This window comes from Spirosoma humi (genome assembly GCF_054776575.1).
In genome coordinates this window covers 229,263-286,933 of the sequence record NZ_BAAHBR010000003.1, presented here as the reverse complement: position 1 = coordinate 286,933, position 57,671 = coordinate 229,263, and the positions used below count along the sequence as shown (strand labels likewise).

44 protein-coding genes are annotated in these 57,671 nt (G+C 50.6%); 18 read left to right on the top strand and 26 right to left on the bottom strand.

Annotated elements, in window-relative coordinates:
• Positions 1–19 precede the first annotated feature (19 nt).
• Positions 20–568 carry an NUDIX domain-containing protein gene (locus tag ACYU8Y_RS04795; protein WP_460934742.1) on the bottom strand — a complete coding sequence of 183 codons (549 nt, stop codon included), beginning with the start codon at positions 566–568 and terminating at the stop codon, positions 20–22.
• Between the two features lie 234 nt (positions 569–802).
• Between ACYU8Y_RS04795 and ACYU8Y_RS04790 the strand changes: the two genes are divergently transcribed.
• The 5 genes from ACYU8Y_RS04790 (at position 803) to ACYU8Y_RS04770 (ending at position 8,723) form a co-directional block, all read left to right on the top strand.
• The gene (locus ACYU8Y_RS04790) at positions 803–2,623 is read left to right on the top strand and encodes a M61 family metallopeptidase (RefSeq protein WP_460934740.1); all 1,821 of its coding nucleotides are present in this window, start codon (positions 803–805) and stop codon (positions 2,621–2,623) included.
• Between the two features lie 150 nt (positions 2,624–2,773).
• Entirely contained in the window at positions 2,774–3,781 is a 1,008-nt protein-coding gene (locus ACYU8Y_RS04785) for a cation diffusion facilitator family transporter (protein ID WP_460934738.1), read from the top strand.
• 51 nt (positions 3,782–3,832) lie between these two features.
• On the top strand, positions 3,833–5,029 hold the full coding sequence (locus ACYU8Y_RS04780) for a beta-alanine-activating enzyme beta-propeller domain-containing protein (protein WP_460934737.1): 1,197 nt from the start codon (positions 3,833–3,835) through the stop codon (positions 5,027–5,029).
• 68 nt (positions 5,030–5,097) lie between these two features.
• Positions 5,098–6,303, top strand: a complete 1,206-nt coding sequence (locus ACYU8Y_RS04775) for a DUF4249 domain-containing protein (protein ID WP_460934735.1) — start codon at positions 5,098–5,100, stop codon at positions 6,301–6,303.
• Positions 6,304–6,326: 23 nt separating this feature from the next.
• Positions 6,327–8,723 (top strand): TonB-dependent receptor, encoded by a 2,397-nt coding sequence (locus tag ACYU8Y_RS04770; protein ID WP_460934733.1) that lies wholly within the window; start codon positions 6,327–6,329, stop codon positions 8,721–8,723.
• A 533-nt stretch (positions 8,724–9,256) separates the two neighbouring features.
• Here the strand turns inward: ACYU8Y_RS04770 and ACYU8Y_RS04765 are convergent.
• On the bottom strand, positions 9,257–10,495 hold the full coding sequence (locus tag ACYU8Y_RS04765) for a hypothetical protein (RefSeq protein ID WP_460934731.1): 1,239 nt from the start codon (positions 10,493–10,495) through the stop codon (positions 9,257–9,259).
• A 703-nt stretch (positions 10,496–11,198) separates the two neighbouring features.
• Between ACYU8Y_RS04765 and ACYU8Y_RS04760 the strand changes: the two genes are divergently transcribed.
• Both ACYU8Y_RS04760 and ACYU8Y_RS04755 read left to right on the top strand, forming a co-directional pair.
• Positions 11,199–11,468, top strand: coding sequence for a hypothetical protein (locus ACYU8Y_RS04760; protein ID WP_460934729.1), 270 nt, complete (start codon positions 11,199–11,201; stop codon positions 11,466–11,468).
• Between the two features lie 5 nt (positions 11,469–11,473).
• Positions 11,474–12,226: a YpsA SLOG family protein gene (locus ACYU8Y_RS04755; protein ID WP_460934727.1), complete on the top strand. Its 753-nt coding sequence runs from the start codon at positions 11,474–11,476 to the stop codon at positions 12,224–12,226.
• A gap of 108 nt (positions 12,227–12,334) precedes the next feature.
• Here ACYU8Y_RS04755 and ACYU8Y_RS04750 read toward each other — a convergent pair whose 3' ends face one another.
• The 4 genes from ACYU8Y_RS04750 to ACYU8Y_RS04735 all read right to left on the bottom strand — a co-directional run bounded on the left by ACYU8Y_RS04750 (position 12,335) and on the right by ACYU8Y_RS04735 (position 18,336).
• Positions 12,335–12,493 carry a hypothetical protein gene (locus ACYU8Y_RS04750; RefSeq protein ID WP_460934725.1) on the bottom strand — a complete coding sequence of 53 codons (159 nt, stop codon included), beginning with the start codon at positions 12,491–12,493 and terminating at the stop codon, positions 12,335–12,337.
• 264 nt (positions 12,494–12,757) lie between these two features.
• Entirely contained in the window at positions 12,758–13,324 is a 567-nt protein-coding gene (locus ACYU8Y_RS04745; protein WP_460934723.1) for a hypothetical protein, read from the bottom strand.
• A 52-nt stretch (positions 13,325–13,376) separates the two neighbouring features.
• Complete coding sequence (locus ACYU8Y_RS04740; RefSeq protein ID WP_460934722.1) at positions 13,377–15,023, bottom strand: SusD/RagB family nutrient-binding outer membrane lipoprotein; 1,647 nt, start codon at positions 15,021–15,023, stop codon at positions 13,377–13,379.
• Between the two features lie 76 nt (positions 15,024–15,099).
• On the bottom strand, positions 15,100–18,336 hold the full coding sequence (locus ACYU8Y_RS04735; protein ID WP_460934720.1) for a SusC/RagA family TonB-linked outer membrane protein: 3,237 nt from the start codon (positions 18,334–18,336) through the stop codon (positions 15,100–15,102).
• 574 nt (positions 18,337–18,910) lie between these two features.
• Here ACYU8Y_RS04735 and ACYU8Y_RS04730 point away from each other — a divergent pair.
• Positions 18,911–19,780: an ATP-binding cassette domain-containing protein gene (locus tag ACYU8Y_RS04730; RefSeq protein WP_460934719.1), complete on the top strand. Its 870-nt coding sequence runs from the start codon at positions 18,911–18,913 to the stop codon at positions 19,778–19,780.
• A 10-nt stretch (positions 19,781–19,790) separates the two neighbouring features.
• Positions 19,791–22,625, top strand: a complete 2,835-nt coding sequence (locus tag ACYU8Y_RS04725; RefSeq protein ID WP_460934717.1) for a hypothetical protein — start codon at positions 19,791–19,793, stop codon at positions 22,623–22,625.
• Between the two features lie 212 nt (positions 22,626–22,837).
• On the opposite strand, the gene ACYU8Y_RS04720 is transcribed toward ACYU8Y_RS04725, so the two are convergent.
• On the bottom strand, positions 22,838–23,095 hold the full coding sequence (locus ACYU8Y_RS04720; RefSeq protein WP_460934715.1) for a Tn3 family transposase: 258 nt from the start codon (positions 23,093–23,095) through the stop codon (positions 22,838–22,840).
• 264 nt (positions 23,096–23,359) lie between these two features.
• Between ACYU8Y_RS04720 and ACYU8Y_RS04715 the strand changes: the two genes are divergently transcribed.
• Positions 23,360–23,827, top strand: coding sequence for an RES family NAD+ phosphorylase (locus ACYU8Y_RS04715; protein ID WP_460934713.1), 468 nt, complete (start codon positions 23,360–23,362; stop codon positions 23,825–23,827).
• A gap of 293 nt (positions 23,828–24,120) precedes the next feature.
• On the opposite strand, the gene ACYU8Y_RS04710 is transcribed toward ACYU8Y_RS04715, so the two are convergent.
• On the bottom strand, positions 24,121–25,053 hold the full coding sequence (locus ACYU8Y_RS04710) for a hypothetical protein (RefSeq protein ID WP_460934711.1): 933 nt from the start codon (positions 25,051–25,053) through the stop codon (positions 24,121–24,123).
• A 373-nt stretch (positions 25,054–25,426) separates the two neighbouring features.
• On the opposite strand from ACYU8Y_RS04710, the gene ACYU8Y_RS04705 reads away from it, so the two are divergent.
• A complete protein-coding gene (locus tag ACYU8Y_RS04705) occupies positions 25,427–27,313 on the top strand; it encodes a serine hydrolase domain-containing protein (RefSeq protein WP_460934709.1) in 1,887 nt (628 codons plus the stop codon).
• Between the two features lie 222 nt (positions 27,314–27,535).
• On the opposite strand, the gene ACYU8Y_RS04700 is transcribed toward ACYU8Y_RS04705, so the two are convergent.
• The 8 genes from ACYU8Y_RS04700 to ACYU8Y_RS04665 form a co-directional block, all read right to left on the bottom strand.
• A complete protein-coding gene (locus ACYU8Y_RS04700; RefSeq protein ID WP_460934707.1) occupies positions 27,536–28,018 on the bottom strand; it encodes a hypothetical protein in 483 nt (160 codons plus the stop codon).
• A 485-nt stretch (positions 28,019–28,503) separates the two neighbouring features.
• Positions 28,504–29,022, bottom strand: a complete 519-nt coding sequence (locus tag ACYU8Y_RS04695) for a hypothetical protein (protein ID WP_460934705.1) — start codon at positions 29,020–29,022, stop codon at positions 28,504–28,506.
• Between the two features lie 423 nt (positions 29,023–29,445).
• On the bottom strand, positions 29,446–29,712 hold the full coding sequence (locus tag ACYU8Y_RS04690; RefSeq protein WP_460934704.1) for a hypothetical protein: 267 nt from the start codon (positions 29,710–29,712) through the stop codon (positions 29,446–29,448).
• 182 nt (positions 29,713–29,894) lie between these two features.
• The gene (locus ACYU8Y_RS04685; protein ID WP_460934702.1) at positions 29,895–31,211 is read right to left on the bottom strand and encodes a hemolysin family protein; all 1,317 of its coding nucleotides are present in this window, start codon (positions 31,209–31,211) and stop codon (positions 29,895–29,897) included.
• A 72-nt stretch (positions 31,212–31,283) separates the two neighbouring features.
• Positions 31,284–32,723: an efflux transporter outer membrane subunit gene (locus ACYU8Y_RS04680; protein WP_460934700.1), complete on the bottom strand. Its 1,440-nt coding sequence runs from the start codon at positions 32,721–32,723 to the stop codon at positions 31,284–31,286.
• The gene (locus ACYU8Y_RS04675) at positions 32,710–35,925 is read right to left on the bottom strand and encodes an efflux RND transporter permease subunit (RefSeq protein WP_460934698.1); all 3,216 of its coding nucleotides are present in this window, start codon (positions 35,923–35,925) and stop codon (positions 32,710–32,712) included. Before ACYU8Y_RS04675 ends, ACYU8Y_RS04680 begins: the two co-directional genes overlap by 14 nt.
• A 36-nt stretch (positions 35,926–35,961) precedes the next feature.
• Positions 35,962–37,119, bottom strand: a complete 1,158-nt coding sequence (locus ACYU8Y_RS04670) for an efflux RND transporter periplasmic adaptor subunit (RefSeq protein ID WP_460934696.1) — start codon at positions 37,117–37,119, stop codon at positions 35,962–35,964.
• Between the two features lie 131 nt (positions 37,120–37,250).
• A complete protein-coding gene (locus ACYU8Y_RS04665) occupies positions 37,251–37,673 on the bottom strand; it encodes a hypothetical protein (RefSeq protein WP_460934694.1) in 423 nt (140 codons plus the stop codon).
• A gap of 513 nt (positions 37,674–38,186) precedes the next feature.
• Here ACYU8Y_RS04665 and ACYU8Y_RS04660 point away from each other — a divergent pair.
• Entirely contained in the window at positions 38,187–39,047 is an 861-nt protein-coding gene (locus ACYU8Y_RS04660) for an AraC family transcriptional regulator (protein ID WP_460934692.1), read from the top strand.
• A 65-nt stretch (positions 39,048–39,112) separates the two neighbouring features.
• Positions 39,113–39,946 carry an NAD-dependent epimerase/dehydratase family protein gene (locus ACYU8Y_RS04655; RefSeq protein WP_460934690.1) on the top strand — a complete coding sequence of 278 codons (834 nt, stop codon included), beginning with the start codon at positions 39,113–39,115 and terminating at the stop codon, positions 39,944–39,946.
• 181 nt (positions 39,947–40,127) lie between these two features.
• On the opposite strand, the gene ACYU8Y_RS04650 is transcribed toward ACYU8Y_RS04655, so the two are convergent.
• Positions 40,128–40,646 carry a DinB family protein gene (locus tag ACYU8Y_RS04650; RefSeq protein ID WP_460934688.1) on the bottom strand — a complete coding sequence of 173 codons (519 nt, stop codon included), beginning with the start codon at positions 40,644–40,646 and terminating at the stop codon, positions 40,128–40,130.
• A 275-nt stretch (positions 40,647–40,921) separates the two neighbouring features.
• Positions 40,922–41,857: a helix-turn-helix domain-containing protein gene (locus tag ACYU8Y_RS04645; protein WP_460934686.1), complete on the bottom strand. Its 936-nt coding sequence runs from the start codon at positions 41,855–41,857 to the stop codon at positions 40,922–40,924.
• Between the two features lie 116 nt (positions 41,858–41,973).
• On the opposite strand from ACYU8Y_RS04645, the gene ACYU8Y_RS04640 reads away from it, so the two are divergent.
• The 4 genes from ACYU8Y_RS04640 (at position 41,974) to ACYU8Y_RS04625 (ending at position 44,809) form a co-directional block, all read left to right on the top strand.
• On the top strand, positions 41,974–43,488 hold the full coding sequence (locus ACYU8Y_RS04640) for an aldehyde dehydrogenase family protein (RefSeq protein ID WP_460934684.1): 1,515 nt from the start codon (positions 41,974–41,976) through the stop codon (positions 43,486–43,488).
• 94 nt (positions 43,489–43,582) lie between these two features.
• Positions 43,583–43,978, top strand: a complete 396-nt coding sequence (locus tag ACYU8Y_RS04635) for a DUF779 domain-containing protein (protein WP_460934682.1) — start codon at positions 43,583–43,585, stop codon at positions 43,976–43,978.
• A gap of 165 nt (positions 43,979–44,143) precedes the next feature.
• Positions 44,144–44,578, top strand: a complete 435-nt coding sequence (locus ACYU8Y_RS04630; RefSeq protein WP_460934680.1) for a DoxX family protein — start codon at positions 44,144–44,146, stop codon at positions 44,576–44,578.
• A gap of 36 nt (positions 44,579–44,614) precedes the next feature.
• Positions 44,615–44,809 (top strand): hypothetical protein, encoded by a 195-nt coding sequence (locus ACYU8Y_RS04625; RefSeq protein WP_460934678.1) that lies wholly within the window; start codon positions 44,615–44,617, stop codon positions 44,807–44,809.
• 63 nt (positions 44,810–44,872) lie between these two features.
• On the opposite strand, the gene ACYU8Y_RS04620 is transcribed toward ACYU8Y_RS04625, so the two are convergent.
• The 8 genes from ACYU8Y_RS04620 to ACYU8Y_RS04585 form a co-directional block, all read right to left on the bottom strand.
• Positions 44,873–45,925 carry a spore photoproduct lyase family protein gene (locus ACYU8Y_RS04620; RefSeq protein WP_460934676.1) on the bottom strand — a complete coding sequence of 351 codons (1,053 nt, stop codon included), beginning with the start codon at positions 45,923–45,925 and terminating at the stop codon, positions 44,873–44,875.
• A 223-nt stretch (positions 45,926–46,148) separates the two neighbouring features.
• Positions 46,149–47,429 carry a sensor histidine kinase gene (locus tag ACYU8Y_RS04615; RefSeq protein ID WP_460934674.1) on the bottom strand — a complete coding sequence of 427 codons (1,281 nt, stop codon included), beginning with the start codon at positions 47,427–47,429 and terminating at the stop codon, positions 46,149–46,151.
• Positions 47,426–48,802, bottom strand: a complete 1,377-nt coding sequence (locus ACYU8Y_RS04610; protein WP_460934672.1) for a sigma-54-dependent transcriptional regulator — start codon at positions 48,800–48,802, stop codon at positions 47,426–47,428. Before ACYU8Y_RS04610 ends, ACYU8Y_RS04615 begins: the two co-directional genes overlap by 4 nt.
• Before the next feature lie 87 nt (positions 48,803–48,889).
• On the bottom strand, positions 48,890–50,044 hold the full coding sequence (locus ACYU8Y_RS04605; RefSeq protein WP_460934670.1) for an ABC transporter permease: 1,155 nt from the start codon (positions 50,042–50,044) through the stop codon (positions 48,890–48,892).
• A gap of 54 nt (positions 50,045–50,098) precedes the next feature.
• Positions 50,099–51,346, bottom strand: a complete 1,248-nt coding sequence (locus ACYU8Y_RS04600) for an ABC transporter permease (protein WP_460934668.1) — start codon at positions 51,344–51,346, stop codon at positions 50,099–50,101.
• A 102-nt stretch (positions 51,347–51,448) separates the two neighbouring features.
• The gene (locus ACYU8Y_RS04595; RefSeq protein WP_460934666.1) at positions 51,449–52,111 is read right to left on the bottom strand and encodes an ABC transporter ATP-binding protein; all 663 of its coding nucleotides are present in this window, start codon (positions 52,109–52,111) and stop codon (positions 51,449–51,451) included.
• A 112-nt stretch (positions 52,112–52,223) separates the two neighbouring features.
• Positions 52,224–53,678: a TolC family protein gene (locus ACYU8Y_RS04590; RefSeq protein ID WP_460935191.1), complete on the bottom strand. Its 1,455-nt coding sequence runs from the start codon at positions 53,676–53,678 to the stop codon at positions 52,224–52,226.
• Between the two features lie 96 nt (positions 53,679–53,774).
• Positions 53,775–55,034 carry an efflux RND transporter periplasmic adaptor subunit gene (locus tag ACYU8Y_RS04585; protein WP_460935189.1) on the bottom strand — a complete coding sequence of 420 codons (1,260 nt, stop codon included), beginning with the start codon at positions 55,032–55,034 and terminating at the stop codon, positions 53,775–53,777.
• A 329-nt stretch (positions 55,035–55,363) separates the two neighbouring features.
• Here ACYU8Y_RS04585 and ACYU8Y_RS04580 point away from each other — a divergent pair, with 329 nt between their 5' ends.
• The gene (locus ACYU8Y_RS04580; protein ID WP_460934664.1) at positions 55,364–57,652 is read left to right on the top strand and encodes a GH92 family glycosyl hydrolase; all 2,289 of its coding nucleotides are present in this window, start codon (positions 55,364–55,366) and stop codon (positions 57,650–57,652) included.
• Positions 57,653–57,671: the final 19 nt, after the last annotated feature.

Sequence of the window (57,671 nt, the reverse complement as noted above, 5' to 3'; positions counted from 1 at the left end):
CACAGACAACTCACTAAGTTTAAATTCCACGCAGCCGGGCAACGATCAGCAGACCACTCACGCTAAGCGAGTCAGTGATCCGGCTCGTCATGGCCATCTCAACGGCTTCGGCAAGGGGCAATTTCCAGACGCGCAAGTCTTCCGTTTCTTCGGGCGCATGATCGCCCTGCGTCAGTTCCTCGGCGATATACAGAAACCCCTCCTCATCGGTTGCCGAATTGGACGTATGGATGCGGGCCACTTTCGTCCACTTCTGAGCCATCAGGCCCGTTTCCTCCTTCAGTTCCCGCCTGGCCGACTCCAGCGGATCGGTACCGAGCGGAGAACCGCCTTCGGGGATTTCCCACGAATATTCATTCAACGGATACCGGTATTGCCCAACGAGGTAGGTGTTGCCATCGGCATCAATCGGTATCACACCAACGGCCTTGTTTTTAAAACTGACGACCCCATAAATGCCGGGTGTACCGGCGGGGGTGATCACCTCCTCGTGCCGGATGGATAACCAGGGATTCTCGTAGGGTACGGCTGAATTGAGGGTTTGCCAGGGATTTTCGGTCGAATTCATACAGACGCTAAAACGGTTCTCAATGTGGGGTACGGCCTTTTGTGCAAACTCATTCAGAGTCTGACTGTCGGCGCCATTTCCCGATAAAGCCGCTAAGTTATCACCTTTCCCCCATACGCGACGACAAGGCCCAACGCCTTTTTGGTAATATCCACCCTCAATCAGATTATACGATTCTCGTGGGCTACGCTTAAATTGGGCCAGATTTGCACGTTCAGCCTACTGTTTATCAACATGAGATCCCTTTTTCTACTTCTTCTTTCCCCGCTGCTTATTCGTTCGGGCATTGCCCAGCCAATTCGCTACGACGTCTCCTTCCCCAATGCCATTCACCACGAAGCCCAGATTAGCCTGACCGTTTCGCAATTGCCAAAACAAACGGCAATTTTTCGCATGAGTCGCTCATCGCCAGGCCGGTACGCTACCCACGAGTTCGGCAAGAACGTGTATGATGTGCGGGCGTACGACGAAAAGAATCAGCCCCTGACGGTTGTCCGGACAGAGGGCGATGTATACACCGTACCAACCCACAAAGGCACCATCAGACTGAGCTATACACTCTTCGGCAATTATCCCGACGGCACGTACATGGGCATCGACCCGAAGAGTATTCACCTGAATATGCCCGCTACGTTTATGTGGGTCAAGGGGTTCGACCAACGACCGATTACGGTGAAATTTACCCTGCCAGGTGACAACATGGGTGTTGTGGCGACCCAGCTAGTCTCCACCACGGATCGATACACCTTCACTGCCCCCGGTTTGCAGTATTTCATGGACTCGCCGGTAAAGATCGGTAAACTGGCCGTCAAGGAATGGCAGCGAACCAATACCGATGGCAAGCCAATCACGTTCCGGGTGGCGCTGGAAGCCGCCGTCGCCGATTCGACCGCGAACGGATTTTCTCAGAAAATTGCCCGAATTGTGGATCAGGCGAAGGCGGTTTATGGCGAATTCCCGAGCTATGATTACGGCAATTATACCTTTCTGGCGAGCCTGAATCCCTACGTTCGGGGTGATGGTATGGAACATCGAAATTCCACGATGATTGCCGTCCCGATCGCGTTCACCGGACCGGAGAAAGTACTGGGCGTGTTCGCGCACGAATTTTTCCATTGCTGGAATGTCGAACGCATCCGCCCCAAAACGCTGGAACCCTTTAATTTCGAGAAGAGCAACATGAGTTATGAACTCTGGTTTGCCGAGGGTTTCACGCAATATTATGGCGAGCTGCTCCTCGTCCGGGCTGGTTTTACGCCGATCGATGACTATGTGAACACGCTGGCTGGCCTCGTGTATACTAAACAGCAAACGCCCGGTGCTACCCGTTATTCGCCCATTGACGCCAGTTGCCATGCCGTGTTTGTCGATGCCGGCGTAGCCATCGACCGAACGAATTACGGCAACATGTTTACGTCCTATTATACCTACGGCGCAGCGGTTGCGCTGGCGCTGGACCTCGAATTACGCCAGCGCAACCAGTCGCTGGATACGTATATGCAGGCCGTCTGGAAACGGTTCGGCAAGCCCGAGCAACCCTATACCGTTGATGGTTTGCAAAGCGAGCTGGCCCGCCTGACAACCCCCGAGTTTGCCCGTTCTTTCTTCGGTAAATACATCTACGGCCATGAGCCTATCGATTACGCTTCCCTACTGGCCAAAGCTGGTTTTAGCGTCAAAAAAGCGCAGGCAGGTAAAGCCTGGATGGGATCGATCCGGTATGCCGAAAACAACGGCGGACTGACGGTGCTGGCCAACACCATTCGGGAAACACCGGCATACAAGGCTGGCCTAGATATTGACGATGTCCTGACGGCCGTTGACGGACAGGCTGTTACGAAAACGGAAGCGCTTCAGGCAATTCTGGCGCAGCACAAACCCGGCGATGTCATTCAGCTAACCTATACCCACCGGGGAGAAGCAAAAACGGCGGCCGTTACGCTGGCCGAAAACCCGGCAACCTCCGTTGAGCCCTACGAAAAAGCGGATCTATCCCTCACGCCCGACATGCAGACGTTCCGGGCTAACTGGCTGGGAGCAAAAGCCGTAAACTAATCGAATGCTTTCCTTAGTCCTTTGTTCGTGGTAAAAGGCCCCAAACCGGCTACCACGAACACCACTTTTCCCCCGCCGAATTGTTACCTTTGCCGTTTACAAATCGTCTCCGGCGACTTCAGTTAAACCTACATCCTGTCCCACAGCTTCATGAGTGCCAGTCAACAAACGAAATACCGATGGATGGGCATCTCGCTGGGACTGAGCATAGCGCTGCTGGTACTCAAATTCACGGCTTATTTTCTCACTTATTCAACCGCTATTCTAAGCGATGCGGTCGAGTCCATCGTGAACGTCATTGCCAGCGGCTTTGCGTTTTATAGTATCTATCTTTCCGGCCAGCCCCGCGACCTGAACCACCCGTATGGGCACGGAAAAATCGAGTTTCTATCCTCGGGGTTCGAAGGGGCCATGATTCTTTCAGCGGGTCTGGTCATTATCTGGCAGGCGATACTGAGCTTCTTCGAGCCCAAAGTTCTCGCGAATCTGGATTGGGGATTTGCCCTGATCGGGCTAACCGCCGTGGCCAATGCCTTTGTTGGCTGGATGCTCATCCGATCGGGAAAACAAACCGACTCAGCGGCTCTGACCGCCGATGGTAAACACCTGCTCACCGATACCTTTAGCAGTATCGTGGTGATGATCGGCGTGGCGCTGGTTGCCTATACCGGCAACCACTGGATTGACAGTACGCTTTCTCTATTCCTCGCCCTTGTGATCATCTACAATGGATTTCAGATCACCCGCCAGTCGGTTGCGCGGTTGATGGACGAAGCGGATGTGCCAACCCTACACCGGGTGGTGAATCTATTAAACGTTCACAAAGACCGGAACTGGATTGATGTACACAACCTGCGCGTGCAGAAATACGGCGCCGACCTGCACATCGACTGCCATTTGACACTGCCCTACTACTGGAAACTCAATCAGGTACACGAGGAAGTACATCATTTTGAAGATACGCTCAAAGACGGTTTTCGGGGTGAAGTCGAGATTTTTGTGCATACTGATCCCTGCGAGAAAGAATGCTGTCACTACTGTCGCGTGGCGAATTGCCCCGTTCGAGCGTTCGCTTTCCTCAACGATGTAGACTGGACCCCGGATAACCTGCCGCTCAATCAGAAGCACTTTGTCCCGTTGACCCTGCCGGGGGCTTAATTCTATTGGTCATTTACGGTATATTTTTCCGGGCCAGGTCTTTGCTCTTACATGAGAAGCAATCAGCCTGCCTTACTCGCGTTTGCCCGGCTTTCAGGAATCGCCCTTTCCTGGATTTACCTCATAAGCACCTGTCTGTCAGGATGCAAGCCAGCTTCCACACTCAACGTAGCTCCGCCAGTTACCCCACCCATTGCCGCCACCGTAACAACGCCATCGTCAGCGACGATCTCAGCCCCCGTTGTATACGCAGCCAGTTTCGACAATAACCTCTATGCGCTTGACACCACAACCGGGCAGCCCCGCTGGGTTTTCAGCGCCGATACGTCTATTCAGTCAAGTCCGGCCATTGCCTACGGGATGGTCTATGTCGGTAGCAACGACTACAACCTGTATGCCATTGACGGCGATACCGGCAAAAAACGGTGGGCGTTCAAAACCGGCGGGATCGTGTATTCGAGCCCGACCATTGCCAACGGTATTGTGTACGTAGGCAGTCAGGATGGCAACGTGTATGCCCTTGATGCCACTATCGGGAGCTTACTCTGGCTGTTTACGAATACGTTCGGGTTTTATTCCAGTCCAACTGTCGCGAATGGGCTTGTTTACATTGGGGGGCAGGATAACCGCATCTACGCGCTGGATGCGGCCACGGGCCTTCGGCGCTGGATATCCAGTGCCGAATACTACATCCTCTCCAGCCCTATCGTTGCGAATGGAATCGTTTACGTGGGTAGTCAGGATGGTAAGCTGTACGCGCTCGATGCCGCCACGGGCAAGCTACGCTGGACGTTCAAAACCGGCGCAGCCGTCGATTCCAGTCCACTGGTTGCCAATGGGGTTGTGTATGTCGGCAGTGCCGATCAGAGTCTTTATGCCCTCGACGCGACTACCGGTCAACAACGCTGGTCCTTTCCTACCAACGGTATCCTCTATTCCAGCCCGGTTATTGCTAATGGGATCGTATACATTGGAAGCCGGGATCATACGGTATACGCCGTAAATGCCAGCACGGGTAAACAGGTGTGGTCATTCAGCACGAATTACGATATCTACACGACGCCAATGGTGGCCAACGGCGTGGTTTATGTTGGCAGTAATGACCAGAGTATTTATGCCCTGGATGCCGCTACGGGCCGAAAACGCTGGAGTTTCCGAACCGGGGGCATCGTGGTGTCCAGCCCGGTTATTGCCCAGAAGAATCGAATAACCGGGACGTACCCGACCATTAGCGGGGGCAGCAAGTGACGTTACAACGACTCACAGACCCGTCCCGCCAGTTAGACAACGAAACCGCATAGTAGCCCTCAATTGGTATGCTCAAGGCTTTTTTCCGACAAACCCTTCCCTGGTGTGGACTCGTTTTGGTAGCGGTGTCGCTCCACAGCTGCATCGACTCCTACGATCCCGGTGCTCCGTTGAACAGCAACTTGCTGGTCGTTAGCGGCATTATCACGAACCTGAACGAAACCCAGACCATCAGCCTTAGTCGTTCCCGGTCGACAATTGATAGCGGCTCGATCAATACACCCATTCGGCGGGCCACGGTCACGGTTCTCGTCAACGGGACAACGCCCGTTACGCTGCTCGAAAGTCAACCCGGCACGTACAGTTTTCCCGACGATTTTAGGGGCCAGGTCGGCACGACTTATCAACTGCGCTTTCGAACCGAAGAAGGCATTAGCTACGAATCATCCGTCGAAACGATGTCGGCGGTCTCGCCCATCCTGAACGCGTACGATCAGTTCAACCCACAGGGGCCAAAGACAACGGCCGACGGGTTAAATGTGCCCGCCAACGACGTGTATATCGATTTTCAGGACCCGGCCAATGCCCGCAATTTCTACCTTTGGCGATGGCGGCTGTACGAACAGCAACTCTGGTGTGCTACCTGCCAGCAGGGTCGCTACATTGTCCTGGACGTTGGCCCCGTGGGCAGCGGCCCGATTGATGTTCTAGGCTGTGTACGCGATACTACCTTGAGCCTGTCTATCCAGTTCGATTACCCCTGCCGGGAGCTGTGCTGGGATATTTTCTATAATACAGACATCGACGTTTCGGCCGATACGTACACCAATGGGCAACTGCAAACGGGCCACAAAGTGGCGAGTGTGCCTATTTACCAGCGCAATCCGGCACTGATTGTGGTCCAGCAGCTTTCGCTGTCGCCCAATGCCTATCGCTATTATAAACTCTTTACGGATCAGGTTCAAAATACGGGTACGCTGGCCGACTCACCACCCGCTCCCATTTCGGGGAATATCAAGAACCTGGCCAACCCGACGGAGAATGTGATCGGCTATTTCTCGGCCGCGGCCGTAACCGAAATTCGCCACAAGATCAAACGTCAGGATGTAACGACGGGTACGTTTCAGGGGTTGTTTTATGCCATAAACGGTCGTACACCACGCCTGGAATCATCGTTACCCGGCAGTAGTACCTACGGCGGCAGTGTCGCTTCGGCGCTTTGCGTATCCAGCCGCACCCGTACCGATCAATTTCCACCCGGCTGGAATGACTAACGAACTCTCTACTCGCTGAACGGATGCGCCGATACCTACTTATATTAAGCATTTATCTGCTTTTCAGCCCGGTTCTCCAGGCTCAGATGATGGTTAACCTGAACGGAGTCGTTCGCGATTCGGCCACGGGAAAACCACTGGTCGGCGCAGCCATTGTTGTCGATTATCGCAAAGCGCTCACGGGTACGAGCACCAACGAGCAAGGCCGTTTTTCCATCGATCTGCCCGCTGGTGAGCATACCGTCGTGGCCCGATTGATTGGCTTTACGCCCGTACGCAAAACCGTTCGCCTTTCCAGCGATCCCGTAACGATCCAGTTGAATCTAATTTCGGTTGAAAGTCGGCTGGAAGAAGTCGTCGTGACGACCAAGGGGTTCGACCAAACGGTTCGACAACCCATTCTGGGCGTCAACCAGATCAACATGAATGCTTTACGAAAGCTGCCGGCCGCCCTCGGCGAAGTCGATTTGTTACGCGGTTTGCAGATGCTTCCGGGGGTGTCGAGTGTTGGCGAGGCCAGCAATGGTGTCAACATTCGGGGAGGCACCACCGACCAAAACCTGATTCTACTGGACGATACGCCCATTTTCAACCCAACGCACATGTTTGGGTTGTTTTCTATTTTCCCGTCCGAGGTTATCAGCACGGCTGATCTGTATAAAGGAAACGTACCGGCACGCTTCGGTGGGCGGGCGGCCTCCGTGCTGGACGTGTCCCTGCGAAATCCTGACCTGAACCAGTTCAGCCTGTCAGGCGGGGTCAGTCTGGTTTCGAACAAACTCACCGCCGACATTCCGATTGTAAAGGGAAAAGTTGGCCTTCTTATTTCGGGGCGCGGGGCCTTCAACGACTTTCTCCTGCCGATTGTATCGGACCGACTGGCGAACATACGTGCCAGATTCGGAGATGCTGTCCTGAAAGCATTTTGGCGCATCGACAATAGCAATACGCTAACTCTGACGGCGTACGGCAGTAAAGACGAATTCAAGACCGATCTGCTGGCCAACCTGCCCAATGTGAACGGAACGGCTACCCGCTACGACCACCAAACGGTCAATGTGATGGCACGCTGGTTCCGAACGTTATCGCCCCGATTGAACCTGCAAACGACGGGTATTTATGTACACTATGTGCCCAAAATCCTGTCGCCTGAATTAAGTGGCAACGTTGTCAGTTTGCGGTCGTCGGTATTGCAGCGGCAGCTAAAATCGAACCTGAACTTCCAGCTGACCAATCAAAAGCTCGAGTTGGGCGTTAGTGGCACTCATTACCGCATTGAGCCGGGCACCTTATTTCCTGGCCGGAGCGAAAGCGTCAATTATGTAACCACACCAACGGAGAATGCCCTGGAGTTGGCTATCCACGCCGATTATGAACGAAGTTTCAGCGATAGACTGGCTATTTCGCTGGGCATTCGGTACTCCCAATTTTTATCGCTGGGCCCATCGCTGGTCAGGCAGTATGCGCCCGGCGAAACCCGCGATGACTTTTCGGTGATCGATTCGATCCGGTATGGCGCGGGTCAGCTAGCCAAACAGTACGGCGGTCCGGAACCCCGGATTGGCATTCGCTATACGCTGAGCCCAAACGCATCGCTCAAATTTGGATATAACCTGATGCGCCAGTATTTACAGGTTGTCACAAACACCACGACGCCCCTGCCCACCTCGCGCTGGAAAACCTCAGACCCGAACATAAAACCACAGATCAGTCAGTTGCTCACCGCCGGTTATTTCCTCAGTTTCAAGGAGAATATTTACGAACTCACGCTGGAAGGGTACTGGCGGATCACAGAACACATTATCGACTACCGACCGGGCGCTGATTTTTTACTTCAACCCTTTCCTGAAACCCAACTGTTGCAGGGACGTAGCAGAGCCTACGGCATCGAGACCATGATTTCCAAGAAGAAAGGCGAGCTAACCGGTTGGCTGAATTATACGTATGCCCGTACGCTGAACCAGGTGTACGAAGGTGCCTCTGTTGAGCAAAATGTAAACGCCGGTAACTGGTACAAAGCCAGTTATGATCGCCCTCACACGGTCAATGCCAACATGACAATTGATGTTGACCGGCACAATAGCTTTGGGTTTACGTTTGCTTACAGCACAGGGCGGCCCTATTCGGCCCCAACGGGTTTCGTTACGATCGAAGGGGCTCAGTACCCCTATTATGGCGAACGCAACAATGAACGATTACCAGCCTACCACCGGCTGGATTTCGCCTGGAACATTTACAGTCCAGGCATGCGAAAACGGCGTTGGGAAGGCCGCTGGGCCTTTACCGTTTATAACCTGTACGGCCATAAGAATGTCTATTCCGTATTTTTCAAAACCGAGAATAACAAAACCAACGCTTACAAGCTCCAGATTTTTGCCGCTCCCCTTGCCTCTCTCTCCTACAACTTCGTTTTTAAATGAGGCTTTGCTACGTTATTTCGACTGATTTTTAAATTCGGCAGAGACGTTTCAGGCCTTGTTGCTACTGGTTCTGGGTTCTAGGACGAACGAGAAATCTTTACGCACAAGTCGGCTTTCCCGCTAAGAAGAAATCCATGCTAATTTTATCAGAATAGTTGTATTTATTCTTTTTATTTACCAATTTTGTTTCACTTGTTACGGAGGTAACAGACGAAATTGCTTTTTTTCAATTCAGGTTGTATTCAAAAACCAGCAAAGAACGGCCCTTTCCAGCGAATTGGGGCCGTTTTTTCTTTTTAGTAGAACTGAGTCAAACGCCTGTTTTTTGATCAACGTGTTCTGGCTGATTAGAAGCCTGTGGCGAATTCAGTTTAAACCACTATTTGAGGCATCAATCGCAAAAAAGAGGCTTGACAGGTCTTAGCCAACGGTACTTCGTTCAGCCTACGCCAATGAGTTGCTTTCTGTTGTCGCCAACGACGAGCTTGGCTTTGTGTACAGTACACTTTCGGGCTTTGAAAGAAGAGTCCTGGTTATTGAAGAACAATGCGAACCGCTTCTGATTTACTCGATCCATAAATACCCCGTAAGTAGTAAGTACCTCTGGGCAGCGCATGAACGTCAATATCAACTTTGAGTCCGTTTTTTAACGCATGCTCGGAATATTGCCCCTTTATCTTTACCTCTTTAACGACAGTATTGCCGTCATTCACTACCTGAAGAGTGTTGGGCAGGTAATGCTCGTCTGTATCCTGATCAAAGCTGGCTGTAACCAGATTACTGGTTGGATTAGGGGTTACGCTGTAATACCCCCCGTTACAGTTACTGATGAAAAACGTGCGGGATGTTCCCCCCGTCGTGTTACAAGCGGTGTTGGTGACGTTCATCTGAAGAACAAAGCCACCCTGCGAACCAGCGGTCAAGGTCGCATTGACGTCATAAGAATAAAAATAACTGACGTTACTACTGCCGGTGGGAATGGACCAGTTATAGCTGTACTGGGAGGCAGGCAACAGTATACTGGATTGATAGTTACGCGTGTTGCCTACGCAGAATGACGAGCCATTATCGCCACCACCCGTAGCCGCAAACGTGATATCACTACCGGAAGGAGTGCCTATATACCGGGTGATTGTGTTTGTCTGTAAGTTGTTGCAGCCTGGGATTACGCCATACGCACTAATACTACCAAACGAGTTGTGTTGCGCACTCACCTGGCTGTTGGTACTTCCGTAAGTGGTATACGATGAAGACCCGTTCACGGAGATGCCCCCTGTCGTCTGCCACTGTATATTCATGGCTGGTTGACCCGTAAAGTTAACGGCTGCCGAGATAGCACCCGATTGTCCGGAAGAGCATAAATTAGGTGTTGTTACAAAGGAAATGGGTGGTTTTCGGCTTATATTTACCGTAATGTTCGTATTCCCCTCCCATAGTTGGAGATGGACGTATCCATCTGACCCATTCGTACTGAGGGTTATATGAAAAAAAGCTTCACTACCACTGCCACTTTGCGCCCCGTAGACAGAGTTGATGGCGTAACCAGAAGATGCGTCCCAGAACTTAGCCCCTGGTAGGCTCGAATTATCAACGGGTGTTCGGTCCGTTCTAACATCGACATTGGTCTGGTCACAGTTTATGTATACGGTCTGACCATCATAATAATGACTACCATTGATGGTCAAACAATAGTAGTTGTCAGCCAGGCAGTTACCAGCGGCTACGCACAGGGCCAAACCAGCGGCCACAAGGGAGGTTATGAAATTTTTCATAGCAAAGTAAAGATTTGGTGTACATATAGATTAATATTGATTAGCAGCATTAACTTAAAGTTAATTATTATGTTTGTATAATTTTTTATTGATTTAATTATAAAACTTACGAATACAAGTAGTTTTAGCCGCCTTAAGCTAAGTATATACTGCATAGGGAGCGGACGGGTTTACCTATAAAAAGAGCGTTTTCAGTAGGCGTGCCCTCGCTGATTCTTAGTTTCCAGGAGGTTATTCCGGACATCCTTATGGGTTTCAAGTTCCTTCCTACGCTGTTAAACCGTTCGATCCAGGGGACTTGATCCAGGTTAAACTGGCTACTTTATAGTAGGTAGATTTTTTGAAAACCTGATCAAGTGTAAACGCGCGTTTTTCTTATTTTTTAATCTTGTTTTCATCCCGAAGGGGCTATAATTTAGTCGGATTGTCCTTTTCATTAGGCGAAAATGAGCTTTCCCTACAGTATAAAAATAGCCTTTTCGTCTCATCCTTTTTATGACGCTCTCTGTGGGAAGAAGAACCCCAACTTCAGGTAAAATACGGGTTGGTGAACCGGTTCATGTAATGCCCGTTCAGCGAAGCATATACTGAATTCTAGCCTTTTGCGTCAATTTTGCCACGTTTACTTCGCTTCGGCCATCCGGTCAACTTAGTATCTGATGAATGACACACTTTTCCACAGAACGACTCAATGTAAGCGTGTATGGAGACCCGTCGACGGTGGCTGATTTTCATGGTGATGCAAATGAGCTGGTTGCCGGTTAGTGCGCAGACCGCTACGGGCCGGTATCCACACAAAGCCAAACACCCGGCTGCGCAGGTGGCTTACGTGGTTATTTGCGAGAGTCGCAGTTCGTATGCGTATTACAGCAGTATGTGCCGGGACTTGGCCCAGTGTACGCATGGGGTTAGCCAGGTATCGGTAGCCCAGGCCCGTAATGCGGGGTATATACCCTGTAAAATTTGTTGTTAAAAGCGATGATCGAACTCCAGCGTGTAATATCTGGTGGCCAGACCGGTATCGACCAACTTGGCTTGGAAGTAGCCCGGTCGCTGGGCATCCCCACCGGCGGTATGGCACCGAAAGGCTATCTGACTGAGAACGGACCGGATGAGCGGTTGCGTGACGTATACAACTTGACAGAGCATCCATCCGCCAGTTACCCGCCCCGCACGAATGTGCAACAGTCCGATGGAACCGTACTGTTGGGTTTGATTGCCGGTGGCACGAAACTAACGCTTGACAGTTGCGAAAAAGAAGGGAAACCCTACCTGGTGAACCCCACGGCCGAAGCGTTCCGCACATGGCTGATCGATTACAAAATCAAGGTGCTGAACGTAGCGGGGAGTCGGGGCAGTAACCTCAATCATGGCCAATTACAGACCTACCGAAAACTGCTGTATGACGTACTGATGACGAATCAGCGCCTTTCGGTTCTGTTCAGTACCCCCCCCGTACAATGGGGACTTCGTGGTGATCCATACTTATGGAATGAGTTAGCTGAGGTCGCTAAAACGCTGCTGCTACCAGCGACTGAAACCGAGTTAACGGATCTGCTGCACAGCCTGATCCGAAACTTACTTGGTCACGAGTTAGTGCCCGGTAAGATGATTGCTGTTCCGCGGTTTGCCTATGGCGGCATGAGTAGTGGAATGGTCGGGTCAGATTTCTGGCTGAATACTGCTATTCCCCTACTGAAGCAAAGGTTTATTGACCTCAGCAGCTTGTAACGTGAGTTAGTGTTTGTAGCTGGTCCAGTTCATCCAGCGAAATCCTTTTGGGATTCTGTGTGCCTGGCACTTTCCTGAAAATATCGATTTGTTGTCGATATGCGGAATCTAAGCGGGTTGCATGGTCAGGTCAAAGGCCATCGCTTGCGCCTGAATCCTTTCTTTAAGGTGCGGGATAGAGTCGGCAAACAGTTCCTGGATGGTTTCCTCGTGCAACAGGATAGTTGGACGACTATATCTCAGCTGACTGGGTGGTAGTATGTTCATCAAACAAGTAAGCTCTGGTTTGTGAACGATCTAAAAAAAATTCCTCATCGGCTATCACTCGGTCCGCAACTCCCGGTGATTTTTGACTTAAAGGCGTTGATTGATTTGCCATTAATACGTCCTCGTCTTAGTGAATGAATACCCAGGTGACGGTTTTTGTACGAAACGGCAAAATTACCCAATACTGAATTAGCCGGGTGGGCTAAAACGTAGTCGGTTGTCAGAATAAGTAACTACATCTTCTGACAACCGACTACGTTTTACTTAATTCACTACATTCAGCCGGTAAAAGAATGACGAACTATAAAAAGCGCCACCCGTAATGTTTGGGCTGGTATTCGACGCCGAAAACGATTTCCCATCGGTCAGTTTCATGGTTCCGTTGATTTCAAAACGGTCGCCATTGGCAATGTCGGCCGTTGTCAGTTTAGTGGCTGTCAGGGCTTCCGCACCAGTAATGGCGATGGTAGCTCGTGGGTAGCCCGTTGTAGCATCCTTGGTATAGGCAGAAGCCGCAATGGACTTCAGGGCTACGGTTGTTCCGGTGATGGTTCCATTGGCAGGCGTTGCGTCAACAAATTTGATCGTTAGATCGTACGACGCAAATAAAGCGCCCTGATTAGCCGTAACGGCTTCGGCAACAAACTCCATCTTCGTGCCACTCATATTGGCTTTACTGACACTAAACGTCGTATTGGCAACCGGATAGGGCGTAACGGTACGCATGTACCCACCGTTCTCAAAGTCGCTTACTTCGAGGTGAGTGATCATATCTGTTTTGCAGGACAGCGCTAACAAACTCCCCACTGCCAGAATTAAATATTTTTTCATGTCAATTTAGTTTTTGAGATGACTTATACGTTTACAAACAGCAATTGATTGCTTACTTTAACAGACCAGCCTGGTTAGTATCCCAGAAGATGGGGACAGTTAAACTAGCTTTTTGCTTCGTATTCGAGTTTCGTATGATGTACGTTGCCGGGTAATAATACGAACGGGGGAAAGCGCCTGGATTCGGATCGAGAGCAGGCTGCTGATTGGCAGGTTTTCCTGTCCGGCGATAGAGGTTATAGCCTTCAATACCGTTTCCGTGTAGTGCCAGCCAATATTCCGTGCCAATAATATTAAGTTTGGCATCGGTGGTGGTTGCCGCATCGTAGTCTGCCATCACTTTTGTTACGTATTTGGTTACTTCGGCAGTCCATACGAGATTTTGAGCGGCTTCGAACGTACTGATTTTGCTGCTTTCGGTAGTCCCCAGAGCCATGGATCGTACATCAGCCATCGATTTTTCGATAGCTGACTTGAGCAGGTCTTTAGCCGTTCCTGTCGTACCGAGCGTCAGGGCTGATTCAGCCAGCATAAAATCGATAAATGAACGCATCATGATCGGCTGGATACCGGCTCCACCGGCACCCGCTCCCAGCGATACCGGTACCCCGGCATCGTTGTCATATAAACCACCAGCCGGATAAACTCCCCAGGCCGTTCTAAGCAACCCATCGGGTGGAATCCCTTCGTTGTTCAGGTGGTCGCGCCCCCAATAGCCTACACTGGTTGGCAGGCAGTACACGTCAGCATCGGAATAATGCGTCGGTTTCGTGTTCGTAATACACCGGAGTGCGTTCACATCGGTGGGGTTTTTCACCGTCTGGCGATAGAAATAGTACCGGATACGAGGGTCCTGAAACCCTTTTGACGAATACAAGGTACCCATGTACGAATTGGACTGATAGTCCCCCCCGCCCGTTGGCGAATATTGACCAGCGTAACGCGGATGGCGCGTGTCGGGGTTGGTCAGATTTGAACTGAATTTAAAGGTAAAGTTCTGAGCGGTCGTCGAAATGAGCTGATTGCCGGCAATTAAGGCATTTATGCCTGTTGTGGAGCCGGTCTGGTCTATCAGACGACGATTCAGATATACTTTCAATTTCAGTGAATTGGCTGCCCGTATCCAGCTGTCGGTACTACCGCTATAGATTAGATCACCCGTGGCTCCCCCTTTCGAGGTTGCTTTAAAATTGGCAATAGCTTGATCCAGTTCCGTCAGGGCAGCTTCATAGATACTTTTACCGGTATCGACACCCGGATTAAAATTCGTGGCGTCGATGGCTTGGGCGTAGGGAATATCCCCAAAAGCATCCACCAGGTTAATTAGAACAGATGCCCGTAGAGTACGGGCAATCCCGGCATGTACGTACAATCCACCTGATTCGGCCAGCGGGAGCAGTGTTTTTACGTCGGTCATCAGCCCAGCATAGGCTGTTTCCCAGGCAAAACTGAAGTTGTTGGGCGAAACCGCGTTGTCGTAAATAGCCGCTCCCTGATTCAGCATACGTGTCAGGCGCATGCCTGGATCACTCATCTGATTAAAGTGATCCTTATAGCTCAATTCAATTGAATTGAGCAGGTAGTTAATATCTGTGTTGTTGGTCGTTACGGCATTCGGATTGTCAAGCAAATCCAGTTTGCAGGAACTAACAACGACCACACACAGCGTCAGGATAAGTGTGCTTATTTTGTTAATCATCGTATATAGATTTTGATAGAGAGACCCCACACATAATACCTTGTGTTTTCGCACAAAGTCAGGCAATCCCGAATGTTTAGAATGTGATTTTCAGTGTACCACCCAGCCGTCGGGCACTTGGCCCTGTCAGAAACTCAAAGCCCATCCCGTTGCCAACACCCAGCCCCAGATTATCGGTATCTAAGTTCAAATTTTTGGGAAAATACAGGGCCCGATACCAGAGGTTATTTCCGAAGAGCGACAACGAAGCACCTTTGATGGATAGTTTACTCAGTGCTTTCTTAGGCAGTTGCCAGGCCAGCGATACTTCCTGCAATCGAATGGTCGACCCATCGAATATACGGCCTTCATCCCCGAAGAAGTAATAGTTGTTAAAATAGAAATCTGAAGCTGTGACCTGAACGTCGTTCGCTGTTCCATCGGCATTTTTCACGCCGGGCACAACAATGGTCTGTGCCCGGTCTGTACCAGCCAGCTTCCCGTTATCAATACCGACCAGCCCCCGCCCAAGCAGCGCCCCAGCGGTAGACGAATACATAGCTCCGCCATGCCGATATGACAGCATCACACTTAATGTCAGCGACTTATACTTAAACTCATTGATAAGGCTGGATGTAAAGGCTGGATTTGGATTGCCTAACTCAATTGGCGATGTAGTCGTGAGCAGATTGCCACTGGCATCAATCTGCAATTGTCCCTGATCATTGCGCCGGTAGCCCGTTCCTTTGATCAGATTAAACGGTTTGCCTACCACGGCGTAGTTACCCAATGTTCCGCCAAAACCGGCAATTTGAACTTCCTGTAACGTCCCGCCCAGATCCAGCACTTTCGGTACATTGCGGGAGAAAACACCCGTCAAATCCCAGGCAAAATCGCCCCGCTTGATGGCGGTCCCTGACACACTGATTTCGACACCTTCGTTGCGAATTTTACCGATGTTAATGGTCGTAGCCGTATACCCTGTCGACGCATCCAGAGGTGTGTTGGTAATCAGATCGCGCGTGTTCCGTTGATACGCAGTAATGTCGAAATTAACCCGGTTGTTCAACAAGCGTCCTTCGATCCCAAACTCTACTTCGGTGTGCAGTTCTGGCTTCAGATTTTGGTTGCCCAGCGTATTATCCACCGAGTGCGTCTGAACCGTTGTTCCTGCTGAATTGAGCCAGGCACGGGCACTTTGATTCAGTACATTTCGGGTGCTGTATGGATTGGGGAAACCCGCCGACGTACCAATACCGGCTCTTAGTTTCAGGAAACTTAAGAGCTTACTTCCCTGGAGGCCACTGAAGGCCGAGGTAGGCACGAACGAAAGGCTACCCGATGGATAAAAAATCTGGCGGTTGGGTACTTCTACCGTCGATGTCCAGTCGTTACGAGCCGCCAGGTTTAAATACAAATAGTCGTTGATATCGGCAGTAATTTCACCAAATACACCGATTCGGGTTTGTTCAATGGTTCCGTCAAAAGCCTGATTGTCGATAAAATTGTTATGACGGAACAGGTTACGCGCCAGTTGGTTCTGGCTGACAACAAACGTATAGCCCGTTTTATCATTCCGCATGTTGCCGCCTAATCGTGCCGATACCGTAAACCGATCACTTACCGGCTTGTTATAGGAAACAATGATGCTGTTATCCCAGATAGTATTGCTTACGTCGTAGGTATTGTAGAAGCCATTGACGAAGTCAACTCCACCTTTATTGAATTTATACTCCTGGTGTTCACTATACGTATCCAGACCGACTTTGTATAAAAGGACCACATCTTTGGCAATGTCGTACGTTAGGTTGGTTGTGGTGAAAAAACGGTTGACAACGTCTGTTGTTTTGTAGTTTTTCAAAATCCAGCGAGGGTTTGGAATATCGTTTCCTGACCGGAAATAGACCGTTCCTCCATCAATTGGATTCTCAAACGGCCAACCCATCAAATCGACCTGACGGGGTGTATACATGACGTTAGCTAGTACCGATGGAAATCCGCCCAGCGTATTGTTACCCGTTCCGGCATTGAGCGGAGGAGTATACTGGTCCGTATTGGCAAAGTTGAACGACGAATTAATCGTCAATTTTTTATTCAGTTGAGCCCGAATACCGGAACCTATATTCAAACGAGTTAATCCGTTTTCTGGAATATATCCCTGTTCCCGGTTATACCCCACCGAGAGATTGTACCCTACGCGCTCGCTTCCGCCCGATACATTGAGCGACGTATTAGAGATAATACCCGTGCGGAAGAAATCCTTCACGTTATCAGGATACACCTGCATTTTATACTGCCCCAGCGAAGCTACGTACGGAGCCATAGCGGCTCTTAATGTAGTATTTGTTAGGAAGGCATACGGATGTTGCGTGAGTGCCGTATTGGTATTCTGCGATGGATAAGTCAGGGCTTCGGTAAGCGTTGGACCAAAGTTGCTGAAAAAATAGCCCAGGTTCTGCTGGAATCCACCTACATAGTCATTCTGATAATTCGGCAGGTTGGCTTTGTTCGTAAAAACCGACTGGGTCAGCGTAATCTCCGTTGGACGAGCTTTTTTGCTGCCATTTTTCGTCGTTACCAGAATAACCCCGTTACGTCCCTGGTCGCCATATGTAACTGTAGCAGCCAGCCCTTTCAGGACACTGATGTTTTCGATATTGTTGGGATCGATATCCAGAAAGCGGCTGGATGCCGACTGGCTCCCCCCCTGAAAGCCAGTTCCCGTGGCACCCGTAGCTAGTCCACCCCGTGCGTTGGTACTGGAATTGAACGGTACGCCATCGACGACAAAAAGTGGCTGGGTTGACCCTGTAATCGAGGAAAAACCCCGAATGTTAATATTGGTACCCGTACCGGAGACCCCCGACGTAGCGGTAATGTTTACCCCCGGAATTTTGCCCTGCAAAATACGGCCAACATCGGCCTGCGGGCGATCCTCAATGGATCGGTTGTCCAGGGTTGTAACGGCATACCCCAACGCTTTCTTTTCGCGGACGATCCCCTGCGCGGTTACAACAACTTCCTGCAAACTTTTTGCATCAGCAACCAGCTTTACATCGATTGTTGATCGATTTCCAATTTCGACTTCCTGCGTAGTCGAGCCAACAAAGCTAAATACCAGAACGCTTCCTGAACCCGATATATTAATTGAATACATGCCATTGGCATCTGTATTAGCTCCCCGGTTGGTCCCTTTTAACAGAATGGAAGCTCCAGGAATAGGACTGCCATCCTGGGCGTCTGTTACCTTACCGGTAATTGTCCGCTCCTGGGCCCAAACTGGTACCCAATAAAAGCCTAACAACACGAGAATTAGGATTAGATTTTTCCTCATAGTTAAGATTAAAATTAAGTTAAGAAATAAGTATTTGCTGCAAATATATTAAAATGCAGACATCTTACAATTAATGCGTATAATTAACTAAATCAAAATATTATTTTAAATTTTCTACTTATATAGAAATATAATTCCGATTTTTAATCTAAAATTAGATAAAACATTGAAATTTTTTACATTAAAATAGGATTAATGTAAGGAAATATTACCTAAGCAAATACTGTAGCTATTATTCTTTAATAATTTGGAATTTGGCTCAGGGCACTACTCTGCTACCACAACCAGACCAATGCCCGTACCGGCAAACTCATTTCGACCATGCAAACGATGGGTCGTTGAGTGAACTATTAATTGGCACCGGAATAAATCACGGCTGTTGATCTTTATTAATGGTAATGTTCTTACTAATGTGTCTACCTGATCGAGATGTGATTGAGTTGTTCGTTAGAGCGAGTTGGTAATTCTTGATGTTGTAGGTTAATTAGGTCAATTTTGACGACTGCTTATTCGTGCCTTTCCAGTTGCAAAATCAGACTGGTTCACTATAAATTACCTTATCCGCTCGAAATGAATGAAGTTAGCCATTCAGAACATTGGATTGGAATACCCTTCCGGCTTGACCGCGCTTAAGAATATTAATTTGGAAATTGGAAAAGGGTTGTTTGGGCTGTTAGGAGAGAATGGTGCTGGTAAATCGTCACTAATGCGTATACTAGCGACTCTGCAATGCCCTACTCAAGGAACCGTTTGTTTTAATGGTCAGGATATTCACCAGAATCCGCTCCAATTTCGCCGTATTTTAGGGTATCTCCCCCAGGAGTTTGGCATTTATCCCACGGCCACCGCCCAGCAACTGCTGACTCAAATTGCCGATATGAAGGGAATTACGGATCGTCAGCAGCGTCAGTACGAGGTGGAGCAGATGTTACATCAGGTCAATCTGTGGGCCGTTCGACATCAGCCTATGCGTACCTTCTCCGGGGGCATGCGCCAGCGATTCGGCATCGCTCAGGCCCTGCTGGCTCAACCTCAGGTGGTCATTGTCGATGAGCCAACAACGGGCCTTGATCCAACCGAGCGTAATCGACTCTACGATTTACTGGCCCAAACGGGCGAAAATGCCATCGTCGTTCTATCGACTCACTTGGTTGAAGATGTCAGCACGCTATGCTCCCGACTGGCTATAGTAGGACAGGGGGAAATCCGCTTGAGTGGCAAGCCAACAGCCTTGATCCACCAGTTTATCGGCCGTCTGTGGGAAAAAGAGATTACCCGCCCAGAATTAGACCGTTACAAGCAGCAATATGCTGTCATTGCTCACCGGTACGCGAGCGGGCAATTAGTCGTTACTATGTGTGAGGACACGCCACCCCTCTTGGGCCGGCCCAAGAGCCCTACCCTGGAAGACGTTTACTTTGCCACGCTAGCTTCTCACCGTTGACCATTACGTGATGGAGGAGTCCTTACGATTAGCTCGCTATGAACTGGCTTACCTACTGAACCGGCCGGTAACCTTACTCTTGGCATTACTTCCGTTAATGCAAGGCTTGTGGGTAGGCTACGAGTACCTCTTACCTGGATCAACGTCACTCGACGCTGGCTATCAATACGGCCAGCTATATCGTCTGCTGGCCTCCAATGTACCGGCGCTGATCGGCCTGACCACGCTGTCGGTCGGTTATGGCCTGATGAGGGACCAGGAGCTACGAACGGACGTTTTTTTGTATAGCCTGCCCGTAGCCTCTACCTTTTGGTTGATGAGCCGGTTTCTGGGTCAGTTAGCTTTCACGCTATTAGTAGCGATCGGTTATCCGATCGGCATCGGAATAGCCCTGACCCTGCATCACCAATATAACTATATAATGTCGGCCTTCGTGTTAGTGGACGGCTTTACGGCACTAACCGCCAGTAATCTATTTATACTTGCCAGTCTAACTGCCGCCCTGACGATCCGGCTACGTAGTATGGCAGGGGCCTACATAGCCTTCGCGCTGGGAATGATAAACTGGCTGGTCATCATCTTTCTGGCCGACCAACTGACATCGGATGACATCTTTGCTTTACTGGACCCATTCGGATTGGTCCTCATCCAGGATGCGGTACGTCAGTCAACCCCCGGTCAGCTGACGACTACTTTATTAAATTGGACCGATACTTGGTATATTAACCGGTTAGGGTGGATAGGCTGTTCGTTGGCTTTGTTGCATCAGGCAGACCGTCGATTTGCCGACTACTGGCTTGGCGAGATTCGCCGTGAACGATCAACCGATACGCTAGCGTCTACGAGCAAACTAACGATACGGTTGAGCTCATTAAGTGTTTCGCAACAGCCGCTGGATAGCCCTGACTGGTGGGGAAGCCTGGGCCGCTCAACCCGTTTTGAATTCAGTCAGTTGAGACGACAGCCCTTTTTGTGGGCGGGTGGCATTAGTATACTCGGGGTCACCCTGGCCCTGGCGACTGTTTTGAGAAATACCGAATCATTCATACCTCTACCGACTAGTGCCTCATTGACGGCATTACGCCAGCCAATTAGTGTATTAATTAGTTGTTTGATGCTATTGTTAACGGGCGAAGTAGTGAATCGGGACCAGTTGATGGGGCTGGAGTCAGTCTTTACCGTGCTTCCTCAGCCCGCGTGGATTCGAATAACGGCCAAATATGTGGCCCTGTCGACCGCAGCCCTGCTTATAGTTGGCTTCGTCAGCCTGGTGATGGTACTTATTCAGATAACCAGTTCATTACCACTCTCGGCAATCGATTGGGAGCTGTATGCGCAGGATATGCTCCTGGAAACGGGTGGACGACAACTTCAACTAATTGCACTGTTTCTACTGATATCAGTATTGACCCGGCAACGCTTTCTGGGCCATGCGCTCTCCTTCCTTGGGCTGATCCTGCTCAGTTATGCCCAGCAACGACGCATAGTCAGTCCCTGGTTACTATATAGTAGTCTACCTACCCCGGCAGTTTACTCAGAGCTGATTGGCTATGGTCCGCTCAGCCGTTTGCGTCTGCTGATCAGTTTACAATGGAGTTTGCTGGCTCTACTACTTGTCGCAACGAGCACTCTGGTTTGGACGAGAGCAACCCAACCGGGAAAAGATCGCAGGCGTGTTTTTTGGACGTTACCTCGCTTGCGCGTAGTCCTCTGGATTATTCTGGGCATCCTATTAAGTTACGGGTTGCTAGGTACGCTGCAGATCGACCATGTACCCTATTTACCCGTTGTTGAACCAATGGTTGGCAGCTCAAAACCAGCCGCCAGTCGGCATGCCCGAGTCAGCAGTCAGGACGGCCACCTCATCCAAATCGATATCCGTTATCACCACCCGTATCAAGTAAATGCTCTGGTAAATCGGATCATCGTTGCCCTTCAGCAAGGCGAACACCTGTTCGGTCCTTATCCTTATAGCCAGCTTCGAGTGGAAGAAGTCCCCAAAGGCCGGCAAGCCGACGTGGAAAATCGGCCAGGTTGCATTCGATTGGCGGAAAATCAGGGTTGGCTTGCTGGCCCTGACTCTACTCAACTTGATTATCTGGACTATCTGTTGACTCGGGAAGTGATACGGCAGTGGTGGCAACGACGCGTCTGCGCGCCTACAGCTGGGAGTTCTTTATTTACGCATAGCTTACCTGAGTACCTGGCTTTACAAGCCGTGAAAATGCGATATGGCTCGGACCGCTTGGCCAAGCGATTAGCCCAGCGAGCCGCCCGGGTCAGTGCCTGGCGAGGGAGCAACCGGACGCAGGAACCAGCCCTTACCCAGACAACAAATCAGACTGTTATTGCCCAGGATCAGGCGGCCGTGGTCTTTACGCAAATTGGAGAAGTCTGGGGTGATTCTGCTTTACAAACTTGTATTGGCCAGTATTACCGTCAATCAGCCGGGCGACCGCTCACCACTTCGGCCTTTGTGCACTTTATAGAGGGGCAATTACCGGACTCGCTAGCCTACCTGACCAGCTATCTGACTCATCGTTTCCGTTTTGACCTGCGGATTGGTCAGATTGGTCGGTTACCAGATGAACTGGTTGTCACTCTTTTGCTTCAGAAATTCGATCAAAATAGGCAAGGTCAGCTTATCGCCGTCAACCCTTTTGACTGGGTACCGATTGTTCTAACGGATGATAAGGGGCGTCAACTCTATCGGGAACTCATCCGTCCTGGACCGGATAGTCCTCCCTTCAGACTGCCCTTAGTAAAGGGGGCAACTCAAGTTGTCATTGATCCATTGAGGGTATGGATGACTGCGAATCAAAGCCCGCATAGTAAACGGTTCTGAGTGAGAATTGATCTGGTTGAACATACCCGGTTAGAAGGGTATTCCGCACCGTTTCCAATTGCTGCTGGAGTGAAAGCTGTTTTATCGTTGTGGTAGTTGACACAGTTGGGGTATATCAGGTCTCTTTACAGAATCGTCCATAAATCCTCACCCTATAATTATCTAATAATTAACGGCGACGTATCAGGTAAACTGACATGTAAAAGGGTATCTCAATCAAATGGGTTTTCAGATGTGGTCGGTTCAGAGAAGTCATACTCCCCTTGCAAATTGATGTGATGCCACATATGGGTTGAAGAGCTTAAAATAGTTTTTAGTAACTCCTCGCGTTCCTGCCCAGTGGCACATTGTCGAAGTTTCTCCGACAGATAAAGTAGATTGTCGAAGTTGATCGCGTCCATGATCAGCCGTCGGCATCGCTGGGCTATATGACGGGCGGACTGATCTACTGGCTTGTTGGTTACGCACACCCCTGGCGGAATTGGCTTATCGTCCAGAGACTGATCTCCACGTTGAGGGAAGGACTCCTGGCTTCCTTCGCGATATGGGTAGTTTCCAGCAACCCGTTAAGCCAATTAATCGGCCACTTCTCAGCGCCATGCCGCCTGCGTCGTCTACGACTGAGGCCTCCCTAATAATCCAGTCTCCTTTAGCTGTGCTGGATACGGTATCAGGTTTCTCACTGGCTGAGGATGTACTGGGCCGTATTGAATGGGGTTTAGTAGGGTAGGCAAATGGAAGTCTATCGCATCAACAAAGAGCCTTATCATCGGAAGCCATTATCCGTTGTGGGCAGTCATCGACATGCAGGCCGTTGGAACCCAAAGGGCGCGGGTATCCTTTACACCAGTCGTACACCTGAACTGGCTTTGCTGGAAACATTAGTGCATTTACCCCCCTTGACCTTAGGGGAATTACCTCAATTTTGGTTAAGTACATTACGTTTGCCTGACGAAACGGATTCTATTTTTTGGCTTGATCCCGCCAAACTACCGGCTTATTGGAAGAGTGGTACTTTAGGCGAAACGCAAACACTCCTGGCCGAATGGCTGCAAGCTCCTTTTTGCTTAGCCATGGCGGTACCATCGGTCATTTTAGAGATGTCCTACAATATATTATTACATCCCCAACATGCTTCGTTTGCCGAGGTGGAAGTAATCCGTCAATTACCCATATCACTCGACACCCGACTCCGTAAATGAACTTTCCAGGAGATGATTTAATAACTGTCAACTGCAGTTAGGAGCATACGGGTTTGACGTGAAACGTAGTCCAGTATGCACTTCTATTTTTTCCCTGTACGATAACTAACGTCGTCAAAGAGGGCTTTGCGGACGCCGAGGTAACAGCCGAAAGAATTGGGTAGCAGGTTGCCCGTAGCCAACTCAAGCGATGAATTGAGTTGACATCTTTTTAGAACAGGGAGTTGTATAGAAGCGTTGAGCATCAGCAGAATCGACAAACGTATGCATTGGATATAAACTAACTGTACGACTTAATTTTGAGTGAGGACTAGCTCCAGGCTTTGCAAATCCTGATTGATGGATCGTACCGACGACTGAAGTTGATTAAGCATGTTCGCACGCGTGTGCAGTTCATCGGACGTATACTTCCCCCCAGCCCCGAAATAAAGTGGTTGCTTTTCTTTGGCGCTGCCAGCCAAAACGTAATTGTTCCAGCGCAAACGAATGTTGTAAGCGATTGAATAAGCCTCCGAATTGCTAAAGGCTTTTTCATTCAGGACGTACCATATAAAGGAAGGATAAACCGTTGAGACTTTGGATTGATTCCAGATATCGGTTAACAAATTTCGCTGGTGAACCAGCGCCACCTGCTTGTCGGACGAAAAAGCGGCCAGCCCTCCTAACACGGCGCTAAGCACCCCGCCCCCAATGCCAACTATCTTGTTAGAGGATTCGGACGAGATCAAGGCCGTAGCTACCGTCGTGACCGCGCCCGCAACGATGGATGAAATAGTGAGGTTACGAATACGTCGAACATCCTTCTGGTCGAGGTAGTAAGCGAGCTGTTCAGCTCGTTCTCCTTCACAATCTAATTCGGCGGCCAGACTGGAAATTTCGGTCGTAGCCAGTAGGAGTCGGCTATGCAGTTGCTGACGCAGTTGTAGCTTTTTGAGTTGATCTGCGTGCAAACTATCTCTACTAAGTTTTACGAATTGTTCAAGAGTAGGGAGCAGTCCCAACCCATTTATCATCAACAACGAATGGCGCGAAAACCGATTCGTCAAGCTGGTGTCGACCTTCAGTACGGCTTCAATGTCAGGTCGAGGAGTAAAGGCCGACGTATACCGATAGGTTTGAGTTGGTGCGCAGTACGTGCTGTTAACTTGTTGGAATGGTAAACGAGCCGTTTGGCAGCCAGTCAGCAGCATAAGTGCACCTAATGCTAAATAAAGAGAGCGGTTCATTTAAAATTGAACAAGTAGTGAGTTATTGCTTTTCGAAGATTGTGGTAAGTGGTCACTTATCTAAGAGGGTATTTGCGGGAGAGACTTAAGTAGTTTTACAAACGTAACTGGCTGACTTCTTTTGCAAAAATACAATCGTACGAAGATAAGAGCGTGTTGGTGAATTACGTTTGGGCAGGATTGGGTATACAGTTAAGTACTATTTGTAGCCTATGTCCCGGCCTTTCTCTCATCCATCAGGTTATCTCGGAAGCGTTAGTGATTACCTTTTACTAAGTTTAAGCCGAGGCATACGTGAGCGGCTGTTAACTTGTGTCCCACACACCCGTGAGTCTGCCTGGTCTGGGTAAGGGCACAATCTTCTGTTACCGTTATGCCTAATCGGCTCCTTCCCTTCCTGATCAGTATATGGCTACTAGCAGTCTGTCTGGCAGCAACCGCACAGCCATCCAAGCCTACCCTCCCGGTAGATAAACTCACCCGTCAGATTGACAGTATCCAGAAAGCCTATAAAATACCGGGGCTTCAGGTACTGGTTTTTACCAAAGATTCATTGCTGTATCAGCACAATACCGGCTGGAGAAACAAAAACGCCAAGACGCCCGTTACCGCCCAGACGCTTTTCCCGGTGGCCTCCATTACCAAAAGCCTGGTCGCCGTGGCTACCCTGATGCTGGTGGAGGAAGGAAAGCTGGACCTCACCGACGAGGTGAAAAAGCTGGCTCCCGACATCCAAATCGATAACCCCTGGGAAGCCACCGACCCGCTTCGCATTGCCCATCTGCTGGAGCATACGGCCGGCTTTGATGATTGGTCCATGAAAGCTTACGCCTATAACAACCCCAGCGTTTCTCTCCAGGAAGGCCTCACCATCGCTCCCCAGGCCCGGCGTTCGCGCTGGCGGCCCGGTACGTTTATGGCCTACAGCAATGCGGGCCCGCCAGTGGTGGCCCGCATCATTGAAACCAAAACGGGGCAGGACTTCGAGTCTTTCGTGCAGCAGCGGATCTTTACTCCCCTGGGCATGAGCCACGCAACCTTTCACCGGGATGGGGCAGCCCTGACCGACTTGGCCACCGGTTACGTGGGCGATGACCAGCAGGAAGCGCCTTACTGGCACCTGCTGGCGCGCCCCACAGGGGGGTTGAATGTATCGGCCCTGGAATTGATGCCTTTTGTCCAACTGTTAATGGGGCGAGGCACATTCCGGGGGCGGCAACTCCTGTCCCCCGCGCTGGTGGATCGGATGGAGACGCCAACCACTAGCCTAGCCGCCCAAGCGGGATCTCAGCAGGGCTACGGCCTGAATAACTTCGTCACCGCTTACCAGGGACACCTGCTACACGGGCACGACGGAGCCGGCATCGGTTTTCGGGCGCACTATCTCTATCAGCCGGCCCTGAACCGGGGCATTATTTTCCTCATCAACACCGACGGCCCCAGTTTCGGCGCCCTCAGAGACGCCATCCTAAAGCGGGTGATGCAGGCCGTACCCCCGCAACTCCCACCGGCCTATTCGCTGTCGGCGGCTCAAAAAGAAAACTGGCTTGGCTATTATCGGCCGAGTCAGTTTCGAACCGCGCTGACGGGCTGGTTTCTGGGTTTAACTGAATTGGTGCACATCGACGAAGAAGGGGGTCAGCTGGTGCTGCATGATGGCCTGGGAAGCGAGCCGATGCACCTTCAACCAATCGGGCCAAACCAAGTACTCCGGCTGGATAAACGGGGCTACACCCCCGACCTGACGCTCGTACACAATGACATGGGTGAATCCGTGCTGGTTCGCTCCTTTGGGGCGGGTATAACGGCTAACTCGGCGACCAAATCGTCGATGTGGGGTGCTTGGCTACCCGTCCTGCTCGGTCACTTGTCGCTGCTGGTGTTGGGACTTTGTTTAATCCTGGGTCTTGGCTGGCTTCTGCGGGGGATCTGGCTACAGCGAAAAGGCCGTCGGCTGAGTGCTTTACCGGCTCGTTTAGGCCTATTCGTCTATGCGGTATGCTATCTGGTGATGATCGTTAGTTTAAGCGGGGGCGGTAATGCGCTGGGCGTGGTTTCACCCCTGTCGATCACAGTTTTTGTGGCGTCCCTCCTGGGTCCGCTGGCTGCCCTGGGAGCCTTCGCAGGCCTTCTTGGCACGTATAAGCAGATTACAGGACGAGCCGATCTGCTTTTCATGGGCCTAGCCGTTAGTTTAGCCTTGCTGGTGGTGGGCTACATGGGTGTTTGGGGTCTCATCGGCTTACAGACCTGGTCTTAGGGTCTTAAGTTCCGGCCTACAGGCTTGCAAACTCTTTATATATAAGACTATATACCACTATTTAGCGTTTACGATTCTTTCTAAGGATCGTAAACGCTCGTCAATGAGACTGGCCATTAAATATGATCTAACTTAATGGCCAGTTCAAGGTGTCAGATCCAGTTTTATCGAGGAGTTTGTCCTGAACAAGTAGTTGAGTTCATTAGCCAAGATTCGGGTTAACTAACTACTCTTTGTCAATAGAACGGTCAGTAAGGCTTTGCCTTTTTCGTTGTCCTGAAGCACCATAATCATCTTACCGTCTTTGCGCCAGATAGCACTGCGATGATCGACAGGCCCCTTTTTCAGCGACGGATTGGTGTTATCATTGGCGGGTTGTCCGTACTGCTCCGTAAAATACGCTTTTAGTTTATCGTAGCGGGCAACATACATTTGTTTGGAGGGAGATGGCGACAAAAAATGATAGGTAGCCCCAACAAGTCGATTGTCTTCGAACAAATAATATAAGTCTCCCTGCTCCTGACCCAGCGACACGTTTGTGTACCGAAGCTGGTCATCTTTTTCTTCGGCTGGTTTCTGGGATTCACTAGCTTTAACCTCCGTCATAGTCATGCCAAAATGGGCACCTCGCAGGTCGGACTGAGCAGTTTGAGAAAAGGTAGAACAGGAGATCAGGAAGCAGAGCAACAAAGCTGGGTAGTGCATACGCTAGGCGATTAGATAACTGGCTTAATGTATAGGTGATGAAACAAGCCGTTAGTCCAGTCGAGCCGGGATGAGGGTGTTCGTCGAGCTGACAGATCGTTCCTCTTCGCTTAGTGATGGGGCTGGTCAACTGTTAACGGTTGATTTCAGCTTCAAATTTGAGCATATGCTTTTCGTTTCACCATAACCCTTTACACCCATTGAGCGAATGGCAACGCGAGCGGATTTAGCCATCAACGGGTGCCCAGAAAAAAAGGTATAAGTCCAATCGTTATGATCGGCCATTCATGTTAATTCGATTGCGAATGTCATGGCAAAAAATGCGTCAAAACAACAATTCGCCAAGCGGATACTACGTAGAAAGATTGACCCCTTTTTTATTATTTACTCAAGCTGACCGTTCAACGCTACATAACTCCAAGACGATTATGTTCAGAGTTATGTAGCACAAATGGGGCAGCAGCCGCTTTTGATAGTTTTACTCTTTATTGGTGGCGAACCAATTGGTCTGATTTAATGTCGATCAGGTCAGCCCCGATTACACAATTAATCAGATTCTTAGCCCGCTGAGCCTGCTGAACAGTAACCAATCTTTTATGAGTGAAGAGCGTTAAGCTGGCGACTGTTTTGTCCTGGAACTGTTCAATCTCATTCTCCACTAGTTTAATCAAACAATGGCTAGTGTGTCCAGCTTCATTCAACCAGGACGTAACAGCAACATTGGGCCATTGAATGCTTGATCCATCTGTAAAGAAGACGGTTGCTCCTTTTTGAGGCAATGCGGAACCACCAGCGGTATAAAGCTGTAGGAAAAACCGGGTTTGCCCTTTCTGCTGTACACGTCTGTACTGGATTGGTTCAGTTGATGGTTTACCAACCTGGGTTGTCGTGACCACAACTCGATCACTTTCTTTACTGGCTGCTCTGACAAGCTGGTCGCATTGACCGTAAGTGGATAGACTCATCAATTGAAGTATGAGTAAATAGTAAATGTGCTTATGCATAGTGAATTAAGTGTTAAATAATCCGGCAATAGTAAGCCATTTACGTATAAGGGTTATCTAATTTTACTAATAGGTATTTATAGTTAACAAATCGACGAAAACATTAAACAATATATTTTATTAGCTAGTCCATTTCGGTCAGGCTACTATGCTGACAGACCAGCTATGACGAGTCGGCATCTTGGTATCCACGATCCGCAGGGACAGGTCTTTCGAGACAGCCAAGGGTACGGCTTACAATCACCGAACAGGTCAGCGAGATTCTATCCTGATTAGGCACGTTGAAGATTTGGTAGCAAGCGAGTGTCCTAAACAGGGAGCCATGCGTAGACCGTCTCAGTCATGTCTACTGTGGCTATGGTCCATTTCGGCAATAAACGAAGCCCCACTTACTACTATTCGCAGTGTACCACTTAACCAGGCTTATTTCCAGAGATTAGTGCCGTAGAGAACTTTCACTTCTTGCCGTTCTTTTCGGTACTGATTAAATCGTGCAGGGTCATCCAGGTTGAGTCGTTCGCCAGTACAGTAATACTGATGTTGGTTTGTTGAGTTAAACAGGGAGTTTTGTACTTCAATAATGTCTCTATCCTCAAATCGGAAGATGACAATACCATTTACTGTTGGACCACTCACAAACGCCTTGAACTGGTCGTTAAGCCATTTTAACTCATTAATTGGGTCTTTCACGTTGCATGGTAGGTTTGAAGCAGCTACGTCGGGAGTCTCTACTCCTTTATGACAACTCACCGTAAAAAGCAACAAGCAAACTAGAGTGTATAGACGGAGCATATAGCGATTTGTTTGGATATAAACCCTGGACCCTTTCTATCCACATAGCGTTTGAATTACTTGTGGTATCCGTGAACCGTTCAGGCCTGATCGGTGGTTAAATCACGCAATTGCACCCGTTCAATAGAGTTGCCGATCCGGGCCGTTACGGTCGCTTCGTAGTTATCGACCCGGGTTTTTTCGCCTTCGCTGGGCAATCGGCCAAATCGACCCAGCAGGAGACCGGCCAGCGATTCGTAATCGCCCTGCCGGTGCAACGGGTGAGGCAGCAGGGCGTTGAGATCGTCGAGCGACTGGGTGGCCAGCACCGAATAAGTTGTCTCATTGATCTGTTCCACCATTGGGCGTTCCTCATCGGAGTCATCCTGAATTTCACCCACCAGTTCCTCCAGAATGTCTTCCATAGTCACCAGGCCCTCGGTACCTCCATATTCATTGATGACTAACGCCATGACTTTACGCTGCCGCTGCAAATCGCGCAGCAGCAGACGAATCGACTTCGTTTCCGGCACCACCAGCAACGGTTTAGCCAGGGAGCGCAGATCGACGGATGGATGCTGTCGTAGGGTGATCAGCAGGTCGCGCAGGTGGATAACGCCCAGTACATGATCCAGGTCGTCATCGTAACACAGGATTCGGGAGTATTTTTCGGCCATGACACGCTCCAGCACGAGCTGATCGAAATCATTTACATCGATCCCGAAAATGTGCGTCCTAGGCACCATAATCTGCCGGACAGTTCGATCCGAAAAATCAAAAGCTCGACCCACGATGGTCAGATCGGAAGCCGGAATCGGGTGATCCGATTCTTCGGCCTCCTCCTGACTCTGGCGCACCAAATACTTTAACTCATCCGGACTATGCACTTCATTCCCGTGAGTGGCCTGGATGCCAACCCCTTTCAGTACCGTGTTGGCGAATCCGTTCAGCACCCAGATAAAGGGGCGGAAGACGAGATAAAATCCCTGCAGGGGATAAGCGATGAGCAGTGTTGTGCTTTCTGACCGCTGAATAGCGAGCGATTTAGGGGCCAGTTCGCCAAAAACAATATGCAGCATCGTGATGAGGGCAAACGCAATGGGTAGCGAAATCTGGTGGGCCATCTCCGCGCTCAGCGAAAGACCGACCAGGTCAAACCCGGCGGTCAATAGCGCCCCCACGACCGGTTCGCCAATCCAGCCTAGTCCCAAACTGGCCAGGGTAATGCCAAACTGGGTAGCGGCTAAATACCCGTCGAGGTGCGAAAGCATATGAGTAGCCAGCCGGGCCGACGCATTGCCCGCCTGCGCTTTAAGCTCCAATTGGGACGCCCTTACTTTAACAATGGCAAATTCTGCCGCCACAAAAAAACCGTTTAGGGCAACCAGTAGCAGGGTAAACAGGAAATTGAGAAGCATGCGCGTATCAGTGAAAAAATAGCCTTACACCACTTTATTTGCGGAAGGCTACTGGTTAATAAAGGTATTCGGTTATTCCCGGCCGCCCCCCAGCGCTCTGTATAAATCGACCAAGGACAGAAACTGGGATTGTTTGGTATTAATCAGCGCCCGTTCTGCATCCAGCACCGACTGTTGAGCCGTGATTACTTCTAAATAAGTGGCGTAATTAGCCGCAAACAGGTCGTTGGACGTGGTAGCGGCCTGCCTGAGTACCGCGACTTCCTGCGTTTGTAAATTGGCCACGGCCCTGTAGTTCTCCAGCCCGTTCAGGTTACTGACCACCTCACTCACCCCCGTCACGATCGCTCGTTGGTAGGCAAAATAAGCTTCGCGGCTTTGGGCCTGCGAAATAGCCAGATTCCCTTTCAGCAAGCGTCGGTTAAATACGGGTGCGGCCAGACTGCCCAGTACACCGGCCACCAGCGACGCGGGATCGAGCAGTACCGAGGGCCGGAACGCGTTGAGGCCAACGTAGGGTGTTAGGCTCAGGCTTGGCAAAAAGTCAGCGCGGGCCACGGCTACGTCCACGTTGGCAGCTTCCAGTTCGCGCTCGGCCTGCCGGATGTCGGGCCGGCGACGGACTAACTGCGAGGGAATACCGGCCAGTACCGACGCGGGTAGTTGCTGCTCCCGAATGGAAGGCCCGCGCTTAATAGGTCCGGGATAACGACCCAGTAGCACATTGATCTGATTTTCGGTCTCAACGAGTCGCTGGCGTACCTGCCCTTCCAGGCCGCGTGTGTTCAGGAGCTGTGCGTTGAATTGCTGCACGGCCAGCTCGGTCACGCGCCCCGCCTGCTTCTGTACGTTGACCAGTTCGACCGCCTGCTCCTGCAGTTCGATGTTGTCGCGGATAATTTCCACTTCGGCGTCGTCGGCTAAAAGGGTGTAATACAGCCGGGCGATTTCAGCGGTGAGGGCAGTAAGGACCAGATTGCGGCCTTCTACGGAAGCCAGTACCCGGTTGTAGGCTGCCCTCCGACGGTTGCGAAGTTTACCCCATAGGTCCGCTTCCCACGAGGCTCGAAAACCGGTAAAAAAGTCGGGCGTGGGATTCGGAATCAGGCGGCCCCCCTTGACATTATCAGATAGGTTCGTGTCGAAATTCCCGACTCCGTTCATGGTGTAGCGGCCAAAACGGTCCAGGCCAGCCGTTGCCACCGCATCAACCTGTGGCAACAGAGCCCCCTGACTAATACCGAACGTAGCGCGGGCCACATTGATGCGCTGCAGGGCTATTTTCTGATCCAGGTTATTAACCAGGGCGGTATCAATAAGGGCGACCAGGTTGGGGTCGGTAAACAGCAACCGGAACGGCTGCTCGCCAATGCCCGATGAATCGGCATTACCCGCAAAGGATTGAGGGACTGACACCACGGGTGTGGATGTGGGCTGATGTATAGTCCGACACCCGCCAAGGCTACCGAGCACCGCACCGGCCACTAGCAAATGACGTTTACACCGTTTCATGTAAGGTAGCGTTGGTATGGGATTTCGTTTCAATTAACGGCGGGTTTTGCACTGGACGCGTTTTACTGAACCGGTTCGCCAGGCTGGCAAACACGACATACAGCCCCGGTATAATGACTAGCCCGAACACCGTGCCTACCAGCATGCCCCCCGCAGCAGCGGTGCCGATAGTTCGGTTACCGACTGCTCCCGCGCCCGTAGCGATGCAAAGTGGAATCAGACCCGCGATGAAAGCAAAGGAAGTCATCAGGATAGGCCGCAACCGGGCGAGTGCGCCTTCGATGGTTGCCGGGATGATTGACAGGCCATCGGCCCGGCGTTGATTGGCAAACTCCACGATCAGAATGGCGTTTTTGCCCAACAGTCCGATCAGCATGACCATCGCGATCTGGGCGTAGATGTTGTTTTCCAGACCCGTTACCCACAGAAAGAAAAACGCCCCAAAAACGCCCGTCGGCAGCGAGAGAATCACGGGCAGTGGCAGCAGGAAACTTTCGTATTGAGCGGCCAGAATCAGGTACACAAATACCAGACAGATCGCAAAAATATAGATCGCCTGATTGCCCGACTGCACTTCATCGCGCGAGATACCGGCCCAGTCAATGCTGTAGCCTTTGGGTAGCTTGGTGGCCGCTACGTCCTGCACGGCCCGAATGGCGCTACCGCTGCTAAATTCAGGGGCTGCCTGCCCATTGATTTCAGCCGAAGGATACATATTGTACCGGGTGGCCTGCTCCAGACCATATACCCGCTCCACGCGCATAAACGCCGAGTAAGGTACCATTTCGCCGTTTTCATTTTTCACGTACAGCTTCAGCAGATCCTCCAGTTGGGCCCGGTAGCTGGGCAGGGCCTGCACCATGACTTTATACATCTGTCCGAACCGAATAAAGTTGGTTGCATACTCCGAACCGATCAGGGTTTGCAACGTCTGCATCGCTCGTCCGACCGACACCCCCTTTTGGGCCGCTTTGTCGGGATCAACGTAGAGCATGTACTGCGGAAAGCTGGCATCGAAGATGGTAAACGTATTCTCGATTTCGGGACGATCTTCCAAATCCTTCACAAACTGCTGAACCACGGCTTCCATCTTCTTGTAGTCGCCCGTACCGGTCTGATCGAGTAACCGTAGCTCCAGGCCACTGGCATTGCCGTAGCCCGGCACGGCTGGGGGTGGAAAAAATTCAATCTTAGCGCCTTTAATGCCGTGCGTCTTTTCGGCCAGCGCTTCGATCACCTCATCGACCGATTCCGTTCGTTCATCCCAGGTTTTCAGGTTGATCAGGCAAGTACCGAAGGTGGCCCCCGTACCGTCGGAGAGGATATTGTTCCCGGCCAGCGTCGAAACGGATTTTATGGCCGGAACTCCCGTGGCTAGTTGCTGTATCTGATCAACCACCTGACGCGTTCGTTCCAGGGTAGCCCCCGCCGGGGTCGTAATGCTGGCGTAGAACGTACCCTGATCGTCGTTAGGAATAAAGCCCGGTGCGACCAGCGAACTCGTGCCCCAGACGCCCGCGCAGAAGGCGAGCAGTAGACCAAACGTCACCACCCGCCGATTGACAATAACCCGCAACAGCGATCCGTAGCGGTGGGCCAGGCTTTCATACGCTGCGTTAAAGCGGGTAAAGAAGCCCGTCAAGACCCCGGTTTTGGGGCTATCATGCCCATCGTGGCCCGGCGTATTTTTGAGGATGAGTGCGCACAAAGCCGGACTAAGGGTAAGGGCGTTGATGGCGGAGATCAGAATGGCAACGGTCATTGTCACGGCAAACTGCCGAAAGAAAATCCCCACGGGACCCGTCAGAAACATAACGGGCACAAACACGGCAATCATCACCAGGGTAATGGCCATCACCGCCCCGCCAATTTCGCTGATCGCTGCCTTGGCAGCTTCCCAGGGACTCAACCCGCCGGATGCGCCCCCGGCCCCTTCCATCTTGGCGTGAACCGCTTCGACAACCACAATAGAGTCATCGACCACCACGCCGATGGCCAATACGAGGGCGAAGAGTGTGATGAGGTTGATGGAGAAGCCAAAAAGCTGCATAAAAAAGAAGGTACCAATCAGGGCGACCGGCACGGCAATAGCGGGAATGAGGGTTGACCGCCAGTCCTGCAAAAACAGGAATACGACCAGGGCTACCAGAAAGAAGGCTTCAATCAGTGTTTTGATTACTTCGTGCACCGATGCGTCCAGAAAGCGCGACACGTCATAGGTGATTTCGTAATCCATACCGGGGGCAAAACGGGTCTGTTTCAGTTCCGCCATCCGGGTTTTGATACCGGCAATGACTTCGCTAGCGTTCGAACCAGGTAGCTGTTTCAGCATAATAGCGGCCGATGGCCGACCATTGTGCTTGGACACAACGTCATAATAGGTCGTGCTGAACTCAATATCAGCCAGGTCTTTTAGCCGCAGCAGTTCACCATCGGCGTTCGCTTTGAGGGGAATATTGCCGTACTGCTCCTCGGTGGTGTATTTGCCCGTGTATTTTAGCACATACTGAAGGGCCTGTCCCTGCTTGTCGGAGCTTTCACCCAACTTACCGGGAGCCGCTTCGACGTTCTGCTCCTGTAGCCGTTCGACCACTTCTTCCGCCGATATGTTGTAGGCCATCATGCGATCCGGTTTGAGCCAGACGCGCATGGCATATTCCCTAGCTCCCATGATATCGGCATACCCAACGCCCTTGATGCGTTTTAGCTCAGCCAGTATGTTGATATCGGCGAAGTTGTAGAGGAACTTCTCATCCAGGGCGTCATGGCTGCTGAAAACGTTCAGATACATCAGCATCGAATTTTCTTCCTTGGCAATCTTCACCCCGTTTTTAATAACCTCCGAGGGCAGTTCGGCCATGACGGCGGCAACCCGATTCTGCACGTTTACTGCCGCTACGTCGGGGTCAGTACCCACCTCAAAGATGACCTGTACGACGCTTACACCATCGTTGGTGGCATCGGATGACATATACTTCATGCCCGGAACGCCATTAATAGCCCGTTCGAGGGGGGTGATAACCGCTTTAACCGACGTTTCGGCGTTAGCGCCCGTGTATTCGGTGGTGACGTTAACTTCGGGAGGGGCCACCGACGGAAATTGCGTCATCGGCAACTGCGTCATGGCTAACAGACCCAGCAGCGTAATGATCACCGAAATGACAATAGCCAGTACCGGGCGCTCAATGAATTTTGAAAACATAGTGGTCCGCCATTGCGGTTGTTGAACGGTTGAGAGTTACTGCTTGGCCAATTGAGACCTGAGTTGGGGCGCTGAAACCAGGTGCGGTTCGATTAGATCGCCTTCCTTCACCGTCTGAATCCCTTCATACAGGATACGGTCCGAAGCGGTCAGGCCTGATTGGACGACATAGAGCTGAGGCAGACGAAGTTTGGGTACGAAACGTTGCATGTGTACTTTATTGTCAGCGCCCACAACAAACACAAACAGCTTGTCCTGCAACTCGAAAGTTGCTTTCTGGGGAATAAGCACAGCGTCCGTCACGGCCTGATTCATCCTGACCTTCCCGCTCGAACCGTGTTTCAGCAAGTTTTTGGGATTAGCGAAGCGGGCCCGGAAGGCGATATTACCCGTATTCCGGTCGATCTGCCCGTCGATTTTCTCAATACTGCCCTTACTGGTGTGCAGTTGATTATTAGCCAGCAGCAGGGACACATCCCGTTTATGGACTGCATCGTTAGCCGTAACAAAATCCAGGTATTCCCCTTCGGGTACGTTGAAGTAAGCAAACACCTGTCGATTGTCCGATAACGTCGTCAGTAACGTTCCCCCTTCCACCAGACTGCCCACCTTGTTGGGGATCCGGTCCACTACGCCGTCGAAGGGTGCCCGTAATTGAGTCAGCGTCAACTTGAGTCGCGCCCCGGTTTGGGCCGTCTTAGCCTCATCGACCTTCGCTCGTAAAGCCGACAGTTTCGCCTGGGCCTTTTCCAGTTCAATCTCAGAAATGACCTTTTTGGCCGTCAATAGCGAAACGCTCTTAACCTCTACCTCGGCGGTTTTAGCTTCCGCCATCGCATTGTTGAGACTGGCCGTAGCCCGCATTAATTCTTCGCGGTATTCGGGATTATTGACCGTGAAGAGCAACTGACCCTTATGGACGAAAGCCCCTTCATCGACGTAGATGTGGTCCAGATAGCCTTCAATTCGGGATCGGATTTCTACGTTCTGTACCGCCTGAATGTCGGCAACGTAATCTTTGGCGTAGAGTGTATCCGTCACGATGGGCTGTACGACGGAGTATTTTTCAATTTTCGCTGTCTCCTGCTTTTTCTCGGTTGTGCACGCTGTCAGTAACGAAACAGACACACAAAACGGCAGGACAAGCGTCGTCAATCGGACCCGGCGAATGCGGGCCACTGGTTGAACAAGCATGTTCGTTAGGAAAAAATAAAAATGGATTGAAAAAAAGACGTGCCCGGACGGGCAAGCCGAGTTTGCCTGAGCAAACGGCATTCTACGCATGGCCAGGATTGACCAGCATACCAATGACTGCCGTTACGTTATTACGCGATTTGGCCGAGCCGCCGTTGCGGGGGTGGGGTCGTGATCTCTGACGGGTTGGACAGGTAACTAATACCGGTATAAGCCATCAGAATGGGGAGCCGAAAGCTCGCTACAGGATTCACAAGATAAACGATAACCGGCCCAGGAATCGACCAGTCCATGAAGATTTTGGTGAGTTGATCTTCTTCTTCGTCCGACTCGTCGTGTTCAGGTACTGCGTCGTTCAGGCCAAAGCCTACTTCAAGCACCAGTTCAAAGAAGCTTTCAATTTCATTGAAAGACAAGTCTTCCCGGTATTCGCCCTGGCTGTTAGGCGATACATACCCATCGGGCGCATCGATGCTGACGTTGATGACATAAAAGGCCATCAGCAGGCAGAACAGTCGGTGCCAGATTGGGTTGTGTATACGCTTCTTTTGCATGATCACCGGGATGGATCGTAACAAATATAACGCGAAGTAAGACCTAATGCTTTAATTCATTTTTAATCGAAAATAATTGTTTGAATCCTGCTAGATTTTGCTGGCATAGTTAAATTCTCCGCTCTTTTCCAGCCTTTCTTGCTGGGACACCATTTGTCAAAAGAAGTTTTAGTACTCACTAAATAAAAATTTATCAGGAAACTCTCTTCTAGAGAATCCCGCTGTAGGACGGCGATTCAGGAGAGATTGCCTAACGGATTATTTTCAGGATCGGACAACTGTCAACACTTTCATAACGGGTCAATGGGCACCAGCCTCACAGAAAAGCTCATTTGTGAGACGAAGGGGCTTCATGTGTCTGCTCATTACATAGGGCATTTCAACATACACGTTCTATATTCACTGCCAGGAACAGTTGACTGTTCACCATCGTATGGGTTGCCTTCAATTGATTTGCGCCGTGAAAAGTACATTTTTGTGGTTGTATGTTGACGTCATTACCAGATATGCATTATGCATAAGATTAATTCATTACCCGAGGAATTCAGCCAAAATAGTCGATTACCTATCCGTATCGTTTCCCCCGATTTCGGCCATTTAGCTCTCCAGAACAGCGATACGTATAAACTCCCCCACCGGTTACCCTACTACTTCTTTCTGTTTATCCAGCAGGGGGCTACTCAGTATGGCGTTGACGGCGGAACGCTTACCCTCGGCCAGCATGAATTAGTTTTCTCGTTGCCGCATCAGATTCAACACATGCCGATCAGCCTACAGGCAAAAGAGTACTATAAATTAGGCTTTGATGACCACTGCCTGGCTCGATTACCGAAACAATACCCGTTCCTGCTCAATCCACTTAATCAACAAAAAATAAGGTTTTCTGCCACTACTGCCAGGAGGCTGCAAGCGATATTTGAACTACTCCAAGGCTTATTAGCTGTTTTAGATACGGACCCTGAACTTATCCTGGCCCACCTCAATAGCCTGTTGACGGAAATCAATACGGCATATTTTTCAGCTGATGCTAAGCCTGCCGACCAACAAATGACAAAGTATATCGCCTTCCAGGTATTCGTTGAAAATAACCTGACGGAGCATCCAACCATCCGTCATGCTGCCCAGGAACTCGCCCTAAGTACGGATCGGTTGAATCAGCTGGTCAAGCATTATTCGGGCCTCTCCCCCAAAGAGTTCATTAACCACCGACTGATTCTGGAGGCCAAGCGCCGGTTGCATTATGGCGGACGGACCTCCGTCAAGGAGTTAGCCTTCGAGCTTGGCTTTAGTGACCCCAGTTATTTTTCCCGCTTGTTCAGGAAGATCACCGGGAAGACGGTGGCGGCTTTCTTTCAGGATTTGTCCGCATCTTAACGGTTTTTGTCCGGCTCCATTGCCTGACTTCTCCAGAGCTTTGTCTTCATAAACGAACGACTAAAATGATGACTAATCAACTGGGGAAACTATTAGTAACCGGTGTGACCGGCCTTGTGGGGGAGCGCCTGCTCCAGCGTCTTGCCGATGCGGGTATGGACTGCCGCGCGCTGGTGCGAGCCGGAAAGCCTGTTCCGGCCGGTGTGTCGGCAATAGAAGGCGATCTATTCGATTCTACATCGCTCAGCGAGGCCGTGAAGGATGTGTCAGCCATTATCCATCTAGCCGCAGTATTTCGCACGCAAGACACGGATCTGATCTGGAAGAGCAATCTGGAAGGAACGCGCAACCTGATCGAGGCCGCAAAAGTCCATGCCCCTACCGCCCGTTTCATTCTGGCCAGTACGACCAACGTTTACAGCGCAACGAACCCGCATCCGGGTCGCGAAGACGATGACGTTGCTCCCCACCAGGCCTACCCAGCCAGTAAGGTGGCGGCTGAGCGGGAACTACGCGACAGTGGGCTCAACTGGGTCGTTCTGCGATTTCCATTTGTCTATGGTGACGGGGATGGCCATTTAGACTCGCTGCCCCGTTATGCCATTGCCGGCAAATGGCATCCCGCCATGCGAATGAGTACCATTCACCACCGCGACATCGCTACGGCGATGAAACTGGCTTTAGCTGGGGTGATGGATGGGAAAACCGTCAATATCGCGGATGAAGCCCCTACATCGATTTACGAATTAGCCCAATTGGTGGGCGTACAACTGGAATCCTCCTCCGAACCGCTGGTGAATCCCTGGTACCTGTTGAGTGACAGTTCATTGGCTCGCAGTCTGGGCTTCCAACCGGTGGTCAGGACGGTTTATCAGGCGATGCAGGAGCAAATTATGTAATGTCGGTCTGGAAGAGGGGTTTAGAGAAAAAATATTATCCCGAAAAATGGCTGACGGCTCTGTACTTATCGCTTTACACGTGCTGGATAGCCGCCAGCAGAATACGAAAACGCCTTGGCCAATCATTAGATCGGCCAAGGCGTTTATAAAACACCTTATCCTTCAAGGGCTTACCGGCGAACTACACTTGGGGGCGATCCCAGAAAGCAGGTGGTTCTACGCCCAGGGTGCGCAGGTAAACATAAGCCTGACCCCGGTGATGAATTTCATTGTCGATCAGATAGAAAAGAAACCAGTAGATTGGTCCTTCATAAAGACCAAACGCCTTGTCGACCTCCTGGAAACGAGCGGGCGGAATCAGTGGCCAGTGGGCATTAATCGTTTCGGTTACCCGATCCCACTGGTCCAGTACTTGCTGCTTCGTCGTGGCTTTGGGAGATGCCTCCTCCCCCTCGCCAAAGGAAGGCCACTGGCCCGAAACAACGCCCTGCATGCTCTGGTCGGCCATTTGCAGGATTTCATCAACCAGCGCCGAGCAAGGGCGCATGCCGCCCAGGGCATACGAAAAGAAGTGCTCGTCGGGGTAGGTTTCGATCAATCGGCGGGTGAGTTGCCGGTGTCCCTGCCAATGAGCAAGAAGTTGCTGGGGTGAGACGACGATCTGCTCGATCGTTTGGTTAAGCTGCGCTGTATTTTCCATGGTCTGCTATTGATTGACGTTATCAATTAATTAACAAGACAAAGAAAAGCCAGGGCAGTGACAACGGTATGTCAGCAGTGAACTTGGTCGGCTGTATTTAATCAACCTGAGCCCTACCCGCTGTAATGTCAGTTGATCGAAGCGATTCAAGCTACAAACCTAGCCGCTATCAAGCCGACGTACTTCCTCTTTCGCATGGCATACCGGGCATAAGTCGAAAACTGGCCTTTTGGGTTGGTTATGGCCAGCTTGAACGCCATAGATACTGCCGCTGTTCAGTTTGCCCCGAAAAGTTGCCGTTTAAATTGCCTTGGGCAGATGCGTTCAATGGAACGAAAGGCACTACTGAAGTGTGTCAGGCTGTTGAAGCCTGACTCGTAGCAGGCATCGCTGATCGACTTGCTCGGATTGCTTAAAATAGCTTTCGACAGCTGAATGCGCTCGGTTAAAATAAATTGGGCTGGCGAAACGCCCAGTTCACTTTTGAAACGTCGAAAAAAGTGTGATTTCGACAGGCAGGCTTTGTCACTCAACTCCTCAACAGTCAAGGCCCGCGTCAGATTTTCCCGGATATACGCCACGACATATGCCAACCGGTTCGTATTGAGGTGTTGACTTGTCTGAAGAAGAAGTCCCGTTCGTACCTGGGTTTGCGACAGACGGACAATGAGCTCACGAAGGGTATTTTTGATAAAGAAGGGCTTGAAGGGGTTGTTTTCCCGAAAGAGCCGAATCAGTTTATCCGTGAGCGAACTGATTTCAGGATCGTTTTGCAGGAGGTAGTTGTCAACATCCAACTGCCACTCATTGACGGCTTCAACCCTGGGCACTTGTTCATTGAGTTCGGCAATGGTTTCCCGAATAAACTCATCGGCGATCGTCAGGGCCAGACAACGCGTTGGCTCATCGGTGGTGGCATCGGGAAAATCAATCTGCATCAGCCGGTCAGAGGGCAGCAACAACGACTCGCCGGGCTGGTAATTAAACGGCTCCATCTCGCGCAGATGCATCACTTTGCGTCCGCTCAGCATACTGGTCATAACGGGCGCATTGAACCGCAACTGAATTAACTGAGCTGGCTGAAACGTCTCATACAAGTGTAACTCAGCCGAATCATGGTTCAGGGTCAGTTTATTCTCTACCAGCGTGTCTAACCGGTTACCCCATGCGCTGACAGCTTCCTTTTTCTCTGCTTTTCCGGTATGTCTCATACGATCGCCGATGGTAGTATTTCGTAAGTTTATGAGAGTATAACGCAACTAAACTTGGACAATTTCGGCAAAATTTGTGAAGAAGTTAATTAATCACAAAAAACCTTTTTTCAGCCATGCAAACTGCAGAAGCACCGAGCAAGATTATGCCCCGGCCGATGTTCAAGACTCAGTACGAGAATTACATTGGTGGAAAATGGGTCCCCCCCGTTGGTGGGGAGTATTTTAACAACGAATCGCCGGTCGATGGCAGCCTGATTGCTAAAATGCCCCGTTCAAAAGCAGCCGATGTCGATTTGGCTGTCGATGCAGCGCATAAGGCGTTTGAGACCTGGGGGAAAACGTCGGTAACCGAACGTAGCAAAGTACTCCTGCAGATTGCCGACGTCATTGAGCAGAACCTGGAATTTCTGGCCCGCGTAGAAACGGTCGAGAATGGAAAAGCCCTCCGCGAAACGATGGCGGCCGATATGCCGCTGGTGGTTGATCACTTCCGCTATTTTGCCGGCGTCATCCGGGCGGAAGAAGGGTCGGCAACCGAGCTCAACGCCGATACGCTATCGCTGATCATTAAGGAGCCCATTGGGGTAGTTGGCCAGATTATTCCCTGGAATTTTCCCTTGCTGATGGCTACCTGGAAACTGGCCCCCGCTCTGGCGGCTGGTTGCTGCGTCGTGATCAAACCAGCCGAGCAAACGCCTACGTCGCTGGCCGTTCTGTTCGAATTACTGGAAGGGATCGTGCCTGCGGGTGTAGTCAACATCATCCAGGGGTTTGGTCCGGAAGCCGGCAAACCCCTCGCCCAGCACAAACGCATCAACAAAGTAGCGTTTACGGGCGAAACCACAACGGGGCGGCTGATTATGCAGTATGCATCCGAAAACCTGATTCCGGTCACGATGGAGTTGGGAGGTAAATCGCCGAACATTTTCATGAAATCCGTGGCCGATCAGGACGATGAATTCTTCGATAAGTGCGTCGAAGGAGCCGTCATGTTTGCGCTCAATCAGGGCGAAATCTGTACCTGCCCTTCGCGCCTGCTGGTGCAGGAAGACATTTACGACAAGTTTATGGAGCGGGTTATCCAGCGCACCAAAGCCATTAAACTGGGCCATCCCCTCGATCCTGAAACCATGATGGGTGCGCAGGCCAGCAATGATCAATACGAGAAAATTCTGTCGTACATCGACATTGGCAAACAGGAAGGTGCCGAGGTGCTGACGGGTGGTGGTCCGGCCAATAGTGTCGAAGGCGGGTTCTACATCCAGCCGACTATTTTCAAAGGCAACAACAAGATGCGGATCTTCCAGGAAGAAATTTTTGGACCGGTGTTGTCGGTCACGACGTTCAAGGATGCCGACGAAGCGGTAGCGATTGCCAATGATACACTGTATGGACTTGGTGCAGGCTTCTGGTCGAGGGATGCGCATGAGCTGTATACCATTCCCCGTCAGATTCAGGCGGGCCGTGTCTGGGTAAACTGCTACCACGATTACCCGGCTCATGCGCCGTTCGGCGGCTACAAAAAGTCGGGCTTCGGCCGGGAGAACCACCTGATGATGCTGAACCACTATCGCCAGGTCAAAAACCTGTTGATCTCTTACAGCAAAAATAAATTAGGCTTCTTTTGATTAATTATGACTGAGCGAATGATAGAATGAGTGAATGGTATCGCAGCCTATATTCACTCATTCTATCATTCGCTCAGTCGAAAATAATCTTCTTATGACGACGCAAACCACTTCGCGCGTTGACGTCACACCGGCTGCTGCTGAGGTGATCAACAAAGTTCGGGCAGAACACGGGCCCCTGATGTTTCATCAAAGCGGGGGCTGCTGCGACGGCTCCTCACCGATGTGTTTTGCTAAAGGCGAATTCCGAATTGGCCAGTCCGACATTTTGCTGGGCCAGATTGAAGGATGCGACTTCTGGATGTCGAGCGATCAGTTTGACTATTGGCAGCATACGCACCTGACCATCGACGTAACACCCGGACGCGGGGCCAGTTTTTCACTCGAAATTCCCCTGGGCGTTCGTTTTTTGATTCGATCCCGACTATTTGAACCGGACGAAATCGAGCATCTGGCACCTGTGCATGCCGGGCCGCTGGACGGCGAGTAACCGTTATTAGTTTGTCGTCTGTCAGGACGGGATCGCTTCTCGTGCGTAGCCCGCTTAGGGTAACGACAAACCAGCACAGCCGCTAACTAACTATTTGACCATCAGTCTCATTTTCGACGTTCATTGCTGTACATTCGGTTAGTTTTCACTAAACCAATTACGGATATGAATATTCTGAATCGCGTTGAAAACTGGGGCGACACGCATCATCCGGCGTGGACAGATGCCCTCCGCATTGTGCTGGGCGTTATTCTGGTGCTAAAAGGCGTAAGCTTTATCAGCGACACGGCTTATCTGACCCGATTAGTGGGTGGCCTTCATTTTGGCCTTTTCCCGGTTATTCTGGTTCACTACGTTACGTTTGCTCATTTGATGGGCGGCTTCCTCATCGCCGTTGGCTGCCTGACACGTCTGATGACCCTCATTCAATTACCAATTCTGGTCGGTGCACTCTTCTTCGTTAATATCCGGCAGGGGTTCTCGCCAATGAATTCAGAATTGTGGTTGTCGGTCATTGTGTTGCTGTTGTTAGTCCTGTTTCTGGTGCTTGGGTCCGGACGGTTTTCAATGGACGAGTATGTAAAACAACACGCCCGCTAATGCGTTGAGGGGGTAATAACTAAACTCATCAGCGTTATGGCAGACAAAACCCTGGAAAAAGTCGAAGAATCGTACGAAGGCCAGCGGATTACCGACAACCAGGACAACGGTACGGGACACGGGCAAACAGGAAACGGCCGGAGTTCAACAGCGCACAAAAGCTCTCATAAAGGCAGCCGCAGTGCGGGTGGATCAACGGGTGGTAGCAAAGGGGGCAGTAAGTCAAATTGATAAGAACGCGAACAGCGTCGATTAACGTAACGCAGAAGGCCCGTTTGATACGGGCCTTCTGCGTTAAAATATATAACGGATTTCGCACCACGAGATTTCCTCGCGGACCATATCCTCAAAAACAGCAATCATTTTCCGCTTCAACTGGTGATTGTAGCGGATATTCCAGCCCCCAAACTGACTTACTTTACTCTCCTGCAATTCGGGTACCCACAGCAGTTCTTCCGCCTTCGGATTGATGGCCAGATTGGCCTGGTGCTGCCACTGATTGTGCGTCAGAAAAATAACTTCGCACTTGAGCTGCGCCCGAACATCCGGCCGAAGGGCATCGTCAAGTTGTCGGAACAACTCGCGGTAGTCATTCCGCCACGCTTTCTTATCGCCATCCGGACCACTGTAAACGATTACCGGCGAGAAATTAACGTGTACTTCATACCCGGCATCATAAAAGTCGTTGATTGCGGCAATCCGTTTTTCAATACTGTCCGTGCGCACATCAACCAGTTTGCTGACATGACTGGGCATCAAACTAAACCGGACACGGATTTTCCGCTTCGGATCGAAGTCCAGCAGAAGCGGATTAACAAACTTGGTCGCGAAAGTAGCTTTGGCACGGGGATGATCACGGTAAAATTCGAATACCTGCTGAATGCCATCCGTCAACCCATAATCCACGGAAATATCGGAATTACAGCCAATGTCATACGTCCAGTACGTGGCGTCCGTCTGGTTAATGGGTTTAGGCCAGGCCAGCGAATTGACGTGTTTATCGATACTCGCCAGGTTCTCATCAATGTTGGTAAAAAGTGTAATCGGGTTGACCGTCTTGTGCCGGTCGACGTAACAATAGGTGCAGGCACCAAAACAGCCATTGGCCAGACTTGGCGCGATATAATCTGAACTACGCCCACTCCACTTAATGTCCTGGGTTTTGAGCCGCCCCAACACCAGCACATCGGACTTGACTTTAAAGTGATTCAACCCCAATTCCGGCAAGCGGTTGTGCTGCTTCACCTCCAGGGTTTCGGCATTCGGGAACTGCGCCAGCACTGCCTCCCCCCGCTCATTGAGGGCATCGGCCGTATAAAGAATCATTGATGGATTGAAATCAGGCATAAATACTGGTAAGAGTTGGTATTTGTATAACACCCGGGAGTAGTTTATTGTTCACCACCTGACTTATCAAACATATTGATAATCAATCTACTATGATCTTTTTTCTATAATTTCGTGAGAGCAGGTTCTCACTGACTCGGCTCAGAATAGTAGTCAATCTTAGGGGTTTCAGTTGTTTATCTACCTTTGTAATAACCTATCATTTACGATTTGTACCTACACCTTACTCAAACAGAATTTGGAACTCCGTCCAGCCGCTGGCTTCCGTCCGAAGGGAGAACGATAGTTTGTGGTTGAGCAGAATTTCGCGGGTAAGTGTCAGGCCAATGCCTTGCCCGTCAGGCTTAGTACTGAAAAACGGATTGAACAGATTAGCCGTAATTTCATCGGGAATCGGGTCACCATTGTCCCGAATGAGCAGGTAACGAGTGGTGCTGATGACTTCTATGCGCTGGCCTTCCCGGCAGACGTCGAGCGCGTTTTTGACGACATTGATCAGGACTTGTTCCAGTTGATCCCCATCGACTAACTTAACATTTTTTTCGGCAGCAACAGCCGTCAGCAATACACCCCGTCCAACGGCTTGTGGCTGCATCAGTTGAACGACATTACAGACGAGCTCGCTTAAATTAACGGGTCTTAGCTGGGGTTGCGGCAAGCGAACAACGTCGGAAAAGCGGCTCATGAAGCGATTCAGACGGTCATTCCGCTCGATAGCCACCCGAATGGCGTGTTTTACATCGGGCTCATTGACATAGGATTGCGTACTGTCGAGAATGGAATTTACGGCGCCAATCGAGTTATTGACCTCGTGCGCCATCATCCGGATAACCTTGCTGTACGATTTTTTTTCCGTAGCAAGGATCTCCGGCGTCAGTTCTTCGATGATAAGAAACGACCGCCGAAACCCCCGATCCATAAAGTAGGATCGCAACACTTTATACGTCTCGATGCCGTTCGGCTTCATAATGCGCGCTTCGCCATCGGCCAGGTCGGCGACCTGAGCCAGCAGTGAATAGCCCAGTTCCGACAATCGTTTGGCAATAATTTTATCGGACTCCATGCCCAGTAATTGGCTGGCTCTGGGGTTGACGGAAGCAATGCGGTCATCGAAATCAAAAATCAGAATGGCAATGGGCGCAGCGTCGATGAGTTTGTTCAGAAAGAATTGCTGTTCCACCTGCCGTGTCCGCTCGTGCCGAAGCTGGTCGATCATTAAGTTGTACACCGTAATAAGGTCATCGACCTCCTGGTTGCCGGTTGGCACAAACTTAACCGTAAAGTCCTTATCCTGAATGGCTTCAATGCCCGACGCGATAAACTCCGACGGTTGCCGAAACGCCTGATACAGGCGAACAGCGACCAGAATGGAGAGCAGGATAAGCAATTCTGACGCAATAAATACAAGTTTATTTTCGCGCAGTACCCACCAGGTCAACCCAATCAGCACGAGATGAACGGCAATGATGTAAATCAGGAAACGGGTGCGCAGGGGTAGGTTCATTCCTCGGTTGTGTAGGGAATGCCAAATTTCTCCAATCGGCGGTAGAGCGCAAAACGGGTAATACCCAACGCACGGGCGACTTTAGCCACCCGGTTCTGGTGAAATGCCATGGCCCGGTGGATCATCTGGTACTCCATTTCTTCCAGTGTCATACTGCCAACCGGTGGCAACGAACTGGCGGCCGTAACCACCGACGTAGCATTTGGTGTCAGGTTGCGCTCGAAGTCATCTACCTGCAACTCGTTGCCTGACGAGAGGAGAACCGTCCGCTCCACGACATTCTTAAGCTGGCGGATATTGCCGGGCAACGCCAGACCTTTAAGCCATTTCTGCGCTGGCGCACTGATCCGCAAGTCGGGACGCCCGTAAATAACTTTTAGATTATCAACGAAATACGCAACCAGCAGAGGAATATCGCCGGGGCGTTCGCGCAGGGCGGGCAACCGCACGGAGATCAGGTTGATCCGGTAGAATAAATCCTCCCGAAACTGGCCCTTACTGACCATTTCTTCCAGATTGCGGTTGGTGGCGCAGATCACCCGCACATCGACCGTTCGGGATTTGCTGCTTCCCAGCGGCTCAAACGTTCGGTCCTGTAATACGCGCAGCAATTTTACCTGACTTGCCGGGTCCAGATCGCCAATTTCATCCAGGAAAATAGATCCTTTGTTGGCCAATTCGAATCGCCCGACACGGTCCGTTTTTGCATCGGTAAACGCCCCCCGAACATGCCCGAACAATTCACTTTCGAACAGGGTGGACGAGATACCGCCCAAATTCACTTTCACGAACGGCTGCCGATGCCGCCGGCTGTTTTGATGAATAGCCTCGGCAATGAGTTCTTTACCGGTACCACTTTCACCAGTGATCAACACGGGCGCATCGGTTGGCGCTACCCGCCCGATGGTCGTCAGGATGGTCAGCAGATTGGCGTCTTCACCAACGATATTATCAAATTTAAACTGCTGATCGAGCTTACGCCGATTGGGTGACGCGGGGATTGCCTGCGCCAGATTCAGGGCGGTTCGCACCGACTGCACGAGGTGATCGTTCTGCCAGGGCTTGGTAATAAAATCCCGCGCCCCCGCCTTCATGCCTTCCACGGCGAGGTCGATACTCCCCCACCCCGTGATGAGAATGACCGGCACCGCAGGCAACCGCTCCCGAATCCGGCGCAACAGGCGCAGGCCATCGTCGCCAGAGGTATCTACCGAAAAATTCATGTCGAGTAGTATCAGCTCGGGCGTTTCTTCGGCCAGTATTTCAATCGTTTCAAATGGCCCATCGGCCACGCGTACGGTAAACCCTTCTTTCCTGAACAGCAGCGAAAGAGACGTCTGAACGGCAATATCGTCGTCAATAATGAGAATCATATTTTTTGTGTAGAGACGCAAATAGGCGTCTCTATTCCTGTGCATCAGCAAAACCATCCGGTCAACAGGAGACGCAAATAGGCGTCTTTACTCTTCGTGCAGGGCGGTAGCGGGCTGAATCATGGCTGCCTGCCGACTTGGGAAAAGGGCACATACGGTAACGAGCCCATAGATAACCGCAATGGAAATACCGATAGCGGCCATGTAAATTCCTGCCTGTAGGTCAAATACATGTAGCAGCGGAAACTGAGCGGCAAACAGCAAACCAATCAACATGGCAAAGGTAGCCAGCACCCATATTTCACCAACGAATTGCGTAGAGATTCCCTGTCCGGTGGCGCCCAGCGCCCGGCGCAGCCCGATTTCGCCCCGGCGTTTGGCAATACTCAGGTTCAGCACCCCAAACAGACCCAGGGCCACATTGATCAGCAGGAAAGTACTGATGATGAGGAAGATAATAACCGGCACCAAGGTAAGGTTCTGCTGCTTTTTCCGGGCATCGGTTAAGTGGTCGACCTCCACACTCCAGTCTTTTGCCATCGCCGAAATATCGTTGACAAGTTTAGCTTCAAAAACCGCGTCGGTACCCGGTTTGACCCGTACGATCATTGTGTGGTTCCAGTCATTATTCTCGTCCAGTTGTTCGAACAGGGCTGGCTGGTTGCTCATAAACTCACCTTTCCCCTTAAAATTACCCACTACGCCGATTACTTTCCAGGTTTTATTGATGATCTTCCCAAGCGGATTTTCCGTACCGAACAATTCTTCGACTGCCTTTTGATTCAGAACAACGGGCTTGAATTTCCCGACGCTATCAGCCGCGTGGTACCACCGGCCCGCCAGGACCGGAATCTCAAGGGTGTTTGCAAAATTTCCGTCAGTTACATAGAAGTCGGCCTGCGTATGGCGTTTTTCGTAGTCGATACCATTGCTCATGCTACTCGACGAAAAGGGGAAATTATTACTTGCCCGGGAAGCCGATTCCACTTCGGCATAGCCCTTCAATCGTTGTAGAATGGCGTTTGATTTCTGAGCAATTTCGGTGGTATCCTGGTTGTTCTGCAACCCGATAGCCCAGACGTTCTGATACACGAACCCCAGCGGCTCCCGATAATTTCTGACGTTGAACACGATCAGCGACATTAGCCCAAAGAGTACCATAAAAGAAGCCCAGATCTCTACGATCAGCAGCGCGTGGGTCTTCTTCTTATTCCAGATTAATCTAAACAGATGAGGAATCATATTAATGAGCGAAAAATGAATGAGCGAAAAAGTGCAGGGTAATCCTTCTGCTCTTTATGATTTGAGTGCTTCGGCAATGCTAAGTTTCGACATGCGAAGGGCGGGTACCACACCCGACAGGAGACCAAACAACAGGCAAACGATCATACTGACAATGAACACGTTGGCATTGATGGTCAGGTCGGCATAGGCGATCCAGCCACTTGAATTGATCAATTGAATGGCGAAAAATGTCAGTACCAGCGCGATGGCTCCACCAATAAAAGTGATAAAGACATTCTCGATAATAAACTGCCAGACGAGGGTACGGATGGGTGCGCCAAAGGCTTTGCGTATCCCAATTTCGGAGGCTCGCTCCAGAATACGACTCACGTTTACATTCACCAGATTGATAGCAGGTAAGCCCAGTAGCATGAACAGAATGAAGGCGATAATGCCGTAAAATATAGTTTTCAGACCAGGTCCGCCATCCAGTATCTGTCCGATAATGTTTTCTGCATACGGTTCGCAGGGCACTTCCAGAATATCAAACCTAAACCCATCTGACACGGCGGGTAAGGGAATCCGGTTGATCCGGTCCTGAAATTCCGCCTGAATGGCCGGCAGGTCAGCCTCCGCTTTCGCCTGTATGATGGCGATGAAATTCCCTCGGAAACCAACGTTCTGGTAGTTGCTTTTAGGAGCCGTGTAGGGAAAGTAAACGTCCGCATAAGTAAAAAAACGGGTAAGCGGACTTCCCTTCACCACACCAATTACTTTGTAATGAATGTTCTCAATTTCGACATCCTTGCCCACAGCCGATTCGTCTGAATTACTGAAATACTGCCGTTTGAAATCGTCCGTAATAACGGCGACATTCGCCCCACTGGCAATAGTCTGTTCGTTATAGGGTTTACCTTCCAGAAAGTCAAAAGTCATTACCCGCCAGAAATCGGCATCGGTAAATTTGGTGTTCATCCTGATTTTTTGCGACCCTACGTAGGCGTTCGAGCTACTGTAGAACGAACAGATCGTGACTCGCTCGGGTGTTTTCAGTGACTTGGCATACTCGGTCAGGAATTTGTAACTCATCGGCCCTCCATTTCGGGACGTACGGGCCGAATCCCGCTGGGTCATAAACTGAATGTAGAGCGACCGGTACCGGTTCGACTCTGGATAATGACTCCCGAATAGATGGTCGATAAACGATGTCAGGACCATCAGAACGGTTAACGTCAGGCTAATACCGAAAAGAGTGATGAAGGTGTAAAATGGATGCCGCAGCAACACCTTCCAAGCGATTTTTATATAGTTAAGAAGCATAATTAAAGAGCGAAAGAATGAATGAGTGAAAGAGCGAAAGAGTTAGTGAGTGCCAGACGCGTTACTTCCGCTCTTTCACTCATTCGCTCTTTCGCCATTCATTTATAACACCTGCGTCCCGTCGAATAACCGCACTAACCGGTGGGTGCGTTTGGCCATCTGTTCATCGTGCGTAACCATGACAATGGTAGCACCGTCGTCGTTGAGCTGTTGCAGGATATTCATGATTTCGTTGCCCATGGCGCTGTCGAGGTTGCCGGTTGGTTCATCGGCCAGAATGATATCGGGATTACCGACAATGGCGCGGGCGATGGCTACGCGTTGCTTCTGCCCGCCTGATAGCTGCTTCGGGAAGTGCTTCATGCGGTTGCTCAAGCCTACTTTTGTCAGCGCTTCCTTGGCGTATTCCTGACGCGGCTTGCCATTGGTGCTTCTGTAGAGCAGTGGTATTTCTACGTTATCGAGCACCGTCAGGTCATTGATCAGGTGAAAACTCTGAAAAATAAAGCCAATTTTCTGGTTGCGCAATTTGGCGAGCTCTTTATCTCCATACTGCGTAACGGACTGTCCATCAAGCTGAACGACTCCTTTCGACGGCTCATCCAACAGACCCATGACGTTCAGAAGCGTACTCTTGCCACAACCCGACGGTCCCATGATGGAAACGAACTCCCCTTTTTTGATAGTAAGGTTGATGTTGTTGAGCGCCAGCGTCTCGATGGTGCTGGTTCGGTAAACTTTTTCGATGTTTTGTAGGCTGATCATGTTTTCAGGTTTTATTTGTGGTGGTTTTGTCATTCCGACAATAGGAGGAATCTTACTATCTCCTGGTGGGCAAGTGGAAGATTTCTCCTATCGTCGGAATGATAAAAAATGGTCAATACTTTATTTTTTGGTTTGTTTCAAAATCAAATAAGGTCAATAAGCGAAGGGTGTAAAATGCCTGCCAGTAATCGCGCAGAGCCAGAATGGCATCCCGGCGGGCGCGGTCTTTTTCCTGCGTAGCAATGCCTAAATCCGTCACACTGAGGTCGCTCAACTTAAACCGATCCTGCGCAATCTGATAGCGATTCTGACCGATCTGATCGGCTTTGGCGGTAAGGGTCACCTGTTGTTTTAACATCTGGAGTAAGGTCACCTGCGTAAAGATCTCCTGCTCAAACGTTAGCTTATCCTGCTCTACCGTTTGCTGCGCCAACTCCCGGTTTGCCTTGGCGGTTTCAACAATTGCCCGCGCCCGCCCCCAGGTCATGATGGGTAATGTAAATTGAAGGGTGACGTATTCGCGGTTCTGCGGACGAACGTAGACATCGACCAGATTGGGCCCCTGGTTGGATAGCCCATAGCCCGCCGTCAGGGTAGCGTTCAGGCCGTTGTTTTTACGGGCTTTTTCCAGGTCCCGCTCGGCCTCCAGCATTCGTCGCCGGAAGCCAATAGACCCCGCCCGGTTGGCAACAGCCTCATCGAACGCTCGTTTCACATCCACGATCAGGTCAGGAATCTGATTCGGAATGGCCAAATCCAGCGGGCGTAGCTGACCCGTGCTCTCCTCCCGGTAACCCACAAACGTTTTCAATTTCAACGACGCTACTGCCGCCGTTTGCCGGGCGGATGCCAGGTCTTTTTCGGCATTCAACACACTCAACTGCAACTGCAGAAGGTCATTCTGCGAAATCTTACCCATATCGAGTCGATGCAGCGCAATTCGGTATAGGGTATCGTTGTTGGTGCGGTTGGTTTCGGCAATTTGCAGATTCACCTGAGCTACCAGCAGATCGAAATACAAGTTGGATGCCGTTAGTGAAACTTGTTCCAGGGACTCGATCAACTGCTGATTTCCTTCGGCATACAAGAGCGGCTGTATCTTCCGGTCCCAACGCATCTGGTTAAATTGAAAGAGCGGCTGCGTTATCCCGATCCCGAAAGGTATACCATTGTACAAGGTGTTGTTCTGGATAAAATTGTCGAATCGCTGGAGTTGCTGCTGAATAAAGATAGTCCCGCCCGTCGGCGCAATTGTCTGATTTAGTGACAGGTTCAGGATGGAGTTGTTGTAGGATACCGGCTCAAAGCGGAGGTTACCATCAGGCTGAGTCACCTGCACATACGACCGGGTGAAGTTGGGAAGCGACCCATCCAGGCTTAGCTGCGGCTTAAACTGCGCCAGAAAAGACCGGAACTGCCAATGATTGGTTCGTTGCTGGGTATTGGCTCGTTTGGCTGCCACCGACTGGGCCTGCGCCAACTGGACGACCTCAGTCAATGTAGTCGTCTGGGGTTGAGCACAAAGACGTTGACTAACGAACAGGCTAGTAATGATCAAAAAATAAATGGGTCTACGTACCAGTGATTGCTTTCCCGTGGCTTTTGAGGACACAAGCCACGGACATGAGTGAAGTAGATGATCGTGAGTCATGGCGGTCTGGAGTTATCGTTTCGGTTCAATGGTGATTTCTTCCAGATGCTCATACTCACTCAGATCGGTCAGAATAACCTGTTCGCCCGCCTGAAGGCCCGATTTCACTTCCACAAAATCAAAGTTTGACAGCCCAAGGGCGACTTCCCGACGATGTGCGACGTTGCTCCCTTTGAGTAATACATATATAAACTGCTTCCGTTTGCCTTTAAAAGCCGGTCCGTTCGCCACGCGCACCGCTTTCGCCACGCGATCGGTGACAACGAACACTTCTACTTTCATATTTGGCCGTAGCGACGCGTGGTGGTTGTTGTCCAATTGAATGACAAACTGAACAATACCATTTTTCACGACCGGTTTCACCTGCGTAATGAGTCCGCGCAGGTTCGTCTCGTTGACTTTGACGATCACGGGCAAGCCCACTTTCACCTGATCGGCATAGACATCAGAGCACGACCCTTCTACTCGAAAACTGGCCAGATCGGCCAACTTAGCCAGCATTTCCCCTTCATTGACGGCTGAACCGATGTTTTCATTCACCCAGGTCAGCACGCCCGGCCGGTCGGCAACAATATCGGCCTGTTTCAATTTATGTGTCAACTCTTTCAGGTTCTTCTCCTCGATCTGGGCTTGCAGCGTCGTTTCGCGCAGGCTGGCTCCCATCGATTGCCGATTGTAGGCCAGATCGTTTTCCAACTGCTTCTTCTCCAGTTCAGCGACACGCAGGGTGTTTTCGGCCCGGGTAACATCTTCGCCCGTGTTCCCTCCTACTTTCTGCAAGCGTCGGGAGCCTTCCAGATCGGCTCGCAGCCGGTTGATATTGAGCAGTTTGATCTGATCGTTCACTTCGGCATCATACAGGCTTTTATTTAGCTTCATCCGTAGCTGATCGATGCTGTTCCGTTTCAGGGAAAGCTGATCGTTTAGTTTTTCCAGTTCGATTTCGGTCAACGATTTGTCGAGATCCAGAATAGGCTGACCGGGTTTCACGGCCGTTCCGGGCGTTAGTAACACCCGCCGGATACTAGCACGAATTGGGCTGGTGTAGATTTGTTCGTAAGCCGGAATCACTTCACCGGTGGCGTTGAGCGAATTTTCTACAGGGCCAATCTCAGCCGTTGCGACGCGAATTTTGTCGGCCTCAATGGATGTCTTCACCGCATCACGCAACCAGGTGATGGCAATCGCGAGTACAACGATAACCACCACTCCGATTAGCAGGCTTCGGTTGCGACTACGATTGGTTATCTCCGGGGCAAGTTCTTTATCCATCATGTTCTGTGCAATCTTAGCGATAGATAGCCAAACAACATGCCAACCGATAAAGCACTATCTGTCAATGGATTACCAAGTACAATAAGAAATAATATGTGCGTTTTCGCACAGACTTTCACGATTCCGCACTACCGTGACGTCGGTTATAAGTAACCGGCGGGCGAGGTTTCTCAAAACCTCTCTTGGCAGATGTAAGCATCTTCCAGCACGGAAAGCAAAAAGAATTAGTCTTTATTTAAATTTGTCTACCAGTCCGCGCAGGCGCTTCCGAAAGCTTTTCGTACCTTTTTAGCCTTTAGCCGATTTAGTGAAGCAACCCACGTAAAATGATGAAATTACTTTTTACAGTCCTCTTTCAATCACTCATTTTCTTCTCCTACGCCCAACAAAACCTTGTCCCTTACGTCCACCCGCTCATTGGCACCGAAAAAATGGGGCATACGTATCCGGGCGCTACGGTGCCCTTTGGGTCAGTCCAGTTGAGCCCCGATACGGATACGCTATCGTACGAGCTTAATGGCAAATACAATGGCGATGTCTATAAATACTGTGCGGGCTATAAATACGAAGACAAAACAATTGTTGGGTTTAGCCATACACATTTCAGTGGTACGGGCCATTCCGACCTGGGTGATTTCCTAATTATGCCAACGCAGGGGGCGTTGCAACTTAATCCGGGGGTATCGTCAAACCCCAAAACGGGGTATCGGTCCGCTTTTTCGCACGCCAATGAAGTAGCCGAAGCAGGTTACTACAAAGTCAAACTCGACGATGATGGAATTCTGGCCGAAATGACCGCATCTAACCGGGTGGGCTTTCACCAGTATACCTTCCCGAAATCGGATCAATCGCACCTCATTCTGGATTTGGCTCATGGTATTTATAACTACGACGACAAAGTTGTCTGGACCTTCGTTCGGGTCGTTAACGATACGCTGATCACGGGATTCCGGCAAACCAATGGCTGGGCTCGCACCCGAACGGTGTATTTTGCCCTGTCGTTTTCCAAACCGTTTAAATCGTACGGCCAGAAAAACCTGGATAAATCCCAGGTTTACAAGGGTTTCTGGCGAAAGTTCGATCAAACCAAAAACTTCCCGGAGATAGCGGGCAAGCGTATCCGGATGTATTTTGACTTCGATACGGAAGCGGGCGAAAAAGTGCAATTGAAAATGGCTCTGTCGCCGGTTAGCCAGGAGAATGCGCTGGCCAATATGCAGGCTGAAGTACCCCATTGGGATTTTGACCAGACCAAAGCGAAAGCGCAGGCCGACTGGAACCGGGAATTAAACAAAATCCAGATCGATGCCTCCGAAACCAACAAGGTCAATTTCTACACGGCTCTGTATCATTCCTTTATCAATCCAACGACGTATATGGATGTCAATGGCCAGTATAAAGGGCTGGACCAGGGTATTCATTCGGCAACAGGATTTACAAATTATACGACGTTTTCCCTTTGGGATACGTACCGGGCGCTGCACCCGTTTTTCAACCTGATTCAGCCCAGCCGGAACAATGATATGGTGCAATCCATGCTGAATCATTACGACCAGAGTACGCTGAAGATGCTGCCGGTGTGGTCGCACTACGCCAATGAAAACTGGTGCATGAGTGGCTACCATAGTGTGTCGGTGCTGGCCGATGCGGTCATCAAAGGCGTGTTCAAAGGCGATGCTCAGAAAGCCCTGGATGCCTGTATTGCCACCTCGAACCATCGCCCTTATGAAGGGATTGGGGAGTATATCGACAAAGGGTATGTCCCTGCGGCCAGCAACGGCACGTCGGTGTCGAACACGCTGGAATACGCCTACGATGATTGGTGCATTGCTCAGTTGGCGAAGAAGCTGAATCGATCCGACATTTACGAAACCTACTTAAAACGGTCTCAGAACTGGCAGAATGTTTTCGATAAATCCATTGGCTTTATGCGGCCCCGATTGGCAGACGGTTCGTTCAAGAAACAATTCGACGTTTACAAAACCGATGGGCAGGGCTTTATTGAAGGCAACTCCTGGAATTTCAGCTTTTTCGTTCCTCAGAATCCGGCGGGGTTGATTCAGTACATGGGTGGACCAAAGGCATTTCGGGCCCGGCTCGATACGCTTTTTTCGATGCACTTACCCGATGAGTTTTTTGCCGAAACCGAAGACATCACCCGCGAAGGAATCATTGGCGGCTATATTCACGGCAATGAACCGGCGCACCACATTGCCTACCTTTACAACTGGACCGACCAGCCCTGGAAAACACAGGAGCGCGTCCGCATGATTCTCAACATGCAGTACAAACCTACTCCCGACGGATTGGGAGGCAACGATGATTGCGGTCAGATGAGCGCCTGGTACATGTTCTCGTCAATGGGTTTTTACCCGGTGGCCCCCGGTTCGGAAGATTACTCGCTGGGAAGTCCCTCGGTGAAAAACGCCCGGCTTACCCTTGAGAATGGAAAAACGTTTACCATCGAAGCCATCAACCAGAGCGACAAGAATGTGTATGTGCAGAAAATAATGCTGAACGGCAAGCTGCTGACCCAGCCCATCGTTACCCATTCGGATATTCTCAAAGGTGGCACGCTGACCTTTTACATGAGTGCCAAACCAGCGAAGAAATGAGCAGTCAAAAACCTTTAAC

Excerpts from the sequence above, each read along its gene's own strand:
- ACYU8Y_RS04795 (WP_460934742.1), bottom strand. The coding sequence starts at position 568 with ATGAATTCGACCGAAAATCCCTGGCAAACCCTCAATTCAGCCGTACCC.
- ACYU8Y_RS04790 (WP_460934740.1), top strand. The coding sequence starts at position 803 with ATGAGATCCCTTTTTCTACTTCTTCTTTCCCCGCTGCTTATTCGTTCG.
- ACYU8Y_RS04785 (WP_460934738.1), top strand. The coding sequence starts at position 2,774 with ATGAGTGCCAGTCAACAAACGAAATACCGATGGATGGGCATCTCGCTG.
- ACYU8Y_RS04780 (WP_460934737.1), top strand. The coding sequence starts at position 3,833 with ATGAGAAGCAATCAGCCTGCCTTACTCGCGTTTGCCCGGCTTTCAGGA.
- ACYU8Y_RS04775 (WP_460934735.1), top strand. The coding sequence starts at position 5,098 with ATGCTCAAGGCTTTTTTCCGACAAACCCTTCCCTGGTGTGGACTCGTT.
- ACYU8Y_RS04770 (WP_460934733.1), top strand. The coding sequence starts at position 6,327 with ATGCGCCGATACCTACTTATATTAAGCATTTATCTGCTTTTCAGCCCG.
- ACYU8Y_RS04765 (WP_460934731.1), bottom strand. The coding sequence starts at position 10,495 with ATGAAAAATTTCATAACCTCCCTTGTGGCCGCTGGTTTGGCCCTGTGC.
- ACYU8Y_RS04760 (WP_460934729.1), top strand. The coding sequence starts at position 11,199 with ATGGAGACCCGTCGACGGTGGCTGATTTTCATGGTGATGCAAATGAGC.
- ACYU8Y_RS04755 (WP_460934727.1), top strand. The coding sequence starts at position 11,474 with ATGATCGAACTCCAGCGTGTAATATCTGGTGGCCAGACCGGTATCGAC.
- ACYU8Y_RS04750 (WP_460934725.1), bottom strand. The coding sequence starts at position 12,493 with ATGAACATACTACCACCCAGTCAGCTGAGATATAGTCGTCCAACTATC.
- ACYU8Y_RS04745 (WP_460934723.1), bottom strand. The coding sequence starts at position 13,324 with ATGAAAAAATATTTAATTCTGGCAGTGGGGAGTTTGTTAGCGCTGTCC.
- ACYU8Y_RS04740 (WP_460934722.1), bottom strand. The coding sequence starts at position 15,023 with ATGATTAACAAAATAAGCACACTTATCCTGACGCTGTGTGTGGTCGTT.
- ACYU8Y_RS04735 (WP_460934720.1), bottom strand. The coding sequence starts at position 18,336 with ATGAGGAAAAATCTAATCCTAATTCTCGTGTTGTTAGGCTTTTATTGG.
- ACYU8Y_RS04730 (WP_460934719.1), top strand. The coding sequence starts at position 18,911 with ATGAAGTTAGCCATTCAGAACATTGGATTGGAATACCCTTCCGGCTTG.
- ACYU8Y_RS04725 (WP_460934717.1), top strand. The coding sequence starts at position 19,791 with ATGGAGGAGTCCTTACGATTAGCTCGCTATGAACTGGCTTACCTACTG.
- ACYU8Y_RS04715 (WP_460934713.1), top strand. The coding sequence starts at position 23,360 with ATGGAAGTCTATCGCATCAACAAAGAGCCTTATCATCGGAAGCCATTA.
- ACYU8Y_RS04710 (WP_460934711.1), bottom strand. The coding sequence starts at position 25,053 with ATGAACCGCTCTCTTTATTTAGCATTAGGTGCACTTATGCTGCTGACT.
- ACYU8Y_RS04705 (WP_460934709.1), top strand. The coding sequence starts at position 25,427 with ATGCCTAATCGGCTCCTTCCCTTCCTGATCAGTATATGGCTACTAGCA.
- ACYU8Y_RS04700 (WP_460934707.1), bottom strand. The coding sequence starts at position 28,018 with ATGCACTACCCAGCTTTGTTGCTCTGCTTCCTGATCTCCTGTTCTACC.
- ACYU8Y_RS04695 (WP_460934705.1), bottom strand. The coding sequence starts at position 29,022 with ATGCATAAGCACATTTACTATTTACTCATACTTCAATTGATGAGTCTA.
- ACYU8Y_RS04685 (WP_460934702.1), bottom strand. The coding sequence starts at position 31,211 with ATGCTTCTCAATTTCCTGTTTACCCTGCTACTGGTTGCCCTAAACGGT.
- ACYU8Y_RS04680 (WP_460934700.1), bottom strand. The coding sequence starts at position 32,723 with ATGAAACGGTGTAAACGTCATTTGCTAGTGGCCGGTGCGGTGCTCGGT.
- ACYU8Y_RS04675 (WP_460934698.1), bottom strand. The coding sequence starts at position 35,925 with ATGTTTTCAAAATTCATTGAGCGCCCGGTACTGGCTATTGTCATTTCG.
- ACYU8Y_RS04670 (WP_460934696.1), bottom strand. The coding sequence starts at position 37,119 with ATGCTTGTTCAACCAGTGGCCCGCATTCGCCGGGTCCGATTGACGACG.
- ACYU8Y_RS04665 (WP_460934694.1), bottom strand. The coding sequence starts at position 37,673 with ATGCAAAAGAAGCGTATACACAACCCAATCTGGCACCGACTGTTCTGC.
- ACYU8Y_RS04660 (WP_460934692.1), top strand. The coding sequence starts at position 38,187 with ATGCATAAGATTAATTCATTACCCGAGGAATTCAGCCAAAATAGTCGA.
- ACYU8Y_RS04655 (WP_460934690.1), top strand. The coding sequence starts at position 39,113 with ATGATGACTAATCAACTGGGGAAACTATTAGTAACCGGTGTGACCGGC.
- ACYU8Y_RS04650 (WP_460934688.1), bottom strand. The coding sequence starts at position 40,646 with ATGGAAAATACAGCGCAGCTTAACCAAACGATCGAGCAGATCGTCGTC.
- ACYU8Y_RS04645 (WP_460934686.1), bottom strand. The coding sequence starts at position 41,857 with ATGAGACATACCGGAAAAGCAGAGAAAAAGGAAGCTGTCAGCGCATGG.
- ACYU8Y_RS04640 (WP_460934684.1), top strand. The coding sequence starts at position 41,974 with ATGCAAACTGCAGAAGCACCGAGCAAGATTATGCCCCGGCCGATGTTC.
- ACYU8Y_RS04635 (WP_460934682.1), top strand. The coding sequence starts at position 43,583 with ATGACGACGCAAACCACTTCGCGCGTTGACGTCACACCGGCTGCTGCT.
- ACYU8Y_RS04630 (WP_460934680.1), top strand. The coding sequence starts at position 44,144 with ATGAATATTCTGAATCGCGTTGAAAACTGGGGCGACACGCATCATCCG.
- ACYU8Y_RS04625 (WP_460934678.1), top strand. The coding sequence starts at position 44,615 with ATGGCAGACAAAACCCTGGAAAAAGTCGAAGAATCGTACGAAGGCCAG.
- ACYU8Y_RS04620 (WP_460934676.1), bottom strand. The coding sequence starts at position 45,925 with ATGCCTGATTTCAATCCATCAATGATTCTTTATACGGCCGATGCCCTC.
- ACYU8Y_RS04615 (WP_460934674.1), bottom strand. The coding sequence starts at position 47,429 with ATGAACCTACCCCTGCGCACCCGTTTCCTGATTTACATCATTGCCGTT.
- ACYU8Y_RS04610 (WP_460934672.1), bottom strand. The coding sequence starts at position 48,802 with ATGATTCTCATTATTGACGACGATATTGCCGTTCAGACGTCTCTTTCG.
- ACYU8Y_RS04605 (WP_460934670.1), bottom strand. The coding sequence starts at position 50,044 with ATGATTCCTCATCTGTTTAGATTAATCTGGAATAAGAAGAAGACCCAC.
- ACYU8Y_RS04600 (WP_460934668.1), bottom strand. The coding sequence starts at position 51,346 with ATGCTTCTTAACTATATAAAAATCGCTTGGAAGGTGTTGCTGCGGCAT.
- ACYU8Y_RS04595 (WP_460934666.1), bottom strand. The coding sequence starts at position 52,111 with ATGATCAGCCTACAAAACATCGAAAAAGTTTACCGAACCAGCACCATC.
- ACYU8Y_RS04585 (WP_460935189.1), bottom strand. The coding sequence starts at position 55,034 with ATGGATAAAGAACTTGCCCCGGAGATAACCAATCGTAGTCGCAACCGA.
- ACYU8Y_RS04580 (WP_460934664.1), top strand. The coding sequence starts at position 55,364 with ATGATGAAATTACTTTTTACAGTCCTCTTTCAATCACTCATTTTCTTC.